General features: G+C 60.9%; 46 protein-coding genes and 1 pseudogene (3 of these 47 running past the window's edge). 17 read left to right on the top strand and 30 right to left on the bottom strand.

Annotated elements, in window-relative coordinates; all coding sequences use genetic code 11:
- Both acs and V3390_RS03865 read left to right on the top strand, forming a co-directional pair.
- Window positions 1–287, top strand: partial view of an acetate--CoA ligase gene (acs, locus tag V3390_RS03870; RefSeq protein WP_331703426.1) — the final stretch only. 1,663 nt of this gene lie to the left of the window's left edge; 287 of the gene's 1,950 nt are visible here — the last part of the coding sequence; the start codon falls outside the window, past its left edge; the stop codon is at window positions 285–287.
- Between the two features lie 50 nt (window positions 288–337).
- Entirely contained in the window at window positions 338–469 is a 132-nt protein-coding gene (locus V3390_RS03865) for a hypothetical protein (protein WP_331703425.1), read from the top strand.
- A 232-nt stretch (window positions 470–701) separates the two neighbouring features.
- Here the strand turns inward: V3390_RS03865 and V3390_RS03860 are convergent, their stop codons facing one another.
- Complete coding sequence (locus V3390_RS03860) at window positions 702–2,705, bottom strand: DUF2075 domain-containing protein (protein WP_331703424.1); 2,004 nt, start codon at window positions 2,703–2,705, stop codon at window positions 702–704.
- Between the two features lie 123 nt (window positions 2,706–2,828).
- Between V3390_RS03860 and V3390_RS03855 the strand changes: the two genes are divergently transcribed.
- A complete protein-coding gene (locus V3390_RS03855; protein ID WP_331703423.1) occupies window positions 2,829–3,176 on the top strand; it encodes a hypothetical protein in 348 nt (115 codons plus the stop codon).
- A 79-nt stretch (window positions 3,177–3,255) separates the two neighbouring features.
- On the opposite strand, the gene V3390_RS03850 is transcribed toward V3390_RS03855, so the two are convergent.
- From V3390_RS03850 to V3390_RS03830, 5 genes are all read right to left on the bottom strand, one after another.
- Entirely contained in the window at window positions 3,256–3,759 is a 504-nt protein-coding gene (locus tag V3390_RS03850) for a hypothetical protein (protein WP_331703422.1), read from the bottom strand.
- Window positions 3,760–3,805: 46 nt separating this feature from the next.
- Window positions 3,806–4,201, bottom strand: coding sequence for a hypothetical protein (locus tag V3390_RS03845; RefSeq protein ID WP_331703421.1), 396 nt, complete (start codon window positions 4,199–4,201; stop codon window positions 3,806–3,808).
- Window positions 4,202–4,307: 106 nt separating this feature from the next.
- Window positions 4,308–4,622: a hypothetical protein gene (locus tag V3390_RS03840; RefSeq protein WP_331703420.1), complete on the bottom strand. Its 315-nt coding sequence runs from the start codon at window positions 4,620–4,622 to the stop codon at window positions 4,308–4,310.
- Between the two features lie 130 nt (window positions 4,623–4,752).
- Window positions 4,753–5,514 carry a sulfite exporter TauE/SafE family protein gene (locus V3390_RS03835; RefSeq protein ID WP_331703419.1) on the bottom strand — a complete coding sequence of 254 codons (762 nt, stop codon included), beginning with the start codon at window positions 5,512–5,514 and terminating at the stop codon, window positions 4,753–4,755.
- A 9-nt stretch (window positions 5,515–5,523) separates the two neighbouring features.
- Entirely contained in the window at window positions 5,524–8,313 is a 2,790-nt protein-coding gene (locus V3390_RS03830) for a M16 family metallopeptidase (protein WP_331703418.1), read from the bottom strand.
- Window positions 8,314–8,510: 197 nt separating this feature from the next.
- Between V3390_RS03830 and V3390_RS03825 the strand changes: the two genes are divergently transcribed.
- Window positions 8,511–8,873 (top strand): DUF1304 domain-containing protein, encoded by a 363-nt coding sequence (locus V3390_RS03825; protein WP_331703417.1) that lies wholly within the window; start codon window positions 8,511–8,513, stop codon window positions 8,871–8,873.
- Window positions 8,874–8,908: 35 nt separating this feature from the next.
- On the opposite strand, the gene V3390_RS03820 is transcribed toward V3390_RS03825, so the two are convergent.
- The 11 genes from V3390_RS03820 to V3390_RS03770 form a co-directional block, all read right to left on the bottom strand.
- Window positions 8,909–16,762: a prealbumin-like fold domain-containing protein gene (locus V3390_RS03820; protein WP_331703416.1), complete on the bottom strand. Its 7,854-nt coding sequence runs from the start codon at window positions 16,760–16,762 to the stop codon at window positions 8,909–8,911.
- A complete protein-coding gene (locus V3390_RS03815; protein ID WP_331703415.1) occupies window positions 16,762–20,484 on the bottom strand; it encodes a hypothetical protein in 3,723 nt (1,240 codons plus the stop codon). Before V3390_RS03815 ends, V3390_RS03820 begins: the two co-directional genes overlap by 1 nt.
- Window positions 20,485–20,495: 11 nt before the next feature.
- Window positions 20,496–26,381 carry a DUF7507 domain-containing protein gene (locus V3390_RS03810; protein ID WP_331703414.1) on the bottom strand — a complete coding sequence of 1,962 codons (5,886 nt, stop codon included), beginning with the start codon at window positions 26,379–26,381 and terminating at the stop codon, window positions 20,496–20,498.
- Window positions 26,382–26,730: 349 nt separating this feature from the next.
- Window positions 26,731–26,895, bottom strand: coding sequence for a 50S ribosomal protein L33 (rpmG, locus tag V3390_RS03805; RefSeq protein WP_143925763.1), 165 nt, complete (start codon window positions 26,893–26,895; stop codon window positions 26,731–26,733).
- Window positions 26,896–26,914: 19 nt separating this feature from the next.
- The gene (rpmB, locus tag V3390_RS03800; RefSeq protein ID WP_331689041.1) at window positions 26,915–27,151 is read right to left on the bottom strand and encodes a 50S ribosomal protein L28; all 237 of its coding nucleotides are present in this window, start codon (window positions 27,149–27,151) and stop codon (window positions 26,915–26,917) included.
- A 134-nt stretch (window positions 27,152–27,285) separates the two neighbouring features.
- Entirely contained in the window at window positions 27,286–27,621 is a 336-nt protein-coding gene (locus V3390_RS03795) for a lipid-A-disaccharide synthase N-terminal domain-containing protein (protein ID WP_331689040.1), read from the bottom strand.
- Between the two features lie 131 nt (window positions 27,622–27,752).
- Window positions 27,753–28,541, bottom strand: coding sequence for a glycosyltransferase family 2 protein (locus V3390_RS03790; protein ID WP_331689039.1), 789 nt, complete (start codon window positions 28,539–28,541; stop codon window positions 27,753–27,755).
- Window positions 28,538–29,467 carry a ParB/RepB/Spo0J family partition protein gene (locus V3390_RS03785; RefSeq protein ID WP_331703413.1) on the bottom strand — a complete coding sequence of 310 codons (930 nt, stop codon included), beginning with the start codon at window positions 29,465–29,467 and terminating at the stop codon, window positions 28,538–28,540. Before V3390_RS03785 ends, V3390_RS03790 begins: the two co-directional genes overlap by 4 nt.
- Window positions 29,464–30,258 (bottom strand): ParA family protein, encoded by a 795-nt coding sequence (locus V3390_RS03780; protein ID WP_331703412.1) that lies wholly within the window; start codon window positions 30,256–30,258, stop codon window positions 29,464–29,466. The genes V3390_RS03785 and V3390_RS03780 overlap by 4 nt, the downstream gene beginning before the upstream one ends.
- A 72-nt stretch (window positions 30,259–30,330) precedes the next feature.
- Entirely contained in the window at window positions 30,331–30,999 is a 669-nt protein-coding gene (gene rsmG, locus V3390_RS03775; protein WP_331703411.1) for a 16S rRNA (guanine(527)-N(7))-methyltransferase RsmG, read from the bottom strand.
- Window positions 30,989–31,549, bottom strand: a complete 561-nt coding sequence (locus tag V3390_RS03770; RefSeq protein ID WP_331703410.1) for a 4'-phosphopantetheinyl transferase family protein — start codon at window positions 31,547–31,549, stop codon at window positions 30,989–30,991. The genes rsmG and V3390_RS03770 overlap by 11 nt, the downstream gene beginning before the upstream one ends.
- 171 nt (window positions 31,550–31,720) lie before the next feature.
- Here V3390_RS03770 and V3390_RS03765 point away from each other — a divergent pair, with 171 nt between their 5' ends.
- Window positions 31,721–31,993: a GlsB/YeaQ/YmgE family stress response membrane protein gene (locus tag V3390_RS03765; RefSeq protein WP_331689034.1), complete on the top strand. Its 273-nt coding sequence runs from the start codon at window positions 31,721–31,723 to the stop codon at window positions 31,991–31,993.
- A gap of 79 nt (window positions 31,994–32,072) precedes the next feature.
- On the opposite strand, the gene glnA is transcribed toward V3390_RS03765, so the two are convergent.
- The gene (gene glnA / locus V3390_RS03760; RefSeq protein ID WP_331689033.1) at window positions 32,073–33,473 is read right to left on the bottom strand and encodes a type I glutamate--ammonia ligase; all 1,401 of its coding nucleotides are present in this window, start codon (window positions 33,471–33,473) and stop codon (window positions 32,073–32,075) included.
- A gap of 179 nt (window positions 33,474–33,652) precedes the next feature.
- On the opposite strand from glnA, the gene V3390_RS03755 reads away from it, so the two are divergent.
- Window positions 33,653–34,459 (top strand): undecaprenyl-diphosphate phosphatase, encoded by an 807-nt coding sequence (locus V3390_RS03755; protein ID WP_331703409.1) that lies wholly within the window; start codon window positions 33,653–33,655, stop codon window positions 34,457–34,459.
- On the opposite strand, the gene V3390_RS03750 is transcribed toward V3390_RS03755, so the two are convergent.
- The 8 genes from V3390_RS03750 to merR all read right to left on the bottom strand — a co-directional run bounded on the left by V3390_RS03750 (window position 34,392) and on the right by merR (window position 42,406).
- Complete coding sequence (locus V3390_RS03750; RefSeq protein ID WP_331703408.1) at window positions 34,392–34,838, bottom strand: hypothetical protein; 447 nt, start codon at window positions 34,836–34,838, stop codon at window positions 34,392–34,394. The two genes, V3390_RS03755 and V3390_RS03750, sit on opposite strands and share 68 nt — an antisense overlap.
- Window positions 34,839–34,841: 3 nt before the next feature.
- Window positions 34,842–35,477, bottom strand: a complete 636-nt coding sequence (locus V3390_RS03745) for a YbhB/YbcL family Raf kinase inhibitor-like protein (protein WP_331703407.1) — start codon at window positions 35,475–35,477, stop codon at window positions 34,842–34,844.
- Window positions 35,478–35,482: 5 nt separating this feature from the next.
- A complete protein-coding gene (locus tag V3390_RS03740) occupies window positions 35,483–37,615 on the bottom strand; it encodes a tetratricopeptide repeat protein (protein ID WP_331703406.1) in 2,133 nt (710 codons plus the stop codon).
- Window positions 37,616–37,660: 45 nt separating this feature from the next.
- Window positions 37,661–38,431, bottom strand: coding sequence for a lysophospholipid acyltransferase family protein (locus V3390_RS03735; RefSeq protein ID WP_331689028.1), 771 nt, complete (start codon window positions 38,429–38,431; stop codon window positions 37,661–37,663).
- Between the two features lie 78 nt (window positions 38,432–38,509).
- Window positions 38,510–40,459: a phospholipase D family protein gene (locus tag V3390_RS03730; protein WP_331703405.1), complete on the bottom strand. Its 1,950-nt coding sequence runs from the start codon at window positions 40,457–40,459 to the stop codon at window positions 38,510–38,512.
- Complete coding sequence (locus V3390_RS03725; RefSeq protein WP_331703404.1) at window positions 40,446–41,084, bottom strand: YceI family protein; 639 nt, start codon at window positions 41,082–41,084, stop codon at window positions 40,446–40,448. Before V3390_RS03725 ends, V3390_RS03730 begins: the two co-directional genes overlap by 14 nt.
- A 35-nt stretch (window positions 41,085–41,119) precedes the next feature.
- Window positions 41,120–41,596, bottom strand: a complete 477-nt coding sequence (locus V3390_RS03720; RefSeq protein WP_331689025.1) for a SixA phosphatase family protein — start codon at window positions 41,594–41,596, stop codon at window positions 41,120–41,122.
- Window positions 41,597–41,998: 402 nt separating this feature from the next.
- Window positions 41,999–42,406 (bottom strand): mercury resistance transcriptional regulator MerR, encoded by a 408-nt coding sequence (merR, locus tag V3390_RS03715; protein ID WP_331703403.1) that lies wholly within the window; start codon window positions 42,404–42,406, stop codon window positions 41,999–42,001.
- A 74-nt stretch (window positions 42,407–42,480) separates the two neighbouring features.
- Between merR and merT the strand changes: the two genes are divergently transcribed.
- From merT to merA, 3 genes are read left to right on the top strand one after another with little or no spacing between them, the layout of a single operon-like run.
- A complete protein-coding gene (gene merT / locus V3390_RS03710) occupies window positions 42,481–42,831 on the top strand; it encodes a mercuric ion transporter MerT (protein ID WP_019183730.1) in 351 nt (116 codons plus the stop codon).
- 12 nt (window positions 42,832–42,843) lie between these two features.
- Window positions 42,844–43,122, top strand: coding sequence for a mercury resistance system periplasmic binding protein MerP (gene merP / locus V3390_RS03705; RefSeq protein ID WP_331703402.1), 279 nt, complete (start codon window positions 42,844–42,846; stop codon window positions 43,120–43,122).
- 10 nt (window positions 43,123–43,132) lie between these two features.
- Window positions 43,133–44,827, top strand: a complete 1,695-nt coding sequence (gene merA / locus V3390_RS03700; RefSeq protein ID WP_331703401.1) for a mercury(II) reductase — start codon at window positions 43,133–43,135, stop codon at window positions 44,825–44,827.
- Window positions 44,828–44,909: 82 nt separating this feature from the next.
- On the opposite strand, the pseudogene V3390_RS03695 reads toward merA, so the two are convergent.
- Window positions 44,910–45,446, bottom strand: a pseudogene (locus tag V3390_RS03695) (ISL3 family transposase); the annotation flags it as partial.
- 277 nt (window positions 45,447–45,723) lie between these two features.
- On the opposite strand from V3390_RS03695, the gene V3390_RS03690 reads away from it, so the two are divergent.
- The 3 genes from V3390_RS03690 (at window position 45,724) to V3390_RS03680 (ending at window position 51,492) form a co-directional block, all read left to right on the top strand.
- Window positions 45,724–49,416: an indolepyruvate ferredoxin oxidoreductase family protein gene (locus V3390_RS03690; protein WP_331703400.1), complete on the top strand. Its 3,693-nt coding sequence runs from the start codon at window positions 45,724–45,726 to the stop codon at window positions 49,414–49,416.
- A gap of 81 nt (window positions 49,417–49,497) precedes the next feature.
- Entirely contained in the window at window positions 49,498–50,895 is a 1,398-nt protein-coding gene (locus V3390_RS03685) for an FAD/NAD(P)-binding protein (protein ID WP_331703398.1), read from the top strand.
- 57 nt (window positions 50,896–50,952) lie between these two features.
- A complete protein-coding gene (locus V3390_RS03680) occupies window positions 50,953–51,492 on the top strand; it encodes an SRPBCC family protein (protein ID WP_331703397.1) in 540 nt (179 codons plus the stop codon).
- Window positions 51,493–51,499: 7 nt separating this feature from the next.
- On the opposite strand, the gene V3390_RS03675 is transcribed toward V3390_RS03680, so the two are convergent.
- On the bottom strand, window positions 51,500–53,428 hold the full coding sequence (locus tag V3390_RS03675; protein ID WP_331703396.1) for a M61 family metallopeptidase: 1,929 nt from the start codon (window positions 53,426–53,428) through the stop codon (window positions 51,500–51,502).
- Window positions 53,429–53,523: 95 nt separating this feature from the next.
- Window positions 53,524–55,212, bottom strand: coding sequence for an NAD(P)/FAD-dependent oxidoreductase (locus V3390_RS03670; protein ID WP_331703395.1), 1,689 nt, complete (start codon window positions 55,210–55,212; stop codon window positions 53,524–53,526).
- Between the two features lie 104 nt (window positions 55,213–55,316).
- Between V3390_RS03670 and V3390_RS03665 the strand changes: the two genes are divergently transcribed.
- The 5 genes from V3390_RS03665 to V3390_RS03645 form a co-directional block, all read left to right on the top strand.
- Window positions 55,317–55,658, top strand: a complete 342-nt coding sequence (locus tag V3390_RS03665) for an I78 family peptidase inhibitor (protein WP_331703394.1) — start codon at window positions 55,317–55,319, stop codon at window positions 55,656–55,658.
- Window positions 55,659–55,756: 98 nt separating this feature from the next.
- Entirely contained in the window at window positions 55,757–56,125 is a 369-nt protein-coding gene (locus tag V3390_RS03660; protein WP_331703393.1) for an ArsR/SmtB family transcription factor, read from the top strand.
- Window positions 56,125–56,607, top strand: a complete 483-nt coding sequence (locus V3390_RS03655) for an arsenate reductase ArsC (RefSeq protein ID WP_331703392.1) — start codon at window positions 56,125–56,127, stop codon at window positions 56,605–56,607. Before V3390_RS03660 ends, V3390_RS03655 begins: the two co-directional genes overlap by 1 nt.
- On the top strand, window positions 56,604–56,987 hold the full coding sequence (locus tag V3390_RS03650; protein WP_331703391.1) for an arsenate reductase ArsC: 384 nt from the start codon (window positions 56,604–56,606) through the stop codon (window positions 56,985–56,987). Before V3390_RS03655 ends, V3390_RS03650 begins: the two co-directional genes overlap by 4 nt.
- Window positions 56,984–57,671: the 5' portion of an MIP/aquaporin family protein gene (locus tag V3390_RS03645; protein ID WP_331689015.1), read on the top strand. The gene runs 32 nt beyond the window's last position; only the first 688 of its 720 coding nucleotides appear in the window; its start codon is at window positions 56,984–56,986; its stop codon lies off the right edge, out of view. Before V3390_RS03650 ends, V3390_RS03645 begins: the two co-directional genes overlap by 4 nt.
- Window positions 57,649–57,671, bottom strand: partial view of a murein L,D-transpeptidase catalytic domain family protein gene (locus V3390_RS03640; protein WP_331703390.1) — the 3' end only. The gene runs 781 nt beyond the window's last position; the window shows 23 of its 804 coding nt (coding positions 782–804); its start codon lies off the right edge, out of view — the gene reads right to left on this strand; its stop codon occupies window positions 57,649–57,651. The genes V3390_RS03645 and V3390_RS03640 overlap by 55 nt on opposite strands.

Below are 57,671 nucleotides of genomic sequence, written 5' to 3'. Positions count from 1 at the left end.
TCAAAGGTCAGGGTCTGTACGCCTACGTCACGCTCAACGCCGAAGTCGCCGAATCCGACGACCTGCGCACCGAGCTGGTCAAACTGGTCCGCACCACCATCGGCCCCATCGCCACCTTGGATGTGATCCACTGGGCCCCGGGCCTGCCCAAGACCCGCTCCGGCAAAATCATGCGCCGCATCCTGCGCAAAATTGCCGAAGGCGAACTCGGCGCCCTGGGCGACACCTCGACCCTCGCCGACCCCTCGGTCGTTGATCATCTGGTGAGCACGCGCAGCGCGGACTGATCCGTGCCTACGCTGCGGTTCTGAGTCTCGTCATTCCCGGCGCCGGCCAAATGTATAAAGGCCAAGTAGGCGCCGGCATCGTCTGGCTAGTAGCCGTAGTGATCGGCTACTTCCTTCTAGTCGTTCCGGGCCTGATCCTGCACTTGCTGTGCATTCTCAGCGCCGCATCGGGCAAGCGCTAACCGGAACCCGATCGAAAAATCGTGTCTCGATGAAACTCGAGAAACTCGGACTGCTCCGCCGAGAACGTGCCGACATTTCGGCCCTCATTTATCGCCCAGCGATTCATGACCTCGTAGTCCAGCTCACTGGATACGATTATTTTCCCTGTCCGCTCGAATTCGATGAATCCCTTGTCAAAGAGATGATTAATGTGAAATTCCGCATTGACGATGCGACACACGCATTTAACCTCTATATCTCTGTGACCCCGATTTTTTGGAAGAGGCGATAGATCCCATCATAGTAATTTGGGTTTCTAGAAGGGTCTGCGGGGTCACCCTCTGGGATGACTAACACCATGCCTTGACGAGCCCGAGTCAAAAGAACGCGATACGCGTTCTTTTGATAGCGCTGCCGCTGGTCCAGCTTGACCCTTTGCCACTTTGTGCCTTTGAATTCGTGATAGGACCACTTGTCGTCGGATATCCGCATGTCCCCGTCCCACACCACGCAAGCCCAATCCAGTTCCAGACCTTGTACGACAAATTCTGTGGCTGCATCCTCAAGAAAATTACTGGATCGCACATCTTCTTGAGGGTGCAAGAACCAATGAATAGGCTCGATCTTTGGACGCACATCGATTGAGATTGGCCGAAGCCTTTGAGCCTTTGAGGAAACCACCATACCAAACCGCTCACTGCCCCGCGCTTGCTCCTTGACCCACGACTTGGCTTTGCTCAAGTCTCGCGTGACAACAATGGGGTATCGAATTTTCAGCGATGACAGATGAGCCCTGGCTTCCTCAACCTCCAGCTCAAGAACGCAACGCACAAAATTACTTAGATTCTCCGCTCTAAAGGACCGCATTGAGGTACTCAAATGCAAAGACTCCACAACATGTGTACGGTCCGCAAGCGCATGGATGTCAACCTTTAGTCGTTCGTCATCGACATCCTCTATGACCACAGGACTCAAATAGACCTGCCAGTTTGGAAAGTACTCACGGACAGCAGTGGTCCATTCAGACACACCACCCTCTCCATCGTTAATCTCTTGTCCTTCGCCAATTAAGCAAACTACTACAGCCCAATCTTTGTGTCGGTCCATGCAGGAAATCAGAAACTGTGGCTCCGACTGATCGAACTGCGGCTGATTCTTCTTACTCCGCATGAACTCAGATGTCTTCTTCCGATTCCAGGCCCGCTGAGCCTCATCAAACAACGCAACGTGATCCACAGGCGGAGCTTTGTCGACGAGACAGGCATCCCGGAAATGGTGCACGAGCTGGATAAACGCCTTGATCGCAGACCGAGCCTCCCCCTTCATCACTTTCTCGCCGCGCGACTTGGCACGATCGACGCGATCTCGCGCAAGCGCCTCGGTAAGTACACTTACCAATGGCCCATTCCCAGACAAAAACACGCTGTGCTCTCGAGAGGAACCATTGGAGTGCTTAGTAGCAACATCCAAGCCAACAAGAGTCTTGCCGGCCCCAGGCACTCCCGTCACAAAAACGATGGCCTTCTGCTTTTCGCGTTGGGATCGATGAATAATCTCGCTAACCGCCGATGCCGTTAGCCTAAGATTCACTGCACCAGAATCGCTTCTCGAAATCTCCTCCACGCCGTGCCCGGCATAAAGAGCCTTTGCTGCTTCAACAATTGTAGGCGTAGGACTATATCGTCCTGATTCCCAATTTTCTAAAGACGCACGACTACCCGAAAAATGTTGCTCAGCGGCGGCAATTACGTCGAGAATCTGCGACTTTGATCCCCGCACAGGACGAGCAACCGCATCTCCATGCTGCGTTCCATAAACTCGAATGTCTTGTGGTGACCCGCCGGTCGCGATCAAAACTGGGAGTATCGAGGCATGCTCACTTGTAGAGTGAAAATTCACTAGATCCAGTGCATAGTCCCAGACCTGATCCATTGCATGCTTGCTGAACTCGCTTTCACCTGTCTTAAACTCGATGACATACAGAATGTCATTGCGTATCAAGACATTGTCGATTCGGCGACCGAGACGAGGTATTTTAAACTCGAAATATATTTGATCTGCAGCATTTGCGTCCGCAACAATACTCGATTTCAACACCTCAATCTGCTCGGTCCAGGCGGCTATTTCCGGCTGGGACACAGTAGGCATCTGCGATGCGAGCTTACCGATAATGAGATTTGAATCGGTCGAGGCGAAGTTCAGTACCGAGTCTCCGTACAGATAACCGGAACTCGGTAGTGGTGAGTAGCTGGACATGCTGGATTCGGGTGCCACGTATGTTTATAGATTGTCCACGTCAATGCCCAGGATACAACGCAACGCACCTCGGTAATCCAATGCCATCCGGACAACGTCGCCCAGCCCCGGTATGTTCTAGGCATGAGAACCAGTGAATCTCCGAGCAGCCTCGAGCATTGTATTGAGTGGCTAGAGTCAAATGCCCGCCCCTTCGACCACATCTACGATGCCATCGTCGTAAAGGGCTCGATCTCAGAGCTTGTGACATGGCTGCAAACCCGATCCCGCGGCCAGTATGGCCACGATGAACTAATGGCAGCGATCCAGTGGATTTCCTATTGGGAAGTGATCGATTGGATTCGACAGGACGCGCAAGGGCGCGATACCCATGCCATCGCCTGCACCAACGACTTCATTGCACGTATTGACCAAGTCTGGCCGGATCTCGCCGAGGAGCTTAGAGAGCGCCAAACGGATGCCCTGCGCTGACCCCGTTAGCAACACCGGCCTGAGATCCTGATGATCTGGGGCAATCAGAACGCGATGACCCGCACGAGGGATTGGCGGGTTATTTTTTGGCTATGGAACAGACGCGCTTGCCAAGCTGCTCATCGTCGCCGGATACCTGCCTGAACGACGGCGAATCATCCATTTCGAAATCCATGCCCTTGTCGATTACTTCGTTGCCCTTGCTGTCAAAGGCCCAAAACCGCCACTGCGCAACTTTCATCGGACTTTCGCAGATCCATAGGAGTTTGACGCGAACGGAACGAATACTGACGCCGTCCTGTACACGATCCGTGGGCCAGGTGTAACGAACGATAGATGACCAATGCGTGGGCATCTGACTGGCCACGTAGTCACTTAGGCCCAGATGTCGTTGCGGCCTGACGTTCGACGTCTCGAGTTCGACGATGCCTCCGTCGTTCAGCGTTGCCAGCCGCGCCCAGGTCTCAGCCGCGGATACCGTCCCGACTACACAGGCCAGCGCACAAATCAGAGCCAACGCACCCCGTTTGCAACCGCTGCGAATGTCCGGACGGTGGTCGCTTCCGATGATGGCTAATTGCATTTGAATCCTCCGGGATCTTTACGCTGGCTGACGACAGCTTCAATCGTTATTTCAGGCGCCAGCCGTCACCGTTCTTTTGGTAGAACTCGGCAGGGTCATCGTATGTAGGCGGCATGCCCGGTGTCGTCTGAAAGTCCGCATTGCCATCGATGGTCTTGCAGCCGTCAACAGCCCAGGCGCCACCGTTGCTGCGAGTAAACAGCCCTGCCTCAAGCGTGCCGTCGTCGTAGGAATCGATAGTGAAACGATATCGGTTGCCGGCCTTCTCGAAGAAGTAAATGCTCACCAGTCCCTCGTCATCCTCGAAATCAACGGTGCCGAGCTTGCTCAGGATATCCACGTTGGTCTTAGCGGCCCCACCGGCAACCTTGAGTTGAAAGGCCTGCGCGGAATGAGCGTAATTAATCTCAAGCTGACGACCCGACTCCGTTGTACAGGTCAATATGGTGTTGGCCGGCAACGGACCGGCTGCGGCAACTCGAGGCAGGACGCCGGCACTGCAGACGGCGGCAAGGGATAGTGCAGTGATTAATGTGTATTTCGTTGAATTACGGTCTCCACTCTTCGCCATATTGCTGATAGAAATCGGATAGAAGCTCAATGCCCGGCACCTTGGATGGAGATGCCACAAACATCGTGTTGACGTTGGAACAGTATGTTTTTTCCCACTCGCCCGAGGCGCCTGTGCGCGTGTACAGCTCGGCCTTGTCCTCGTCTATATCGCGATCGAGCTTGAGGCGATAGTAGTCGCTTCCGCTCTTAAAGAAATAGGTCTCTTTGACCGTGTCACCGGACACGTAACTCTGGGCCGGGTATCGCGAAGGGATCGCTGCCGCATCGCCAACGCGCTTGCATCCGTGCATTCGATGATTCCCCTGTGCAACAACTTGATGTCGACCGTCTTGGGGACCGGCGCCTATTGCAGCTCCTTTGTAACCGATAACCGGGCGTGACGCAATTCACACATTATTGTGCCAAATAGTTCTCTATTTCCTAAGCGAAGGCATCCCACGCCGTCTTGGCAATCAGCGCCGAAACCACCACCACAAAGGCGACCCGCACAAACCCGCTGCCGTGCTTGAGCGCCAAGTGCGCGCCGACCACGGATCCGGCCACGTTAAAGGCGGCCATCGTGAGCCCGAGCTGCCACCACACATGGCCTTTCAGGCTCAGCAGCAGGATCGCTGCCAGGTTGGTGGCCACGTTGAGGACCTTGGCAGAGGCGGAGGCATGCAAAAAGTCGTAGCCGAGCACTCGCACCAGCAGAAAGATCAGAAAGCTCCCCGTCCCCGGCCCGAACAGGCCGTCATACACACCCAGCACGATGCCAATGGCACACGCGAACAGCAACTCGTGACGCCCCGTAAAGCGCGGCGCGTGATCGTAGCCCATGTTCTTGTTGGCCAGTACATAGATCAGCACCACTAACAAAATGAACGGCAGTGCCTTGCGCAAGACGTCCGGATTGATCAGCGTCAGCGCATACGCACCCAGCAACGACCCTACGAAGGCCACCCCCGCCGCGATCAGCAACACGCGCCAGTTGAGATTGACGCGACGGGCATAGCGCCACGTCGCCACCGAGGTCCCCCACACCGAAGCGGTCTTGTTGGTGCCGATCAAGGTGGCCGGTGCGGCGCCCGGGAACGTGGCGAACAGGGCCGGTAACAGAACCAGCCCGCCACCGCCAACCACCGCATCAATTAGTCCTGCAAGAAACGAGGCGGCGAGTACCAGGATCTCCTCAATACCCAAGCCCGTCTCTTACTTCTTGAACTTGGACAAGTCGCCGGCCATAAAGACGCTCAGTGCTTCCGGTTTGATCTTTGCGCGAATGGCCGCATTCACTTGCGCGGCGGTCAGCTTGCTGTATGCCTCGGTGCGACGGGCATAGTCTGCCATCGTCTCACCGCGGTAGGCCTGATCAGCCAGCACGGACACCAGCGATTGTTCCTTCGTCAACGCCGTCGTACGCGACGACAGAATATCCGCCACCGCGGTCTTGACCTCTTCTTCGGTCACGCCGGTGGCGACAAACTTGGCCAACTCATCGCGCACGCCTGCCGTAAATTTCTCGGCGTTCTCCGGCGCCGTGATGCCGTAGATCATCAGGTAGCCGTCGTCATCATGCCCTTCAAGGCTGAAATCGGCGCGGATCTGGGAGCTGACGCCGTAGGTCAGGCCTTCTTTTTGGCGCAGACGATCGCCCAGACGCGACTTGAGCGTGCTGCCACCCAGGATGTCGTTGGCCACGCGCAGTGCGGGGTAATCGGGATCGGTATCGTTCAAGGGCATGTTCACGCGTGCGAGCACAAACGCATTGGCCTTGTCGGGTGCATTCAGTCGCTCGGTCACCGGGGCGATGGCGTTGTAACGCGTAGAGATCGGGGCGTATTTCACATTGCTGGTCCAACCCGGGAAGGCCTTGCTCAGCTCTGCCTTGACCGCAGCCGGATCAAAGTCACCGACGATCGTCACTTCGCCCTGTGCGGTGCCGTAGAACTGCTGCTTGAATGCACGCAGATCCTCGACCTTCAGCGCCTTGATCTCGGCGATGCGCTCAGCCAGCGGACGGTAAGCACTGGGGTGCCCCTTCGGCCACACATTGAAATGCGCTGCCATTGCTTCACTGGCCAAGGTCTGCGGTTCCTGGCGTTGCATCTCGAGCGAGGTGATCGCTTGCGTGCGCGCTTGCTCGAACTCAGCATCCGGCACCGTAGCGGTGCGGGCCACTTGCGTCAGCAGTTGAATGACCGGCACGACCGAGTCGCGTTGTGCATCGGCACGCAAGCTCAGGGACTGGCTGCCACCGCTGACACTACCGCCGGCCTTGAGCGCCGTCAGTTGCTTGGAGATCTGGTCACGGGTCAGGTCCTTGGCGCCCATCATCAGCAATCCACCGACGAAGGCATTCGGATACACCCCGTACAGTTCTTTTTCGTTACCGAAGCGGAACTGTCCCGCCACCTGTACCGAGGCGCCGCGCGTCTTGTACGGCAGCAGCACGGCCTTGAGGGTCGGCGTCAGCTGCAGTCGCTCGACGCGCTTCTCAATGTGGGTCGGGGTGCCATCGAACTGCTCACCGGCCTGCTTGGCCTCACCCCCCTTGTAGTTCTTGAGCACATCGGCGGCCAGCGGCGCGGCGGCAATCACCGCCCGTTGCGGATTGGCGTCCGGAATAAAAGTCGACACCGTGCGATTGCTCGGCAGGTAGTAGGCCTTGGCGACGCGGTTCACATCGGCCAGCGTGACCTTGCTGATGGCATCACGCTGATAGAAGTACAGACGCCAGTCGCCTTGTGCAAAGGCGCCGGTCAATCCCAGCGCCGTGGCATTGGCATCGTCGTCGGCACGCGCAATGCTCGCGGCAACGCGTTGCTGCGCCTGATCCAACTCTTCCTGCGTGATGGGGTTCTGTGCAAGATTCTCTACAATCTGCTCGAAGGCTTGCTCGGCCTTGGCGACATCACCGTCCTTACTGACCACCACCATGCCGGTGGCGAGTCCCGGATCGCGCGAGGCCTGCGCACCCAGACCTGCCTGCACGGCCAGCTTGGTCTCAACCAGCGCTTTGTACAGTCGTCCCGTCGGCTGATACGAGAGGATGTTGTTCAGCACCTGCAAAGGTGCCGTATCGGGGCTAGTCGCCGCAGGTACGTGATAGCCGATAAATGCCAGCTTGATGTCACCCGGACGGCGCACCTCTACTCGACGCTCGCCGTCTTGAGTCGGCTCGACGGTGTAGTACTTGGGCAGCGGCTGCGCCGGATTTTTGATGTTGCCGAACGCCTTCTGCACTTGCTTTAATGCCAGATCGGGATTAAACCGACCGCCGATCACCAGCGTTGCATTGGCAGGGCGATACCAGTTGCGATAAAACGCCTGCAGATTAGGAATCTGAACCTGCTCGACGTCGCTGCGGGCACCGATCGTATTCTTGCCGTAGTTGTGCCACAGGTAGGCCGTGGACATCAGGCGCTCATGCGCTGCATTTACCGGGTTGTTTTCGCCGTTCTCCATCTCATTGCGGACCACGGTCATTTCGCTGTCCAGGTCCTTGCGCGCAATGAACGAGTTCACCATCCGGTCGGCTTCGAGATCGAGCAGCCACTCGAGCGTCTTGTCACTGGCCGGGAACTGACCGAAATAATTGGTGCGATCGAGCGAGGTGGTGGCGTTGTACTTGACGCCATGCGCTTTCATTTCCTCGGGGATATTAGTGTGCTTGGGCGTGCCCTTGAACTGCAAGTGTTCCAGCAAGTGGGCCATGCCGGTTTCGCCATTGCCTTCCTGCACACTACCGACGCCATACATGATGTTCACGGTGGTCTGGCCGTTGCTGGCATCGGGCACCAGCAAGACGTGCATGCCATTGGCCAGGGTGTATTCGCACACGCCCTGGACGCAGGGTCCCTTGGTCAAACCGGCAGTCGCAGCAGACGCTTTGGCCGTCGTCGTGGCCTTGGCCGGTGTCGCTGCTATCGCCGTCGCCGTGGTCGCGGTTGCCAGCCCAATCGCCAGCGCCAAGCTCAATGCCAATGAATTTCTGCGCATGCCCTACCCCTCGTGTCAAAAATAATCTCCCATTGGAGCATCAAACCGGTGGGGCGGTGCACTGGCAGAAGTCATGTTGACATTGAATAGTTCAATCGCTTACCCGTGTTTGGAGCGATCGGACGGCTCCCGGTCCCGATCCTTTCTATGGCCGGCCCGATGAGCCTCGCTGCATTCTGAGGCCTTATGACGGGCTCATGAATACTCTCGCCCAACTATTCGTCGGCCTCGTAGCCGCCATCCACATCTACATCCTGATCCTTGAAATGTTTCTGTGGACCGGCCCCAAGGGACAGAAGGCATTCGGCATGACCGCCGAGTTTGCCAAGCAGACCAAGGTATTGGCGGCCAATCAGGGCCTGTACAACGGTTTCCTGGCGGCCGGTCTGATCTGGGGCCTGCTAACGACCTCTGAGCCGATGGCGTTCTACATCAAGGTGTTCTTTCTGACCTGCGTTCTGGTGGCAGGCCTCTACGGCGCAGCCACCGCCAGCCGCAAGATCCTATGGATCCAGGCACTGCCGGCAGCCATCGCGTTGGTACTGCTCCACCTGCGATAAGTCAGGCGACGCGAAGTGCATCGCCTGACTCGGCGTCATTGCACCTTGCAGCTGACGGTCAGGTTCAGTTGCGTATTCGCCGGGAATGCCGAGATCGCCGCACCCGCAGGCTCCAGAATCCGGGTGAGATCCGCCGGACATTGCGCAGCGCCCGTTGCACTGCATTGAGTCACCGCACAGTCGGACAGGTTTGGTGACGGCGTATCGCGTAGAATGACACCATTGCCCCACGACGGGCCGTTATTGGTCACCACTAGATTGTACGTGGTGTTCTGTCCCGAAATCAGATTGCCGCCGCCGTTGGCGTTCGTCTTGACGATGGCAATGTCGGCCTGACTCGTATCGTCATTGAGGATGGAACAGGTGGCATCGGCACCGCTCTCGAGCTCGACATAGCCGCCGGCCGACAGACCCACAAAGCTGACCACACCCGTACCCGTACACACCCATTCGCCGTTGACGTAATTGGTGACCATACCTTCGGCCAGGGTGTACGTACCGGCCGGCACGTGCAGATCCTGCGAGGTGTAAGTGGTCTCGAAGTTGACCGGACCCGTCGCCGTAAACGTCAGGGCGCCTGCCGAGCTGTTGACGTTAAAGCCGGCAACGTCCGCGGTTCCACCGTTGTTATTGCGCACCACCTTGACGATCTTCAACGTGGCGTGGGCGCTGTTGATGAACGTACAGGTGAGGTCCTTGCCCTTCATCAGCACACTCGAAGGCACGGTCAGCTGCCCACCACTCAGGCTTGCAGTGACCGTAGCGCCATCGGAGTCGAGGCATTGCGCGCTTGTCAGTGACCAGTTGGCCGGAACCGTCTCGCTAATCACGGTGTCGGTACCGACGTTTGTCACCGGTGCCGTAAACACCGGGGCGGGCACGTTGGATGTTGCGGTTGTGGTCGTCTGTGCGGACGGCAAGCCATTGGTTCCGTTAAAGATGAACGGACCGACCCCACCGTTGGACTGCACCATCACGCTGATTGTGGGTATGCGCACGTTGGTAAAGTCGCAGCGAACGCCGGCGCCCGGCTCCACGTGACCGGAGACGTAACGGCCCGGCACATTGACCACGACGTTGCTCAGCAGACCCGTACCGCCGTCCTGCACGCAATTAGCATCGGTGAGCTCCCAGCCCGCCTTGACGCGCTCCTGCACCACAAAGTTGCCCGTCGACAACACCGGGAATGATTGCGCTGCAATAGTCCCTGTGCCGCCCGCGGTTATTACGGGATAGGTCCCTGCAGGCGGTCCCGCCGGCGACGTCACGTTGATGTACATGTCGTAATCAAAACTGGCGTCACCGCCAATTGCCGTCTTGACGATGCGACCGGTTGCGTTCTGGTAGTTGGTAAACGTACAGGTGACATCCGCACCGGCGACCAGTTGACCGCTAATCGAGCCGCCGCGGAACGTCGGAACGTGACTCGGAGTCGCTCCGACCAGCGTGCTGCCCACGGTGCCGCCGGGATTGTTGACGCATTGAATACCGCCCGGGGGCAAGCTCCAACCGGTCGGGAACCCGCTGCTATCTTCGCTGACCGTAATCGCCACGTTCGGAGTGATGTTGTCGATCACCTGTTGCGCGGTGGAGTTCGACGTCGACGTCGTCAACGGGAACGAGCTCGGCGTACCGGCAACGGTCACCGTAAACGGGAAGCTCGCTGCATCGCCCCGTGCATCTTTGACGACGGTCAGACGGGTCTGCTTGGTGTTGGTGAACGTACAGGTGAGATCGTTGCCTTCCTGCAATACACTCGAAGGAATGGTCAGCGTCGAGCCGCTACTGCTAACCGAAACCGCACTGCCTCCGTCATTGCGTACGCACTGCATGCCGTTTAGCGTCCAACCCGCCGGCACCACCTCAGTGATGGTCGCATCGGCCATCACATCGGCCACCTGATACGCCGTGGAGCTGGCGGTATAGGGCGAACCCGAACCGCCAGTCGTCAGAATCAGCGAGCTCGGCAAGCCATTGGTACCGGCTGCAAACTCGAATGAGCCATCGTCGCCGAACGATTCCTTGCTAATGGTGATGTGCGGAACACGCACGTTAGTCGCCTTACACAGAACGTCGGAACCTGCCGCGACCGTTGCATTGAGCGTACCGGTGGCCAGATCGGTGCTGTTGACCGTGAGCGCGCCCGTGGAGCCCTGCAGGCTGCAATTTAGCGCCGTCAGCTGCCAACCGGCTTGCAACTGTTCCTGCAGACGGAACGTGCCGGTACCCGACGACAGAAACTCCTGCACAAACGACTGCTGCCCATTGGCGGTTGCAGTGGCATTGTTGACCGTCAGCGGAATCGTCAAATTCGGCGGGCCCGCCGGCGATCCGGGATTGACCCATAGATCGTATGTAAAGGTACCGTTGCCACCGCGCGTGGTCTTTTCGACACGACCGGTGACGGTATGCGCATTGACGAAGGTACAGGTCACATCGGCACCCGGCACCAGCGAGCCCGAAATCGAACCGCCGTTGCGCAGAGTGTTCAGCATTGGCGTTGCACCCACCAGCGAACTACCGGTTTGGCCACCCGGGTTGTCCGCGCAGCTGAGCGACAGCACTTGCCAGTCCGGAATGGCCGGAGACGATCCCGCCGGCAGGGCATCAATTGCTTTGGCGAGTTCGGCAATGGTCAGATTGACATTGGGACTCAGTCCGGTCACCGAAGCCGTGGACGAGATGTTTTCAGCTGAGGGCGTCAGGGTATGCGTTTGGGCTGTAACCAGGCCGCCACCGGTGACCTGAAAGTCAAATGGTACATTGACTCCACCGCGGACTTGCTTGGCGATGGTCAGGGTCGGCGACTTGGTGTTGGTAAAGGTACAGGTAAAGTCCACGCCATTCGCCCTGACGACACTGCTCGGCACGGTCAGTGTTGTGCCCGTGCCGCTGGCCAGTACCTGCTGACCCGTGGCTGTATCGGCGCACTGCCAGGTGGTGCTCCAGCTGGCCGCGGCGTCTGTGACCTCGGTGATTGAGGTATCTTGCGTAACGTCCAGTAGCGTGACGCTCGTCGGATGGGTGACCGTCGTGCCGCTCGCTGTCGTTGTAATGGCAGCAGAATTGAAGATCTCCAAGCCATTGCTGCCGCCGGTAAATGTGAATTCTCCGGTGCCGCCAATGGAACGTTTCGCAATGCGGACGACCGGCTTGCGGACGTTGGTGAAGTTACAGCTGTTCAGTTCGCCCGACACCATCGTGATGGTCGCGGTTTTGTTCGGAATATCGTAGGTGAATGTCGAAGGCCCCGTACACTCGATATCCACCAGCTGAGATGGGATGGAGCTGCTGATTTCCTGAATCCGGTAGGTCAAGGCACCGATAGGTCCGGCGAAGAAGCTTTTGACACCGGCGCCCGTCTGCGTGACGATCGTTTCACCGATCGAGGAGAGCCCGCCGGTGGTCGGAGCACTAACTTGAGTGATTCCGAAAACAAACGAGCCATCACCGCCGATTGCCGTCTTCTGGATGGTCTGGGTGTCCGCAAGGGTATTGGTAAAGCGACAGGTCACGTCGGCACCGGCCACCAGAGTGATTGTGCGACTACCGCGATTCAGCGGATCGTTGTTATTAATGGTATGCGTTCCGAAACTGCTGCCCGTTGCGCCGCCGGCATTGTTAACACAGGTAATGTCACTCAGGAAATACGAGCCGTGGGGATCCTGTGCTTCCGACACCGTGATTGGAACGCCAATGGGCAACATCAGCAGCGCTGCGCCCGCCACCGGGACATCGGCAACGGAAGTCGTTAGGTTCTGCACAATATCCGGGTTGCCGGAGTAGCTCACCTTGAGCTCGACCGGCAACCCGGTGAGACTGGCCAAGTCAAACCCCGCTGTCACCTTCTCCAAGGTGAGGCGCGGCTGCTTGGTGTTGACAAACGTACAGACGATATTCGAGCCAGGCGCAGTCGCCGCCGCATCCAGTGTCACATTGGACGCACCGGTGTCGACAGTCGCGACGCCACCCGTGCTCAAGCCTGTGCAGCTCGCGCCGGTCATTTGAAAACCTGAAACAGGCTGTTCCGTAATCACCGTTTGCGTTGAAGCGGCAGCCAGCGCCTGGACCGGACCCTCAGCGATCACGCCGGCCGCAGTCGTGGTAATACTCGTGCCGGCAAATCCGTTGTCGCCGGTGAAGGAAAAGGTACCGACACCGCCGTCACTCCGCTTGCGAATCTGCAAGGTCGGCGCTTTGGAGTTTTTGTACGTGCAGATGACCGACTCACCTGCCGCCAGATTGATATTAGCCGTGCTAGTCGAGGGGTACGACGTCGTGCCCGAGACGGAACCGACACAATCGAGAGACTGCAGACTCCATCCTGCCGGCAGCACGGCCTGTGTTACGGAGTATGCACCGGGTTGCAGATCCGAAAATGCTTTCGCTGCCGGATAGGCGTTGAGGTTATTGCCATCGTCGTCGAGTGCAAAATTGCTCAGACCCGTACCGGTCGTGGTGTAGCCCATGGCCTGTCCGCCATCTGGCATATTGTCCAGACGCACGGTGATCGACCCATTCTTGACGTTGACAAGTGTGCACTCCAGCGAGGCGCCCGGCAGTACGTGGCCAGAGTCAATTGTCACTAAGCCGGTCGCCGGATCGACCGTCGCCGTAAAGGGCGCGGTCCCGTTGCCACTGGCAGCGCCATTGAGGTCGGTACAGGTGGCGGAACCCAAACGATAACTCGCCGCCGGAATCTCAATGACTTTGACGTCGGCGCCCAAGGTCAGAATGTCGACCGCTGCACCCGGAGTGCCCGCCACACCGTCCGTCGTGCTTGAAGTGATCGTGCCGGGCACACTCGACAGATTGCCGCCGGTCGCAGTATTAAAGCTCGCACTGACCGCCACGCTGTCGTTGGCAAGTTTGGCCTTCGCAAATCGGACCGTTGCCCGCCCGGCGTTGGTAAACGTACAGGCGATGTCGTTGCCTGCCGCGGTGTCCGCCGCGGAAATATCGGCGTAACCACCGGCATTGCCGTTGATGACCTTGGTCACAGTGATCGGACTGCCGCCGTTGACAGAACACCCAATGTCGCGCAGTTCGAAGCCCACCGGCAACGCCGATTCGTGGATACGGGTGAGTTGTCCCGGCGCCGTCAGGGTCTGCGTGGTACCTACTGTGGCCACACCGACAGCCGACACCACAATACTGTGATCGGCGATGCCGTTACTACCCGTAAAGTTGAATGTCCCGGTCGCACCTTGAGAAATCTTGGAGACGGTCAGCGTGGTGTTCTTGGTATTGGTAAAGGCGCAGTTCCAGGCCGCGCCCGCCCCCATGTTCGCCGCACTGAAACTGATAGTCCGACCGCTACCGGTCAACGGCGAGTTGCCGGTGACAGCCGCATTGGTGTCTGTACAGACATACGAGGTGGAATATCCCTGGGCGCTGGTTGCCGACTCCACAATCGAGGCGGCCACACCCGCGGTACCCCGCAATGGCATATTCGTCGAGTTCACGGCGACGCCGCTGCTCGAGGTGGTGATGCTGTCGGCAGTCCTGTCGAATCCGGTCAACGCGAAATCGAACGTGCCGACATCACCGACCGAGGTCTTGCTCAACGCCACCACCGAGGGCCGTCGGGTATTGGTGTACGTACACTGAGTCGGCGTCGAATTGCTCGCTATTGTGATCTGTGCCGGCGGCACTGTTGCTGCCAGCGTCGTGCCGCCAGTACATGCAACCGACTGCGTATAGAACTCCATATTGGTGCCCGTCTCAGCGGGCAAGGTCACCACATTGCCGGGCACCACGTTGACATAGGCACCGGTCGCACTGGCAGGCGCCGATGCATTGAACGTAGCGTTTTGTGCGCCACCGGTCGTCGTGGCGGTCGCCGTGTCGCCTGCCATGCCACCGACCCAAGTCTTGGCCAACCGCAGTTGGGTACCGAGGGAGTTGGTAATGACGCAGGAAATGTCATCGCCTGCGGCCGGGCGGATCGCATCCCAAAACGCGACGTTATCGGTAATCGTGCCGCTGCCGGACGGCAACACCGTCGACGACCCGGCACCGGCTGCATTGGTACAGACAATGTCGCGCGAATAGGCTGCGGGCGATGTATCCGCGCCGGTGCCACCGACCCTTACCGTTTCGCCGAACTGGATGGTCTTGCCGGGCTCCACGGTCTGCGTCGCGGTGACTGCAGTTGCAGGCACCGTAGAACCCGAAGTGGTCGCCGTCGTTGCAGTCGTGAACAGGCCGCCGACGTAAATACGCGCCGCAATCTGATCGGTACCGTTGCGTTGCTGCAGGGTCTTGCGCAAGGTGACCCAGACCGGCGTGGGCGTCGTGTCGCAGGCGGTCTCCGTCAGCGTGGTGCTCGGACTCTGCAGCGTCGCCGTCGCGATATTGTGCAGACCGTGACCCGCAGTACTTGGACTGGTGCAGGCGTCGTTAGCCGTGGTGCCGGGCCGAGTTACATCCAGAAGGATGCGAAGCGTATAGGTATCGGTTGCCCCTGCCGCCAAGGCACGCCACTGCGACCGCAAGGTCCACACCGCACCGGACGTGTTGACCGAAGTAGCTGCGGCCCCGTTCAAACTCACCGTGGCGGAACTGATCACCGCATCGGGATCAAATCCCGGCTGATCGGTCAGGCCGTAATTGGCGGTGACACCCGAGGGGTTGGTGACGTCGATGGTATAGACGGCTTGGTAACGGCCGGGTGTGCCGGCTACCGGCGTGATACTCGTGAGGTTCTTCCTCAGGCTGAGCTGCGCATCGTCATCGATGATCGTATAGGTACCATTGCGGACACCGGTGCCACCGCAACTGGTAGTGGAGCTGAGCAGGAACGAACCGTTCGACGGCGGTGGCACCATGCTGTATGCGATCGGCTCACTGCCTTCGACATTCGAATCCTGAAGAATCGTAATCGGCAGAGTAAACAGTCCGTTGCTGACACCGTCGTAGGTACCGGCCGGCACCGTGATGGTCATGGTGGTCGTGCCGCTGGACGTGGTGTAGTCCGTACCCAATGTCGCCGCACCCGGCTGGCCATTGTTGGTGATGTTGACGGTGACCGTGAAGGCACTCGCCGCCGTACCGACAACCCGCAGCCGCGGAATGGATCCCGAGCTGCTCTCGAGTCCCGATGCACTACCCGGCGAAATTTCTACGAACGGCAACAGGTTGATTTGAATCGCATCGAGCAAGTTACCTTCGGCCAGGTTGGTGCCGCCGGTACTGAGCGCCTCAAATCCCAAGCTGGTCTCACCGCTGGGGCCCGAATAGGTAAACGAGCCGCGATACACACCCCAACCGTTGCTGGTCTGCGGATAGCCACTCTGACCGCTGGCGCCGGCGCCGTAGGTTGCACTGGCCGCGCCCGCATTGGTAGTGCTGGCGCGGACCAAGGTCTGATTCGAGCCCAGCACAAAACGTGCAACGTCGGGGCTGGTCGCGCTGACGCGACCGCGATGACGGAATTCCCAGTTAAAGGATTCGCCGTTGACCATACAGACGTTCTGATACAGACGCGACGTCGTAGCAGCATTCAATTCGGCAACTTGCGAGCCGTCGGGTGCAATGATCGTCGGGCTGTTATTGGTCCGCGGGGTCCGCCACAGTTCGATGATCGGCGCGTTTTGTGCAAAGCCTGCAGGCACCACGCAACCGCCACTGTTTTCCGTATTGGCATTGGGGTGATTGGTCGACCAGCCCCGGACCTGACTTTCTGCAATGTAAACACGGCAACCCGCGGTGGCCAGATTCGGCGCTTCGAAACTGGGGTTGATGATGCTGCGTTGAACCTGCGCCTGTGCAACGGTCGGCTGCATCCAGACCATTGCGGCCATGATGAGGCCGGCGGCAGCTGGCCATGTCGCGCGCGTGCTGCGTGCGATCCGCTGTGCCAATGAAGTTGCAACGCCGCTGTACATCAGTATCGTCCCGTCATGTTCAGGAACCAACCTCGATGATCGTAATCGAAGTTGGTCAGGTCATCGCTAAAGTCGGTGAAGTTGTAGCCAAGGCCAATGCGGAAATTGCGACCGATATCGCGATCCACTGCGAGCAGCGCACCGCTGCGGCGTCCACCGTCCGGACGCACGGATAGCCAGCGGTATTCGCCCAGCACGTTCCAGTCGGTCTGACCGATGCCGTAACGAACTTGAGCTGCCGCAAAAGTGGTATCCGCATCGGCCCACTCACCCTGCAGGCGACCGTAACGGACCTCGCCTGCGCGGCGTGCAATCTTGCCGGCCCACTCCCAGTTCGGACTCGGGTGGTAGATGCCTTCGAGCGAGAGCACCTGCGAGCGTTGGTCATAGTACGCCACGCGTTCGCCGGTCTGCTGCAACGCAGAGACGTCGTACAAATAGGTATAGCGTCCGAACAGTGCATATCGCGTGTTGTCCCACGGGCGATAGGCAAAGCCGAAATTGCCTTCGACGAACTTGGCGCCTGCGGTCGGGTCCAGGGCATCGGTCGTTTCAGACCAGTTGAATCGCGCGGCCAGCCGCAGACTGTCGTTGACCTTGCGCTGCAAATGATTGGTCGTGACCCATTGCTCGCGCAGTTCCACGCCGCGATCCCGTCGCCATTCCACTTTGCTCTGCCATTGCGTCGATTCCGAGGTCCGACCACCCGTCACGCTAACTGCCTTGCGCTCAACCTCACCGTTGCTCTTGTCGATGCGGCCATTGGACAGTTTGAAGCCTGCGTTCCAACCGGCGGACGGATAGAAATCCATACCGAACACATGATTCAGCGCGGTATCGTTCGGGCTCTTCAGGTACTGGCTTTCGTTAAAGACGTTGATGCGATTGCCAAGCCGCCAGCGTTGGCCAAGGGTCCAGCCATCCTGCAGTTGCGGATTAAACAGCGGATCGCGCTGGGTGCTGTCAGTAACCGTTGTGTAATTCGCATAGAAGCTGTGATCGGCGCTGAGGCGGTATTCGGCGTTGACTTGGGCCGCATCGCCACGGTCGCCGGTTGTCACTTCGGCACCAATGCTGGAGAGATTGCCAAACAGATATTTGGCGCCGGCCGCCAGCGCATCGTTATCGGCATAGCGTCCGTCGTCATTGCTAAGGGTCTTTTGTCCCGTCAGCCAGTATTCCCATTGACTGCCTGCGCGGTGCTTGAACTGCAGTGCGGCCAGATCACCCGTGGCACTCAAACCTTGGCGTGTTTCTGTCACCCGACGCCACTCGGCAGCCCAACTCGTGTTCTCGTTGAGACGCCACTCGGCCGTGAGCTGGCCTTGTTCCAGTGCATCGTCGCCACGTTCTGCCTTGCTGTAACGACCATAGAGTGACATGGCCCGCGTGACTTGGCCCATCAGCTCGGCACCGGTCTCATGCACCTCAACGCCGGGTTGATAGCGCGCCACGGAATAACCGGAACTGACATTGCGATTCCAGGCTGCGGCGGACCAGTCGTTTTGCGTCCAACCCAGCTCGCGCAAATTCATGCGTGCTTCGATGGCGCGTGCGGTGCCCTTCTGATCCGGTCGACCCGAGGTGATCGGATCAAAGCTCAGACCGCCGTTATCGGAGCGGTACACATCCATGCTGCTGGCATGACTGCGTGACTGTTCAATTTGCAAATACGTGCCCTTGCCGGCCTGCAGCGTCAAATCCACGCCGGCCAGGTTGTAATCGTCGCCGGAGCGATTTTCGTCAACATAAGTGACACCGACACCGATGTGATCGCCAAACCACTGCTTTCCGCGCAGGCCGACGCCGATGTTCTTAGGTGCACCGGTGGCGGGCACGGCCTCGTAATCCACCATCAGCACCTGCAGATAGCCTGCGAGCGGCGCGTCGGTAGTCAGGCTCGGCACGCCATCGCGCGTGATGCGCTCCAGCGGGCGGCTCAGCAGAATGCGACCTTGCAGCTCATCGATGTCATAGTCGGCACCGCGCGCCAGTTCCACTGTGCTCATCACGCGGCCGGTGGTCGGATCGCGACGTTCAATCACGACGCGCTCGGACCCGCGCAGCACATCGGTATCGTGCAGATAGTACAGGCTGCCACCGGTGCCTTCGAACTCGTTATGGCCCGGAACGGTTTGCGAATCGGAACCGAACACACGCAGCTGCCGTTGCGGATCGCCCCAGGCATTGGTCTTGCGCTGACGCCAGTCGAGCGCTGCACCGTAGAGTGAGCGGTTGTACTGTGCATACTCCGTGCCCGTCAGTCCGGTGTTGTAGTTGCCCCACAGAGCCTGATTGCCATCCCAGTCAACGCGGGCATATAGACGACCCATGGTGTCCACATCGCGATACGTAGTGGAATCATCGCCATACACCGGGTAGTAGGAATCCGGATCCAGGCGGCGGAATACATCCTGCGGGTCGGCCTTCCAGAAACCGGTAAACAGATCGCGAACTTCGCGCTCGCGCGTGTCGGCCTGCGCGGTAATCAGGTAGCGGCCCCGGGTCTTGGCTTTCAGGTAGAAGGCCAGGCGGCCCTCGGTCAGCAAGTCCTCGTCGGCACGTGGATCATTGCGGAACGGTTCAATCGAACCGCTGACATCATTGCCGGAGAATGTGAGGTCGGCCAGTGCAACGGCAAACCAGTATTTGCCGGTGACATTGACATTGAGGGCGTGATCGATGACATCGCTGCCCTGCTTGAGTTGCACCGCGTAGGCGTGCGCACCGATCGGCTCCAGGTACTCGGCGACAAACTTGCGCTCCAAGTCCACCGGTACCGTATCGCCGTTGATGGTGAGCGAATATCCATCGGGCACGTTGCGCCCCTGGATACGAATCCTCGAGCCCGCAACGCGAATATTCTGCTGGCGCAAGGTGGAGCGGCCGTAGGTTGCATCAATGCGTTGCTGCTGCAGCGCCTGATCAATGTTCAGTGCAATGCCCGTTAGCCGCTCTGTTTGGCGGCGACCGATTTCATTGCCTCGCTGCACTTCTTCGGGTGACAGCAGTTGCAGCCGTTGCGGAAACGTTTCGTCGACGGCGTTGCCATCGCCATAGGCACGCAGGACATAGATCAGCTCATCGCCGACACGTGCATGCGCGGAGTCTGCCCATACGCCATCCCACTCGGCCTGCATGACGGGTGCCGGATCGACTTCAATCGTGGCGAGTGGCGACACCAGGTCAGTATCGTTGGCGCGATAAACCAGAATCTCCGCCTTGCGAATGAAGGAGGCATAGTTGCTGTACGCGGTAAACGCCACCGGCTTGGTGATGTGTCCGTTCTCGAAAGCTGCGTACGAGGAACCCGACACGCTCATTTGCGTCGAGCCCAGCGTCGGATCCTCGGTTGCCCAAATCATGCCGCCGTCGGGCAGACTGACACTCCAAGTCTGGCCGTTGACATTGTCCGGACTCGGCAATGCGGGCGGCGCCACGCGCGGCGCTGCACTGATGGTCACACGTCGGTCGGGTTGCAATGCGCGATCACCCGAACGCTCGCTGGTCCCGGTAGTCACCGGATCCAACTCGCTGCGGCTGCCGATCTTAAACAGCACGCTCGAATCCTGCGGGCAGTCCGCCCCACTACAGGTCGCCGTTGGAGTCGTATTGGTGGTTTGCGTTTGCGCGGCGGCGGGCAACATCACACCGGCCGTCAGTACGGCCGCAATGGCGGCGCCCAGACGATTCACGCGCTTGGAGGTGTTGGGTAAAGTCATCTGGGTCGGCCTCATGGTTTGTCTCCCGGTGCAGCGTCGGAGTCCACGGTGTCGACTTGTACTTGACTCTTTACGTTATCGGGCAGACGTGCCCGCAGCGCTTCGGTTACTGCTTGAGCGCGACGCATGCCAAGCCGCTGATTGTAATCAGCACTTGCACGCACGTCGGTATGCCCTGTCACTTCAACGGTGCCACCGGTGGCGGCGAGCTGCGCCGCGATGCGATCGAGCAGTGCGTTGAACTCCGGTCGAATCTGCGCCTTGTCGGTATCGAACAGAACCGTACCCAGAATTTCGGTGCCGCTGACAACGGCAACTTCGTTCGGTTTGGTTTCGATGCGCGTGCCCGCCTTGCGGACACTGCCTTCGGGCAACTGCACACCGAAGTCGAACCGTACCGGCAGACCGGGAGTGATACGGCGCAGCAGCGGATTGTCCGTGGTGAGCTTGGAACCCGGCGGCAAGGTTGCCGGATCGAGTTTGAGAATAAAGTTGGTACCGCGTTCGAACTTGCCGGCATCGACGCCTTCAAGGTGATAGCGACCGAACTGATCGGTTTCCATCAGCAGGCCTTCGACCGATGCAATGCGCACACCGGGAATCCCGCGCTCGCCTTCGTCCTGGAAGCCGTTGGCGTTGATGTCATTCCACACGGTGCCCACAATCAGACTGGTATCAAACAGCGGATCCGACACGAGCCGCACATCGGCAGTGGCCACGTTGGAGGCACTCTTGCCGTCGTCGAACATCTCAGCGCGATTGCGATGGATACCCGCCCGCACACCGGCACCTACGCGCAGCAGGTACGTTACGGTGGCGCGGCCGCCCAGTCGCACATCGATCTGATCAACACGAATTGGCGAGGTACCGGCAATTCGGCCCGCGCTGTTGTCGTCACTCACGCGAATGGAATCGGCCACCAGGTTGAAGCCTGCAGGCGGTGTGTCGACCAGCATCGCATCGTGAATATCAATGGCACCGATATTCTCAATCGCCACGGTGTAACGAATCAGATCGCCGATCTTGACATCGCGCGGCACTGCCGATTTGGTGATGCGCATTGCCGCCGTGCCACGAATCACGACACGCAGAGTCGCCGCGTTAGAAGTCGTGCCGTAGATATTGGCAACGGTGTATTGAATCGGTGTCGCTTCGCCGCTGAATCCGGGGATCGGTGTAAAGGTCACGGTACCGTCGTCATTGGCAACCCAAGTGCCCTCACCCGGGACAGTGATCGTCTTGCCATCGGCACTGAGGGTGGCGCCGGCCGGCGGGTTGACCAGCTGAATGCTGGTCGGATCCAACGGGTAGCCATTGCCGTTGTCGTCAGACATGACCGGCAGCGTGACCGGTGTATTCGGCTCGGCCTCAGCGGCGTTATCGGTGGCCAGCGGTGGCTGTGCGATGATCGTGACTGTAGCGGTCGCGCTGTCGCAATTGGACGGATTGATGCGGTCGCAGATCGTATACGGGTACACGTAGGTGCCCGGCGCGGTTCCGGGTGCGATGGTGATCGTGCCGTCTGTATTCATGGTGACACCGCTCGCGGGCGACGTGCCCGGCGTCACGGTCACTGTTTCCAACGTCGGCCTGGTGCCATTGAGCTCGTCATTGCCGAGCACGCTGGGCATCGTTCCACCGATCGCACCGTCCAGCGGTTGCGGCGATACATCATCAATGGCCTTGATCTGCGGCGCGGTCACCGGAACCGTAATGACAGCATCGGCGCAATTGGTCGGATTGGTCCGCTCGCAGATGCGGTATTCAATGCGGTACTCGCCCGCAGGTGTTCCTGCCGGCACCGAGACGATACCGGTCCTGACATCGAGCTGCGGCACCACGTCGCCCGTTGGCGAGGTGGCAGGGGTGAGCACCTGCATTTCGACGGTGTCGAGCGTCGCAGGTCCGGAGCCTTGTGTGTCGTTATTTAGTGCATTGCCAGGTTGAGGCACGCCGACCTGGCCATCGACCGCATCGTAATTATCATCGCGCGCGGCAATCGGATTATTTTTCTTGGTCACCGTGGCGGTGGCAGTTGCGGGCTGCAGTGTACCTTGCGAAGGCGTGCCCGACGCCGTAGCGACGTTGGTAATCGTGCCCTTTTCAAGGTCTTGCAGAATCACGGTGTGGGTAGCGCTGCACTGGGCGGCTTCAGTCGGTTTGAGCTGAGTCGGCGAGCAATTGGTAATGCTGCCGAGGATGTCATCCGCTAGCGTCAGGTTGCTAATGGTCACGTTGCCGGTGTTGGTGATCACGTAGCGGTAGGTGATCACTTCACTGAGCGCCGAATAGGTGGAGCGGTCGGCGGTCTTGGTCACCGTGATTCCCGGTGCCGAAGCAATCGGCGTCGAGGTGCTGGACGGTGCCGACACCGTCGGGCTGCTCGCGCCGGGCGCGGTACCCGATGCGGTTGCCGTGTTGTCGACCTTACCGGCATCGACTTCGGTTTGCGTGATGGTGTGCGTACCGGTGCAAGTGGTCGACACGCCCGGTGCCAAGGTCGAAGCAGCGCAGGTGGCCGCCGCATCGAGTTGCGTATCCGAGATTGCTACACCGGTCAACGTCACGTTGCCGCTATTGGTCACGGTGAACGTATACGGGATCGTCGAACCGGCGGTGGCACCGGTTGGCGTTCCAGCACTCTTGTCCACGGTGACTGCAGGCGCAGCGGTCAGCGGTGTCGAGGTGCTGGACGGTGCCGACACCGTCGGGCTGCTCGCGCCGGGCGCGGTACCCGATGCGGTTGCCGTGTTATCGACCTTGCCGGCATCGACTTCGGTCTGCGTGATGGTGTGCGTACCAGTACACGTCGTCGATGCACCCGGAGCCAACGTCGAAGCAGCACAGGTAGCCGCCGCATCCAGTTGCGTATCCGAGATCGCCACACCGCTCAACGTCACGTTGCCGCTATTGGTGACGGTGAATGTGTACAGGATCGTCGAGCCGGCGGTCGCACCGGTCGGCGTACCCGCTGCCTTGTCCACGGTGACGGCCGGCGCGGCGGCCAACGGTGTCGAGGTGCTGTCCGGTGCCGACACAGTTGCGCTGCTCGCACCCGGGGCCGTGCCGGATGCCGTGGCGGTGTTATCCACCTTGCCCGCATCGACTTCAATTTGCGTGATGGTGTGAGTACCTTTGCAAGTCGTCGAAGCGCCTGGCGCCAAAGTGGTTGCAGCGCAAACGGCGGCTGCATCGAGTTGCGTGTCGGTAATGGCAATGCCCGAGAGCGTCACATTGCCGCTATTGGTGACGGTGAACGTGTACAGGATCGTCGCGCCGGCAGTCGCACCGGTCGGCGTACCGGCACTCTTGTCCACGGTGACTGCAGGCGCAGCGGTCAGCGGTGTCGAGGTGCTGGCCGGTGCCGACACCGTCGGGCTGCTGGCACCCGGTGCAGTACCCGATACGGTGGCGGAGTTATCCACCTTGCCGTTGTCGACTTCGGTTTGCGTAATCGTGTGCGTGCCGGTGCAAGTCGTCGAAGTGCCTGGCGCCAAAGTGGTTGCGGCGCAAACCGCAGCCGCATTGAGTTGCGTGTCGGTAATGGCAATGCCCGAGAGCGTCACATTGCCGGTGTTGGTGACGGTGAACGTGTACAGGATCGTCGAGCCGGCGGTCGCACCGGTCGGCGTACCCGCTGCCTTGTCCACGGTGACGGCCGGCGCGGCGGCCAACGGTGTCGAGGTGCTGTCCGGTGCCGACACCGTCGGGCTGCTGGCACCCGGGGCCGTGCCGGATGCGGTTGCCGTGTTATCGACCTTGCCGGCATCGACTTCGGTCTGCGTGATGGTGTGCGTACCAGTACACGTCGTCGATGCACCCGGAGCCAACGTCGAAGCAGCACAGGTAGCCGCCGCATCCAGTTGCGTATCCGAGATCGCCACACCGCTCAACGTCACGTTGCCGCTATTGGTGACGGTGAATGTGTACAGGATCGTCGAGCCGGCGGTCGCACCGGTCGGCGTACCCGCTGCCTTGTCCACGGTGACGGCCGGCGCGGCGGCCAACGGTGTCGAGGTGCTGTCCGGTGCCGACACAGTTGCGCTGCTCGCACCCGGGGCCGTGCCGGATGCCGTGGCGGTGTTATCCACCTTGCCGGCATCGACTTCGGTTTGCGTGATGGTGTGCGTACCGGTGCAAGTGGTCGACACACCCGGGGCCAAGGTGGTTGCAGCGCAGGTGGCGGCGGCATCCAGTTGCGTGTCCGAGATCGCCACACCAGACAACGTCACGTTGCCGCTATTGGTGACGGTGAATGTGTACAGGATCGTCGAGCCGGCGGTGGCACCAGTTGGAGCGCCGGCGGACTTGGTCAGCGTGATTGCAGGCGCAGCCGCCAACGGCGTCGAGGTGCCGTCGGGGTCAGAAACCGTTGCCGTGGTGGCACCCGGTGCAGTACCCGATGCGGTTGCCGTGTTATCGACCTTGCCGTTGTCGACTTCGGTTTGCGTAATCGTGTGCGTGCCGGTGCAAGTCGTCGAAGTGCCTGGCGCCAAAGTGGTTGCGGCGCAAACCGCAGCCGCATTGAGTTGCGTGTCGGTAATGGCAATGCCCGAGAGCGTCACATTGCCGGTGTTGGTGACGGTGAACGTGTACAGGATCGTCGAGCCGGCGGTCGCACCGGTCGGCGTACCCGCTGCCTTGTCCACGGTGACGGCCGGCGCGGCGGCCAACGGTGTCGAGGTGCTGTCCGGTGCCGACACCGTCGGGCTGCTTTCACGCGGGGCAGTACCCGATGCGGTTGCCGTGTTGTCGACCTTGCCCGCATCGACTTCAGTTTGCGTGATGGTGTGAGTACCTTTGCAAGTCGTCGAAGCGCCTGGCGCCAAAGTGGTTGCAGCGCAAACGGCGGCTGCATCGAGTTGCGTATCCGAGATCGCCACACCGCTCAACGTCACGTTGCCGCTATTGGTCACGGTGAACGTATACGAGATCGTCGAACCGGCAGTAGCACCTGTCGGGGCATCGGCACTCTTGGCGACGGTGATCGCAGGCACGGCCGGCAACGGCGTCGAGGTGCTGGACGGTGCCGACACCGTCGGGCTGCTTTCACGCGGGGCAGTACCCGATGCGGTTGCCGTGTTGTCGACCTTGCCCGCATCGACTTCAGTTTGCGTGATGGTGTGAGTACCTTTGCAAGTCGTCGAAGCGCCTGGCGCCAAAGTGGTTGCAGCGCAAACGGCGGCTGCATCGAGTTGCGTATCCGAGATCGCCACACCGCTCAACGTCACGTTGCCGCTATTGGTCACGGTGAACGTATACGAGATCGTCGAACCGGCAGTAGCACCTGTCGGGGGATCGGCACTCTTATCTACGGTGACTGCCGGCGACGACTGAACAGTATCCACGTCGGTCGCTACATTGTTGCCCGAGCTGGAATCGGTCGTACCGGGCGCGACTGCAACTGTGACGGTGTTGGTGACCTGCGCAATGCCCTCGCCGAGCCGGGCCGAGACCGTAAAGGTCACCGAGCCGCCATTCGCGATGTTGACCGCGCTGCTGAGCTCGCCCACGCCACTGGCAGCCGGACAGGCAGTGCTGATCGAACCGCTTGGCGTGCCTGCCGTAGTAACGGCGCAGGTCCAGCCGGTAATCGTGAGCCCTGTCGAAGACAGGTCCGTCACCGAAACGGTCCCGGCATCTGACGGACCGCTGTTGCTGACGACAACTGTATAAGTAGTGGTGCCGTTGGCCGCAACGGTCGTGACGCCATCGGTCTTGGTAACGCCTACATCGGCGACGCGACTGACGAGATTCGTGACGGTGGAGGTACACGTGCCTGCGGCCGAATCAAATACGGCGGGGGCAACGCACGAAGCCCCGGTGATTTCTACGGACCCGTCGGCAGGCGGCGCCACGCTGGCGGAATTGGAAACCGATTGGGAGTACCCAAGCATTGGCACCAGCATCAACGTGCCTACCAACCACCTGCTCGCCATTTGGAAGGGCTTACGGGCCCACCCTGCCAACTCCATTTACCATCCTAATTAATATCGTAATTGGCTTCCAATGCTCGAGAAGTGCGCCAATCCCCACAAATCGCGCTCGGTTGCCTTATGGGGCGAAGTGTAACAGAACCTAAATCCTATAATACAAGGGTGAAAAATCTTAATGCCATTTGTTCAGAAAAGGACCCTCGGGGTGTTGAGGCTAAAATCCACGCCTCCGACAATCCTCTTTCGTAGCACCCAAAAGAAAACCCCGCCGTTTGACCGGCGGGGTTTTGCGAACAGCGGAGGCGATCAATTACTTGATCTTGCCTTCCTTGTAGATCACGTGCTTACGGACGACGGGATCGTACTTCTTGATCTCCATCTTGCCCGGGGTGTTCTTCTTGTTCTTGTCGGTCGTGTAGAAATGACCGGTGCCTTCGGAAGAGATCAGGCGGATCTTGTCACGCTTAGAAGCCATGGCGATATCTCCTTAAAAATCAGATCTTTTCGCCGCGAGCGCGGAGATCGGCCAGCACGGAATCGATACCGTTCTTGTCGATGGTGCGCATGGCAGCAGTGGAAACACGCAGCTTGATCCAGCGGTTTTCGCTGGCGACCCAGAACTTGCGTTCGTGCAGGTTCGGCATAAAGCGGCGACGGGTTTTGTTCATGGCGTGGGACACGTTGTTACCCGTGACCGTACGCTTGCCGGTGACTTGGCATACTTTTGACATAACGCACCTCGGTAATGTCTGATGATGCCCCCCATAGCCTGGAGAGCGGCGGCCCCAGCGCAGCCCGATCGACCCATGTCGAAGGCACTTTTTGCGCAGTAAGCCCGCTATGATGCCCTAGTTTTCCTTATCGGTCAACCACTTACAGGGTCTGACTTGTCACGGCGCCAGCCGCGGTGCCGGATATCGGCATATAGCGAGTAGGCGGCGGTGAAACCCGGGAACAGATTCTGCAACACCCCGACCGAATCCTGCTTGGGCGAAAACACGAAGTACGCCAGAGTCATGGCCGATCCGACCAGCGACATGTACCAGAACGCCCGCGGAATGGTGGGCTTGCCGGCCCGCTTGGTCGCGACGAACTGGACCAGCCAGCGCGAGCCGAACATCAGCGCGCCAACCCAGCCGATCAGCTTCCAGCCGGTCATGTGGATGCCGGTCCATTCGAGCCAGGGAATAATGTCGTTCATGCGGTAAATGGTAAATGGTAAATGGGAGTTGGAAAGTGGTGGAAAATCAACAGCAACAGCTACCGCGACGGAGTTAGTTCAGCTGACTGGGCCTGTACTGGGTCCGAGCCAAACCATTTACCAAATCCCATTTACCATTTACCACGCGACAGCTCTTCCGTCGCGGTGACCTTTCCGCGCTTGATCAGCCACGCGACGCCGCGCAAATCGGCGATACCGACCAGCGCACGGTTGAGATTGTTGTACTTGGACACACCGGCCGTACGATGCCGATGATTCACCGGCACCGACACGCTGCGATACCCTGCCCGCTGCATCAGCGCCGGCAGATAGCGGTGCATGTGACTGAAATGCGGCAGTTCCAGAAACGCCTCGCGCTCAAACAGCTTGATGCCGCAACCGGTGTCCGGGGTCTCATCGCGCAGCATGCGAGAACGGATGGCATTGGCCCACTTGGAGGCCCAGCGCTTGGAGCCGCTATCCTGCCGCGAGACCCGCCATCCTGCAAACATCTTGAGCGAAGGATCGGCCGACGCGTCCCGTTGCACCAGCAATTTGGGGATATCGGCGGGATCGTTCTGGCCATCGCCATCTAGCGTGGCGATCCAAGGCGAACGCGCGGCCTTGACGCCATTGCGCACCGCCGTACTCTGCCCTGCATTGGTCAGATGGCGGATAACGCGCAGCTCCGGCACCTCTTTTTGCAGCGCCTGCAGCACTGCAACGGTGTCATCGGTGCTGGTGTCATCGACATAGACAATCTCAAACGGCAACAGACCGCGCAGCGCCGCCACAATCTCCTGCACCAGCGGCTGCACGTTGTCGCGTTCGTTGTGGACCGGCACGACGACCGACAATTGCGGGTTACCGACTCGCGCAATTGGCGTCAAATCGGCGGCAACGTCAGCGGCGGTACTCATTCCGAAGCGCCATCCGGACGCAGACGGGCCAGCAAGCCGTCGAGTGTGTCGAGGTTGCCGTAATGAAGAATCAGTCGCCCCTTGCCACCACGGCCATGCAGAATATTGACCTTGGTCCCGAGCGTTTCGGCCAACGAGCGTTCCAGCGCCTCGATATCGGCCGAGGCTTTTTTGCCCGCGCCATTGGCACCGGCACGCGGACGCGAGCCACCGACCTGCCCGGCCAACAGCTGTTGCACGCGATGTTCGACCTCGCGCACCGACCAGCCATTGTCCGCAGCCTGCTTGGCCAAGGCGATAGCGGCCGGCGGCGCCAGCGACAGCAGCGCGCGGGCGTGACCCATCTCCAGGCCGCGGGTCTCGACATAGCTGCGAATTTCAGCGGGCAGATCCAGCAGACGCAGCAGGTTACTGACGGCAGCACGCGAGCGCCCCACCGTCTCGGCAGCTTGCGCATGCGTCAGCGAGAATTCTTCGATCAGACGATGCAGCGCCTGTGCTTCTTCGATCGGGTTGAGATCTTCGCGCTGGATGTTTTCAATCAGCGCCATGGCCACGACAGTGCGGTCATCGACCACACGAATCACGGCCGGAATGTCTGCCAGGCCGGCCAACTTGCTGGCGCGCCAACGGCGTTCACCGGCAATGATTTCAAAGACTTTGTTGCCGATATCACGCACGACGATGGGCTGAATCACGCCCTGCGTACGGATCGAGTCGGCTAATTCCTCTAACTTGCCCTGATCCCAGACTTTACGCGGCTGATAGCGGCCCGCGATCATGGCATCAATGGGCAAGGAACGCAGTTCGTCGCCCTTTTGGACCTCGGTCAGTTTGGCGGCGTTGGCCGCGGCTGCCGGACTCATTAGGGAACTCAGACCCCGACCGAGACCTGTGCGTTTTTTAGCCTTACCCTCTGCGCTCATGCGGCGCCCTCCAGTTTGTCGCGTTCGCGCTGCAGACGCAGCACCTCACCGGCCAGCGCAATATACGCGACGCCGCCCTTGGATGATTTGTCGTAACCCACAATACTTTGGCCGTAGCTCGGCGCCTCGGCCAGGCGCACGTTTCGCGGCACGATGGTGCGGAACACCTTATCGCCGAAGAACTGCGTGAGCTCATCGGACACGGCATTGGCCAGTTTGCTGCGCACATCGAACATGGTGCGCAACACGCCCTCGATTTCGAGCTGCGGATTGCCGTTGGCCTGCAGCATCTGCACGGTATCCATCAGCGAACTGATGCCCTCGAGTGCGTAGTATTCGCACTGCATCGGGATGATGACCGAGTCGGCCGCCGTCAGCGCATTGATCGTCAGCAGCGACAGCGATGGCGGGCAGTCAATCAGAATGAAATCGTAGCGGGCGCGCAACGGCTCCAGCAGTTTACGCAATTGCGAACCGCGATGCTCCGGCGGCAAGCCGATCAGCTCCATTTCGGCAGCGGTCAGATCCATGTTGCCGGGGATCAGATCGAACTGTTCCTCGGTCCGTACGATGGCATCGTCAGCGCTGCATTCTTTGAGCAGGACCTCGCAGATCGTGTACTCGGCCTCGCGCTTGTCAACGCCCGAGCCCATGGTCGCATTGCCTTGCGGATCCAGATCAATCAGCAGGACGCGTTTGGACATGCGTGCCAGGCCGGCAGTCAGGTTCACAGCGGTAGTCGTTTTGCCGACACCACCTTTTTGGTTGGCGACGGCGATAATGCGGGCCATAGTGCGTAATACGTCCGAAATTCAGTGAGCCGCACACCCCTCAGGACGCACGGCGGAATCTCTTATTATGCATTAGCCGTGTGACGCTGCCACACGCATTAGCCGACGCTGGGCCTGCAAAAACGGAACCACGAGTTCCTGATCGGCCACCACCTGCCACGGCGCCGGGAGGTTGGCGATCTCTTCGGCAGGGAATACGGCTTTCATGGCCAGCAGTTCGCCACCGGGCTTGAGCAGATGGGCGCCCAGGCGAATCAGCTCCGGCAACGTGGCCAGTGCCCGTGCCGTAATCGCATCAAACAGGACCTCGGGACGGTACGCCTCGATCCGCACGTGCTCGGCTCGCGCATGCGGCAGCCCCAACTGGCGGATGGCCTCGCGCATAAACCGCACCTTCTTGCCGGCGCTCTCCAGCATGGTCACGTGCAGCTCGGGATAAATCACGCTCAGAACGATGCCCGGCAATCCGGCCCCGGCTCCCAAATCGGCGATCGAGCCGCCCTGCGCTGCCAAATCGCGCACCGAAGCGTGCATCGCCGCCGAATCGAGCACGTGCTTGACCACCATTTCGTACGGCTCGGTGATTGCCGTCAGGTTGTACGTGGCGTTCCACTTGAGCATCAGCGCCAGATACTGCAGCAGCGGCTCAGACAGGCGGTCGCCGTCCAGACCCAAGGTATTCAGGCCGGAAATCAGGGGTTCGCGCTGCGCCGACAGCGCCGAAGGGATCTCAATCGTCATGCGCCACAGTGTACCGATCGCGCCATGCCAATGCACCGATATAGCCTTCGTCAATGTCCAGACCGCACACGTTCCAGTCCGAAGGCACGTCCAACGCCGGACTCACCGCCTGCAGCTGCCACTCGCCATGCGCTTTAGCAAATTCAACGAACCGCAGGCCGTGGGCGAGTCCTTGACCGATGGCTTTGAGCAGCGCCTCCTTACGCACCCACAGTTGCAGAAAATCATTGGCATCTGTCAGTTGCGCACATTCGGCCGGCAATAAAAACCGCTTGGCCACACGTTGCCATTGCGGACGCGGACGCACCTGCTCGATATCAATACCGACCCGATGTTGCGATGACCATGCCATCGCCAGCAGCTCACCGCTATGCGACCAATTGCAGTCGAACGATTCCAGCTGCACCTGCGGCCGCCCTTTATTGCTGCGCACAAAAACAGGGGCTTCACTCAGCGATAACTCCTGCTGCAAATACGCCGCAACTTGCTCACGAGTCATCACGCCATGCTGACGTTGGTGAATCGAAACTGTGGGCAATGCAACGCTCATGCAGGAATTTTGCATCAATTGCTGTTTTTTACCTAAAAGTGGCGTATAAAAATTAGGAAGGGTTGCCGGTCACGCTTTAGGTGCCTGCAATGACCGACACAATCCTGTTGCAAAGTAAAAGTAATTGTTTGCGCTGTTAAAACACATTGAATTTACAGAGGAGTTGTATCTATGGGTTGGTTGATTCTGCTAATTGTCGGTGGCGTCCTGGGTTGGCTGGCAAGTCTGGTCATGCGTACGGACGGCCAGCAAGGCCTGCTGTTGAATATTGTGGTTGGCATTGTTGGTGCACTCCTGGGCGGCTTTATTGCTCCCATGCTTGGCATCACCGGCGCCAACATCACCGACGGTAACCTGTCGTTTGCGAGCATCGCCGTGTCGTTTGTCGGCGCGCTGATCTTGCTGGCACTGGTGAACCTGGTGCGCCGCGGTCGCATCCGCTAAGTAAGCACAGCACCTCAAGTGAAACGGCCGCCCTGTTGGGCGGCCGTTTCGTTTGCGAGGCAGTAATGCCGGGGCGCAATCAGTTGGCGAAATACATCTGATATTCCAACGGGTGCGTTGCAGCGCGGAACTGCGTCACTTCCTTCATCTTGACGCCGATGTACGCATCAATGAAGTCGTCGGTGAACACGCCGCCGGCCTTCAGGAAGTCGCGATCCTTGTCCAGCGCTTCGAGCGCCTGATCCAGCGAATGGCAGACGGTCGGGATGCCCTTTTCCTCTTCGGGCGGCAGATCGTACAGATCCTTGTCGCTCGGTGCACCCGGGTCGATCTGGTTCTTGATGCCGTCGAGGCCGGCCATCATCAGAGCAGCAAAGGTCAGGTAACCCGAGTTCATCGGATCCGGGAAGCGGAATTCGATGCGGCGGCCCTTGGGGTTGGCCACGTACGGGATACGGCACGAAGCCGAACGGTTGGATGCCGAGTACGCCAGCATGACCGGGGCTTCGAAGCCCGGCACCAGGCGCTTGTACGAGTTGGTGGTGGCGTTGGCGAAGGCATTGATGGCGCGCGCATGCTTGAACACACCGCCGATGTACCACAGCGCCAGTTGCGACAGACCGCCGTAACCGTCACCGTTGAACAGGTTGGTGCCGTCCTTACCCAGCGACTGATGCACGTGCATACCCGAACCGTTGTCACCGACGATCGGCTTGGGCATAAAGGTGGCGACCTTGCCGTGATGATGCGCGACGTTCTTGACGATGTACTTAAGCATTTGCAGCTCGTCGGCCTTGCGCGTCAGCGTGTTGAACTTAGTGCCGATTTCGCACTGACCGGCGTTCGCCACTTCGTGGTGATGCACTTCGACCGTTTGACCGGCCAGTTCCAGCAGCTTGCACATTTCGGCGCGAATGTCGTGCAGCGTATCGACCGGCGGCACGGGGAAATAACCGCCTTTGACCGTAGGACGGTAGGCATTGCTGCCGTGCACGTCCCAGCTCGCTTCCTCGGAATCGATTTCAAAGAAAGTGTGGCCCATGTCGTTGCCGAAGCGCACGTTGTCGAACACGAAGAACTCCGGTTCCGGACCGAAGAAGGCGGTGTCCGCCACACCCGATGCCTGCAGATACGCCTCGGCGCGCTTGGCGATACCGCGCGGGTCGCGCTCATAGCCTTGCATCGTGGTCGGATCGAGCACGTCGCAGGTCATGATCAGCGTCGGATATTCCATGAAGGGGTCGAGCACTGCCGTGTCGGGATCGGGCAGCAGGACCATGTCGCTCTGCTGGATGCCGCGCCAGCCGACGATGGAGCTGCCATCGAACATCTTGCCGTCTTCGAACAACGAAGGTTCAACCACGCTGACCGGGAAGGTCACGTGATGCCACACGCCTCGCATATCGGTAAAACGCAGGTCCAGGAATTCGATCTCGTGTTCTTCGATCAGTTTTTCGATGTGCTTAATAGCGGACGACATGGCGGCGGGTCTCGGCAATAAAAATAGGAGGAGGCGGTGGCAGAAGCGGCCCGCCGCGATGCGCGACGGATGCGGTTTTTATTGTGCCTGATTTTTTGCGGCTGCAGCATTTGCAATCGAATGTTTTTCACATCCGATCCGCTATGCTATACGGTTTTAAGCAACCTCCGGAACCGATCATGCTCGAATCGCTCAAGGCCCTGTTACTGGGCATCATCGAAGGCATCACCGAGTTCCTGCCGATCTCGAGCACGGGTCACCTGATCATCGCGGAGCGCTGGCTGGGCCATCGTAGCGATCTGTTCAATATCGCCATTCAGGCCGGTGCCATCCTGGCCGTGGTGGTGATTTACCGCCGACGCCTGTGGGATTTGGCCACCCGGTTCTTCACGGATGCCGCCTCCCGCACGTACACGCTCAAGCTTGGCGTGGCCTTCGTCGTCACTGCGGTATTGGGGATTGCGGTCAAGAAAATGGGCTTTGAACTGCCCGAAGAGGTCCGGCCCATCGCCTGGGCCCTGCTGATCGGCGCAATCTGGATGGTAGTGGCCGAGGCCATCGCTTCGCGTCGTGCTGCCAAGCTGGGCGAGCAGACCGAGATTTCGTGGCTAACGGCCGTGCTGGTGGGTGTCGCGCAAGTGGTGGCGGGTGTGTTCCCGGGCACCTCGCGCAGTGCCTCGACCATTTTTGTGGCCCTGCTGGCCGGCACCACCTCGCGTCCGGCCGCTACCGAGTTTGCCTTTCTGGTGGGCATTCCGACCATGTTCGCCGCCACCGGTTATGAATTGCTCGATGTGGTCGCCTCGGGCCAGGCCGCACACGAGAACTGGAGCTCGCTGGCCATTGCCTTCGTCGCCTCGATGATCACCGCATTCGTCGCCGTGAAGTGGCTGCTGCGCTACATCGAGACCCATAACTTCAATGGGTTTGCGGCGTATCGTGTGGTGCTGGCGGTGGCGCTGCTGGCGCTGATCCCGGCGGTGTAAACACCGGCTGGCCGTCACGGTCGGTCACTTGCGCGCCCAGTACGGTGGCCAGGTGCACCGCGGCCACGGTCAGCGCTTGCTTGGATTTGGGGTTAAAGCGTTTGCGCTTGAGTTTGAAGCGCGCCTCGCCCGTGCCCTGATCGAAATCAAACGCATCGACCCAAATCCGCGGCTTGCCACGCAGGCGGCGCCACAGGCTATTGGGCTGCAGCAGATCGAGATCGCCGCGGATCTGGCGGACGATGATCGCTTCGCCCTGATAGCCGTTGGCGACCGACGACTCGGCATGCAGCCGTAGGTTACGCGCCTGACCGGCAGCCGCCACCCACTCGCCCAGCGTCAGGGGCGCGCCGGACCGCACGATTCGGAACAAGGTCACGGATTACAGCGCCTTGTGCAGTTTCGGATGCAGAGAATAGGTCGCGTAGATGGCATCTTCGGCCACGATATGGCCGCGCATGGCCCGTAGTGCCTGATCGGCGGTGTACCGCTCGGGCAGGTTCAAACTCGGCACATCGAGCGCAAAGAGCCGGAAAAAGTAACGGTGTTCGCGCTGATCATTCGGCGGCGGGAAGGCGCCGTCGTAGCCGTGCCAGTCGCCGGCCATGTCCGGATCGGTCGCAAACCAACCCGTGTAATCGTTCAGACCTTGCTTGCCATTGCCCGGACCGACGGCTGAGGGCGCTTTGCCCTTGGCCGTGACGCCGTTACAGTGCGCCGCCTCGACGATCTCACGGGTGGCGGCATCGATATCCACCACGATCCAATGGGTGAACTCGGTACGTGCCTGTCGCAGCGGGATTTCGATGTCGGGCACACCGGCCATTTCCGGGCGGGTCGGCACATCGGTATCAACCACCCACAGCACGAACGATTGAGTGCCTGCAGGCACATCGGTCCAGCTCAGATGCGGGTTGCGGTTGTCGGCAAAGCCATATCCGTCGGCATCGGGTTTGCCGGCCGCGTAACGGACCGGCAGCACGCCGCGATGTTCAAAGCTGTCACTGTGCAATTTCATGGCGCTTAGGCCTCCGCGTAGCCCAGTCGGACGGCAACGTCCTTGAGACGGTCAAAGCCGGCCTGCAGGGCCGGTGCGTAGTGACGCCAGTGCCCCTTGGGCAGCGACTTGTGCTGCAGGGCGCCGTCGTCCAGTGCCTGCACCGGTGCACCCAGGGCCGTGGTGACCGCGGTTTGCAGCGACAGTTCATCGGCGATGGCATCATCGAGACGGATCAGCGTCAGCGGGTACAGCTTTTGCTGTTCGATGTCGGCGACTTGATTGCAGACGGCAGCCAACCAGTCGGCGGCCTTTTCAACGCTCTCAAACCGGAACGGAGTCTGACCCGGGAAGGCCAACCAATGCAGCAGCATATCGCGCGGGTCGCGGATTGCGACCAGCAGTTCGGCATGATTCGGATGGGCGCGCAGCACCTGCAGGAAGTTGTAATCCCACAGCAGCAGGGCGTCGACCACCGGTACGTTGGCGGGCGCGCCGCGGGCGGCCAGGCCTTCGACCCAGCTGCCGGCCATTTGGGCCACAGTCTCTTCGGAGGCGGCTTGCTCGCCGGCGTTCTTGTCGAGCGCAGCCAAGGTGGCAAAACTTTGCAGGTAGTCGTTCGGCGGCTGGTTGGTAAAGCGATCGGTCAGCAGCGGCACCTGCGAGGCGGCCAGCGAGTAACCCACGAACTCCGACAGGCTGCCCGGCGGGCCCCACAGCAGGCGATGACGCGCTCCCAGCGGCGACGGTTGGGCATTCGGCAGATCGGTGAGTGCTGTCAGCGGGGCCCACTCGTCGGCCTGACGCGGTGTACCCGGCTCGGTCAGTTGCAGGCGTTGGTCATTGCCTTCGGCCTGGACTTGCAGCCAGATGTCGGCGGCCTCCTGGTAGCGACCGGCGCGATCCAGAGTGCTGCTGTAGACACCGCGCATCTGGTCGTCGAGCTGCGGGTTCTGACCCTTGAACAGTTCGCGCAGTTCGGCGGCACGGGTGACGGCGGCTTGCGGATCGGCTTCGAGCAGGCTGCCCAGCAGGCGCAGTTGCGCATCGGCATGCAGGGGCTGCAGTTCAATGATTTGCTGAGCCAGCGCATCGCCTTGTGCGCGTTCGCCATGGACATCGTGCACCACGGCGCGAGCTTGCAGCGGCTCCAGCGCGGTCGGCATGACTTGGCGCCAGCGCTCGATCACCTGAACCGCGGCGTCGCCGGCGAACTCTTCGGTAGCCAGGCGAGCTTGCCACAGCAGCGGGTTCTGCGCGTTGGGGCCGCTCAGCAGCTCGTCGAGCAGAGCGCGACCTTGGTCGATCTTGCCGGTGGCTTGCCAGGCTTGCACCACGCTGGCCAGCGCCTGCTGGTTGCCTGGTTCCAGGCGCACGGCGCGCTCGAGCAGTTCGATACCGCGGTCGGCTTGGCCGGCCTCGAGGGCGATCACGCCGACGTTGCCCAGAATGCGGGCGGGCGCATCGGCGGTGAGCAGCGGCTCGGCCAGCTTCAGGGCATCGGCAGCGCGGCCTTGCAGGCGCACGGCGTCAATCAGCAGGGCGCGCACATCGTAGGCTTGCGGTTCGCGCTCAAGCAGGTTGGTAAAGGTCTGTTCGGCGAACGCGTAATGCTGCTTGCCCATATAGGCCATGCCCAGCGAACGCAGGACGCGCGGATCGCCCGGCATCTGGCGCGCAGCGGCCGACAGGAATTGCAGGGCGCGGTCCATGTCGCCACGGGCCAGTGCCACTTGGCCTTCGATCACGTGCAGCTGCGGATGATCGGGCGAGACGCGATTGGCCACGCGGGCAATGCGTTCGGCTTCTTCGACTTGGCCATGCGCCATCGCCAGTTGCGCCTGCAGCACATACGCCGGGAAGAAGTTCGGATCGAGTTGCGTTACCTTGGCCAGCGCCGGTGCCGCTTGGGCAACGTCATTGGCTTCGAGATACAGGCCGGCTTGGGCAAAATGCAGTGCGGCATCGTCGGGCAGTTGTTCCAGGCCCTGTTCGATGGTGGCGCGGGCACCGTCACTATTGCCGGTCATGTTCTGGGCGGCGGCCAAGGTGCGATACACCTCGCCATCCTTGGGGCGCTGGGCCAGTAATTCGCGGGCCTTTTGTTCGGCCGCTGCCGCATTGCCATTCAGGAGGTCTTGGTGGATCGCGTCTAGCATGTCGTACTCGGAATTTATTGGCACGGCCCAATCGGCCGGGGAACCTTAAATTCTAGCTGACATCGCCGCGGCGATGCGCTCGCGGGCCAGATTGGCAATCTCACGACGGGGCTGCCCCGCCTGGATAGAAATGGGTTCCAGGAAATGGACCTCGGCCACGCCGCCCGGCTCGCCGAGCAAGCGCAGGAAATTGGCCACAAAACTTTCCTTGGGGGCAAAGGCCACCGTGGCCTGGGCCGAGCCGTTCAGGCCGTATCGCAGGGCGACAGGCTGAACCGGCCGCCCCGACTCGACTGCCGCCAGAAAGATGCGGGCGTGGAACGGTCCCAGTTGGCGTCCGTCGCGGGTCCCGCCTTCGGGGAATACACCCACATCGCGGCCACTGGCCAGCCGTTTATGCATTTCGACCGCGACGCCACCCAGCGATTCGGTACTGCCGCGCTGGTGAAAGATGGTCTGCGCCCTTTTGGCCATGTACCCGACCAGCGGCCAGCCGGCAATTTCGCGTTTGGCGACCATGCCCATCATGCGTTGCGAGTGCAGCGTCACAATGTCAATCCAGCTGACGTGGTTGGCCACAAACAAGGTGCCACCGCTGAGGGGTTCACCGTAACGCTGCGTCTCCAGCCCAAAGACTTTGAGAAGGCCCGCCGACCACCAGCGCGCTACTTTTAACTCCAGGCGCTCACCGCCGAACGTGAGTGCGCCGAGTCCGGGGCCCATGAGCACTAGCGTGATCGGCAGCATCACGACCAGATGCACCAGCAACATCGGCACGCGGATCAGGTAGCGTAAGGCGCGAAGAAGGCTTGTCATTGCGCCCATTATGAAGCACGCAGAGGTTCAGTGAACGCACGAACGGGTAGCAGTCAGGGAGGCGACAGCTACGCCCGATCACATGATCGGGGCGAGTCCGGAACCGAAGGCCGCAAAGAATCGCACCAGCAGCGTCTTAATGCCGACGCGTGCTTCCGGGAAGTCACCCACCGAGCGGTAACAGTCGCGGAACTTGGGATCGCGGATGCGCAGCGGGGTCGGACACTGCTCCGACGGCTCGAACTCAAAACTGGTGGCGTAGCTCACCGGCCAGAAATCGAACAGCGGCAACTCATTGGAAAGCTTACCCAGTGTGTAGTTCACGCCACCGAGCACCGCCACTTTACGCGGGGCGATGACCCACGAGTTGGCAGGGGCCATGTCGCGCTCAATGCTGGTGGCCAAGGCTTCGGCGAAGGCATTGTCGCGAATGATCAGCACCGCCTCGGTGTTATACGTCTGGCCGCGCGGATCAAAGTTGTGCGTGCCGATGACCGCAGTCTTGCGATCCACCACCATGGACTTGGCATGCATGCCGTAACGCGCGCCGGGATGCAACAGTCGCACCGGCCGGTTCGAACCCGGGATCCAGAATCGGCGGGCGGCCGAGTCCTTCATGATAGGGCTCAGGCCGCGATTGCGCGGCGTGGTAGCGACCAGCAGGCCAACGTCCTGCGCCTGTTCCTCGGTGGATTCGGGGGCGCGCGCCACACCCGGCACCTGTTCCGGGAACGGTTTGTACTCATAGATCTCAAAGCCAAGGCGGCGCATGTAGCGGCGCTTGTACTTGTACGACAGGCCATAGGCGATAAAGGCATCAGTCGCCGCGAGCGAATTCGTGCTGACACGGATCGCCGGCGGCTGTTCGCGTCCCTGCAGTGCCAGGAACTCGGCCTGGGCGGCCTTCGACATCACTAAATAAGGGGTTTGCAGCAGGACATCGGTCTGCGCTGAACGCAGCACGTCGCGCAGGGCATAGCTGGCACTGGTCACCGAAGGATCATCGGCGGGCTTGGTGCTTTCGACATCGGCCTTGTACGGCGAGTCGGCGACGTACTGCACACCAGCCACCGCCAGTGCGCGACCGGCCAGCGTATCCTGCACGTATTGCGTATTCTCGGCGGCTCGCACCACCTGCTGAACCCGTTCGCTGCTCTCATACGGGTGCGGCTCCAGTGGCGGAACGCCCTGTTTCAGGATGTGGCGGCCGACATCCTTGAGCATCTGGGGCTGCACACTTAGCGGGTTGAACCAGTAGCGTTCAAAATCCGCACGCATGGAGCGGGTGACGGGCCCGGTAATCAGCACATCGCGATCGCGGAAGTTGTAGCTGCTGTCCCAGTCGTAGTAGTCGTCCTGATAGTTGCGGCCGCCCGTGATACCGACGGCGCCATCCACCAGCAGCAACTTGTTGTGCATGCGATGGTTGAGCTTGCGCCAGCAGCACGCCGCCGCCGCCGCGTACAGGGGGTAACTCATGCGTGCGCGGTTGAGCACCGGGTTGAAGATGCGCACTTGCAGGTTGCTGTGCAGTCCGGCTACAGCCGCCAGCGTATCCACCTTTTTCAGTGCAGACAGCTGGTCCATCAGGATCCGCACTTTGACGCCGCGCTGGGCTGCCTTGATCAGCTCGTCCAGAATCAGGCGGCCGGCATCGTCTTCGTCATAGATATAGGTCTGCAGATCAATCGAAGTGGTGGCACTGCGGATCAGGTTGAGTCGCGAGACCAGTGCGTCGTTGCCGCTGTCGAGAATCAGTGCGTAGTGGCGGGCGCTGTCACTGGCGGGGTTGTTCTTGCTGTCCGCTCCCGACTGGGCGAAGGCCTCACCGGCGAGTTCGTGCAGCGGCGACGGGATGGCACATCGCCTCGGGTCGTTCGCATCGCAGGTCAGCGCGGTGTCGCGGGCCTGGGTGGTCAGGACCTCGACTTGCTGCTTTTCGCGGATGCTGAGCCCGGCACAGCCGGTTAACAGAACGGCTGCCGCCAGCAACGTCGCACTTCGTTTTATGAGGTTAGTTGCCGGCACGGTTCTTTTTGCTCGTGGCATTGGATGCGGTGGCGGACGCCGTGCCGCTAGGCACAAACCGTACTTTGAACTGCAATTCTACGTCAGGGCGCATGATCGCCCCGAGGCCCTTCATGCCGTAGCGTTCACGATTGATGCGACCTTGGGCCTCGATCGCGCAGCGTTCGCCGGGCTGTGAGCAAGTCGAGGGCGAGACCGTGAACTGTTCGCGTAGCGTGACCCCGCGCAACGTCACCGTGCCGCCGAAAACGCCACCGGCGCGCAGCATCTGCTGGGTGTGCCAGTCGGAGCGGAACTCGATCTGCGGGTAGCGTTGGGTCGCAAACAGCAGATCACTCCTGGCGACGCGGGTTTGCATGGCACTGCCTTCGACACTTACGGAATCGGCCTGCAGCACGATCACCACTTGGCGTTGGCCATCGGCACGGGTGTCCAGGTGACCGGTGGCGACGCGGAACTCGCCCTGGATCGGCGGGCCCAGGCGTTTGAGCGCTAGAAAATTGAAACTGGAACGGGTCAGGTCGAGTACGGCGGTCTCATCGGCCTTGGCGCTCGGGATCAGGACGCTGTTAGCGATGGTCGCCCCGCACAAGATCCAGATTGAAGCCGTAGGCCGCAAGTTCATATCGCTGTAAGACTCATCCTATTCAAGTTGCCTTGTTACGGCCACCAGAAGTTGTGCAAGGTCGCGATGCCGGGCTCGAGCTCGGCGTCGGCCGGCAGGTGGAGCACGGCAATGCCTGACGGCGGCATGCCGCGGTAGTCACCGGATTGGCCGCTGCTGATCAGCGCCACAGTCTGCTCCAGGCCGGGGTTGTGGCCGACCAGCATCACGCGGCCAATATCGCGGTGTTTATCGAGCAGGGACATCAGAGTGCCCGGGGACGCTTCGTAAATTTCGTTTTCGATGCGCTGTTCGCAGTAGCCGGTCTTGTCCAGCACTTGCGCCAGGGTCTCGCGGGTGCGGCGCGACGGCGAACACAGCACCAGGTCGGGCATCAGTTGGTGTTCGACCAGCCACTTGCCGGCGGCCTGGGCCTCGGCAATGCCATCTTGCGAGAGTGCGCGGTCAATATCGGCCTGACCGTTGTCGGCTGGTAGGGCGTGGGCGTGACGCAACAGGATCAACTCGCGCATGGGCATCTCAATTTTGAAGGGGTCGAAGGGGGTGCGGCGTTCTCAGTTAGCGGATTTTCGTTCGAGCTACCGCGCTCATCGCCAGCGTAACCCGTTCCGCCAGCCAGTGTCCATGACGGGCCGATGCGTGGGGCTGTGCGGTGCTGCGGGCCGGGTCTGCCTTTACAAAAAATTAAGGGTATCCGGATTTTAGTGTGGGAAGACCGCACTAGCCCTTCTTGTCTGACAGCTCTCGTTCGGTAGGTTTCTGGTATCGCAAGGCTTACGCGCTTTTAGCCTTCAGTGTGGGCTTTGTCTGGCGCATGTCGGTGCAAGGAAACAATCAGTGGCAGGTCACCTTGCCCCCGGCTCGAACTGGGGTTTGAGGCGCAGTGGAACGGAAAACCGGGTTAAGCCACGCGCCTAGCTCCCGTGCAGAGAATCGATCAGCGGGCACGACACAGTGCCTCGCTGCGCATGGCACTCGTTGACCAACCGTGACAGCACCGCTTCGATTCGCGTCAGGTCCGCCATCTTGGTGCGCACGTCGGTGAGCTTGAGCGCAGCCAGCTCGGCGGCTTCGCTGCAGTGAGTGCCGTCCCCTAGCTGTAGGAGTTGGCCGACTTCGTCCAGCTTGAACCCCAGCCGCTGGGCGGATTTCACGAAACGCACCCGCGCCACGTCCGCCGATCCGTAGCGGCGAATACTGCCGACGGGCCGACCTGGTTCTGGCAATAACCCCTTGCGCTGATAGAACCGGATGGTCTCCACGTTGACCCCAGCGGCCTTGGCGAAAGCCCCGATGGTCAGTGTTTGCGGATCGTTCACCATCGCGCTTGACTCCGTACTTGACTACGGAAGTAACCTTAGCGCATCACGCAACGTCTCGGAAGGAGATCCCTCACATGGCAGACCCCAGCAACGGCCGCGGTGCACTGGCCGCCGGTGGCCTCGCCGCCATCCTCGCCTCGACCTGCTGCCTCGGTCCGCTGGTGCTGATCACGCTGGGTTTCTCCGGCGCCTGGATCGGCAACTTGACCGCGCTGGAACCGTACCGGCCGATCTTCATTGGCGTGGCGCTCGTGGCGCTGTTCTTCGCGTGGCGTCGCATCTTCCGGCCGGCTCGCGCCTGCGCGCCGGACGACGCATGCGCCGTGCCCCAGGTGCGGACGGCCTACAAGGTGATCTTCTGGATCGTCACCGCCCTGGTGCTGATCGCGCTCGTGTTCCCCTACCTCATGCCCCTGTTCTACTGAAAGGAGATTGCCATGAAGAAACTCGTCGCATTGCTCGCTCTGACCCTTGCCCTCAGCGCTCCCGCCTGGGCCGCCACCAAAACCGTCACGCTGTCGGTGCCGAGCATGACCTGCGCCACCTGTCCGATCACGGTCAAGAAGGCGCTGACCAAGGTCGAAGGCGTCATCGAGGCCAAGGTGACCTGGGAGCCCAAGGAGGCGGTGGTAACCTACGACGATGCCAAGACCACTCCGGCCGCGTTGACCAAAGCCACCGAGAACGCCGGCTACCCGTCTACCGTCAAGAAGTGAGCACACGCTCATGACCGAGGCGATCACGCTGCACATCGATGGCATGACCTGCGGGTCGTGCGCCGAGCACGTCAAGCAGACCTTGGAAAAGGTGCCCGGCGTGCGTTCGGCCTCAGTGTCCTACCCACAGCGCCGGGCCGAGATTGAGGCCAGCGTAGGTACCGCCGCGGACGTGACCTCGCTGGTCGCGGCGGTATCCGCACTCGGTTACCGAGCGCAGCTTGCCGATGCGCCGGGGCAACCCAGCGACCTGCTGAACAATGCACAAGAGCGGCTGGGCGGCGAACCAAAGCGCGAGGACGATGAGGCTGCACTGCACGTGGCCGTGATCGGCAGCGGCGGCGCGGCGATGGCGGCGGCGTTGAAGGCCGTCGAGCAAGGGGCGCGTGTGACGCTGATCGAGCGCAGCACTCTCGGCGGCACCTGCGTCAACGTCGGATGTGTGCCGTCCAAGACCATGATCCGCGCTGCCCACATTGCGCATCTGCGTCGCGAGAGTCCGTTCGATGACGGCATTGCCGCCGCCTCGCCGAAGATTCTGCGTAAGCGCTTGCTGGCTCAGCAGCAGGGGCGCGTCGATGAACTGCGCCACGCCAAGTACGAAGGCATCCTGACGAGCACCCCGACCATCACCGTGCTGCGCGGCGATGCCGGATTCAAGGATGCGCACACGCTGACCGTGGCAACCGCTGACGACGGGATGCGCGAGGTGAGTTTCGACCGCTGCCTCATCGCCACCGGGGCCAGTCCGGCGATTCCACCGATCCCGGGCTTGAAAGACACGCCCTTCTGGACGTCGACCGAAGCGCTGGCCAGCGACACGATCCCCGATCGGCTGGCCGTGATCGGCTCGTCGGTGGTGGCCGTCGAACTCGCGCAGGCCTTTGCCCGGCTGGGCAGCAAGGTGACCATGCTGGCGCGCAGCACACTGTTCTTTCGCGAAGACCCCGCCATTGGCGAGGCCATCACGGCCGTGTTCCGCGCCGAAGGCATCGAAGTGCTGGACCACACCCAGGCCAGCCAGGTCGCCTATGAGGATGGGGAATTCGTGCTCACCACCGAACGCGGCGAACTGCATGCCGACCGGCTGTTGTTCGCCACCGGCCGCACCCCAAACACCCGCACGCTCAACCTCGACGCGGCCGGTGTGGTGGTCAATGCGCAAGGCGCCATCACCATCGACCACGCGATGCGCACTACCGTGCCGCACATCTATGCCGCCGGCGACTGCACTGACCAGCCGCAGTTCGTCTACGTCGCGGCGGCGGCCGGCACCCGCGCTGCAATCAACATGACGGGTGGCAACGCGACGCTGGATCTGACGGCGATGCCGGCGGTGGTGTTCACCGACCCGCAGGTCGCCACCGTGGGCTACAGCGAAGCCGAAGCGCACCACGACGGTATCGAGACCGACAGCCGCACGCTGACGCTCGACAACGTGCCCCGGGCGCTGGTCAACTTCGACACGCGCGGTTTCATCAAGCTGGTTTCGGAGGCCGGTTCGGGACGACTGATCGGCGTGCAAGCGGTAGCCCCGGAAGCAGGCGAGCTGATCCAAACCGCAGTACTGGCGATTCGCAACCGCATGACGGTGCGAGAGTTGGCCGACCAGTTATTCCCCTACCTGACGATGGTCGAGGGGCTGAAACTCGCGGCACAAACCTTCACCAAGGACGTAAAGCAACTGTCCTGTTGCGCGGGGTAGTGGCTGGGCCTCTTACCTATGCTTCATCGGCTGAATCACAAATTCAGGCTGAAGCGCCGCCTCTTGCACAATGGGCTGAGGACTATTCGAAATACCCCTCTTCGAGTAGCCGCGCCAGCTTCGGGAGATAGGGGCCGTACTCGACCACGCGCGTGATCTTCTTCTTGCGCGTTGCCGCCGTGGTCATCCGCTGGAACACGAAGTCCGTGGTCATTGGGTCGTCGTCATCGACCAACACGGTTTCGATAACCGAGCCATCCTTGCGCGCCTTCTTGTCGTAGAGCATGCGCGCCCGAAGCACCTCGAAGCTGTAACCCCTGCCCATGCGGTTCATGTCTTTGGCCACTCGGTTGACTGACTCAGTATAGGCATTGGTAATCGGCTGCTCGAAGTAGGCGAAGATTTCGTCGTGCCAGTTGTGCACGGCGGTGGTCAGGTCCTTGAACGTGGCCGCCAATTCGGTCGGAATATTGGCCTGCCACTTCGCGCAGGCGGCTTCTGCTGCTGGGCGGGTCTTCTGATCCCAGATCGACAGAAATCCTTCCTTGAGAGCGTGGGCTTCGCTTAGGAGCGGGAACTGTTGGAACCATTCCCGCATCCGGTCCATATCTCTCCCTGACGACGTAACTGTCCTCGCTGGTCAGGATTTCAAGCGTCTTCAGGCTTCGCAGCTGGAGAAAGTCCGTCACTCAGCACCTTGGGCGAACCCACACTGAAATCCGACTTTTACTCTAGCACATCCGGTCAGCCGTCCAACACCAAAATCCATTATTTGAAAGTGATAGCTACAAAGACCCAAGGAGCCAGAACCCACACCAGATTCCGGATACCCAAAATTAATTCCCTCCGTCCCCTTTATATAATGGGGGGGATATTTAAGAGATGGTTGAACACGTATGACGAGCACCGCTGAACTGTCCTCGCCCGAGTCCGCCAACACCGCATTGACCAATTCGGTGGTGGACAAGGACTACACGCTCGAGGACAAGTACGCCCGCAAACACGGTCGCATCTACCTGAGCGGGGTCCAGGCGCTGGTCCGCTTGCCGATCATCCAAAAGCTGCGCGACGAGGCCGCTGGCCTGAACACGCAGGGTTTCATCAGCGGGTACCGTGGGTCGCCGCTGGGTGGCTTCGATCTGGAGCTGTGGCGCGCCCGCAAGTACCTCGAGGCGGCCAAGGTCAAGTTCACTCCCGGCCTCAACGAAGATCTGGGCGCCACCATGGTGTGGGGCACGCAGCAGGTCGGCCTGTTCCCGGGCAGCAAGGTCGATGGCGTGTTCGGCATGTGGTACGGCAAGGGTCCGGGCGTCGATCGTACGGGTGACGTGTTCAAGCACGCCAACGCCGCCGGCACCTCGCCGCTGGGCGGTGTGCTGGCTCTGGCCGCCGACGACCATGCCTGCCGCTCCTCGACGCTGCCGCACGGCTCCGAGGACGAATTCGTCTCGGCCATGATGCCGATCCTCAACCCAGCCGGCGTCCGCGACATCCTGGAGATGGGCCTGATCGGTTGGGAGATGTCGCGCTTTACCGGTCGCTGGATCGGCTTTAAGACGATTGCCGAGACGGTCGAGTCGTCCATGTCGCTCGATGTGGACCCGCTGGCGCTCAAGATCGTCACGCCGGATGACTTTGCCTTGCCGGCCGGCGGGCTCAATATCCGCTGGCCGGATCCGCCGATGGATCAGGAAATGCGCCTGCACAAGTATGCGGTGGCGGCGGCGCAAGCCTTCGCGCGGGCTAATCGGATTGACAAGATCGTGATTGACTCGCCGCGTCCCCGTTTGGGCATTGCTACCACCGGTAAGTCGTATCTCGATGTGCTGCAGGCACTCGAGTACCTGGGTCTCGACGAGAAGGCCTGTGCGGATCTCGGAATCCGTGTGTACAAGATCGGCATGACCTGGCCGCTGGAACCCGAGGGTGTGCGTCGTTTCGCCGATGGTCTCGAAGACATTCTGGTGGTCGAGGAAAAGCGCGCCTTCATTGAGCGCCAAATGAAGGAATACCTGTACAACTGGCCGGGTCAGCGTCCGTCGATCGTCGGCAAGTACGACGAACAGGGCGAATGGATCCTGCCTTCGACCGGTGAACTTACGCCTGCGACCATTGCGGGGGTGATCGGACGTCGCATCCAGAAGTTCCACGACAGCGAGCAGATCCGCAACGTGCTGGGCTGGATGGCCGAAAAGGAATCCGAACTCGCACTGCCCCGGGCGCAGTTCCCGCGCGTGCCGCATTACTGCTCGGGCTGCCCGCACAACACCTCGACCGTGGTCCCGCAAGGTTCGCGCGCCATGGGCGGTATCGGTTGCCACTACATGGTGACCTGGATGAACCGCGACACCGACACCTACACGCACATGGGTGGCGAAGGCGTGACCTGGTCCGGCCAGGCTCCGTTCACGGAAACCGAGCACGTGTTCCAGAACCTCGGCGACGGTACGTACTTCCACAGCGGGTCGCTGGCGATCCGTCAGTCCTTGGCCACCGGCGTCAACATCACCTACAAGATTCTGTACAACGATGCGGTCGCCATGACGGGCGGCCAGCCGGTTGACGGCACCCTCAGCGTGCCGGCCATCGCGCACCAGATGCGTGCCGAAGGCGTGGACACCATCGTGCTGGTCTCGGACGATATCCGCAAATGGAGCAAGCACGAACTGTTCCCGAGCGGCGTCGAGTTCCATGACCGCGCCGATCTCGACGAGGTCCAAAAGCGCCTTCGTGAGGTGAAGGGCGTTTCGATCCTGATTTACGACCAGACCTGCGCCACCGAAAAGCGTCGTCGCCGCAAGCGCGGCAAGATGGAAGATCCCAACAAGCGCGTCATCATCAACTCGCTGGTGTGCGAAGGCTGCGGTGACTGCGGCAAGAAATCGTTCTGCGTCTCGGTCCTGCCCAAGGAAACCGAATTCGGCCGCAAGCGCACCATTGACCAGTCGAACTGCAACAAGGACTTCTCCTGCGTGAAGGGCTTCTGTCCATCGTTCGTGACGGTCAACGGCGGCAAGCTGCGCAAGGATTCGGGTGCGTCGTCGGGTGTCGGCAATCTGCTCGACAACCTGCCCGCACCGACGATCCGCTCCGACCTGTCCAAGCCGTGGAACATTCTGCTGACGGGCGTCGGCGGCACCGGCGTGGTGACCATCGGTGCCCTGCTCGGCATGGCCGGCCATCTCGAAGGCCTGGGCGCGACCGTGCTCGATCAGACCGGTCTGGCGCAGAAGGGTGGCGCGGTGACTTCACACATTCGTCTGGCACGCACGCCGGCCGATCTGCACGCCGTGCGCATTGCCGCCGGCGAGGCCGATCTGGTGCTCGGTTGCGACATGGTCGTCGCCAACGACTACTGGGTGCTGTCCAAGATCCGCGATGGCCGTTCGTCCGTCGTGCTCAACACCTACGAAGCGATGCCCGGCACCTTCACCACCCGTCCTGACATGGAATTCCCGGCCGAAGACATCGTGGTCGGCATCTCCAAGGCACTGGGCGGCAACAAGCCGTACATGATCGATGCCACCAAGCTCGCGACCAAGCTGATGGGCGATGCGATCGCTTCGAACAGTTTCATCATGGGCTACGCCTGGCAACAAGGACTGATCCCGCTATCATTCGAATCGCTGATGCACGCCATAGAGCTCAACGGCGCCGCCATCGAAATGAACAAAAAGGCCTTTGCCTGGGGTCGTCTGGCGGTGGTCAACCCGACCGCAGTGGCGGCTGCAGCCGGTGTCGATCGTGCAACGGCCGAGCTCGGCAACACCAATGTCGAACTGCCGATGCTGGCTCCGGGCGAGTGGGAAGAGCACGAGTTTGCGTCGCCGTCGGCACCCGTGCCGACCGAACGTGCCGTGCAGCATCTGCCGGCTTCGGGCGAAGGCACCGGTACCGTGGCCGATCTGCCGCTCGACGATTCGCGCCTGTCGCGTTCGCTCGATGAGCTGATCGAGCGCCGTGTCGAATTCCTGACCCGATATCAGAATGCCGATTACGCGCGCGACTACTCCTCGTTTGTGTCGCACGTGCGCGATGCCGAGCAGGCTCGTCTGCGCGGCATGCATGGTCTGACCGAGGCCGTGGCCCGCAATCTGTTCAAGCTGATGTCCTACAAGGACGAATACGAAGTCGCGCGTCTGTACAGCGATGGCACCTTCCGTCGTCAGCTCGAGCAGCAGTTCGAAGGCGACTACACGCTGACCTTCCACCTGGCCCCGCCGCTGTTCACCAAACGCGATGCCAACGGGCATCTGATCAAGAAGGAATACGGTCCCTCGATGCTCAAGTGGTTCGGCCTGCTGGCCAAGCTCAAGGGTCTGCGCGGCACTGCCTTCGACGTGTTCGGCTATACCGAGGAACGCCGCATGGAACGTGCGCTGATCAAGGACTACGTGCAGACGATCGAAGGCATCCTGGGCGAGATCAACGGCAACAACGTCGATCTGGCCGTCAAGATTGCCGAGATCCCGCAACGCATGCGCGGCTTCGGTCACATCAAGGAAGCGAATGTGCACACCGCCAAGATTGAGCTGGGCGAACTGCTGCGCGAGTTCCGCAACCCGCTGCGCCTAGTCCGCGTCGCTTAATTAAGCCGGGTTCAACGAGACCCCGCACATGCCGTGCGGGGTTTTTCGTTTTACGATGGGCCTGCATCGGAGCGTGAACCTATGAGCAGTTTGAAAATGAGCAGCGAGTACGAACGGATCGTGATCGGCGGCGGTGCTGCCGGGGCGCTAGTCGCACTGCATTATCTGTCGTCGTGTTCGGCCGCGGGTCACGAGCCGCGCATCGCCGTGGTCGAGCCGCGGGCTTCGCTGGCGCAGGGCGCGGCGTATTCCACCGATCGCGAAGAACACCGTCTCAATGTTCCGGCCGGGCGCATGAGCGCCTTCGCCGATCGTCCGCATGATTTTGTCGATTACCTGATCGCCAATCCCGATTCGGCGCTGGCCGACCTACATGGCCACGACCTGGATCATGCCTACGCGCCGCGTCGCGCTTACGGTGCGTACCTTCTGGCACGTCTGCGTGAGCAGCCGTTGTTTTCATCGCTGCAGCACGTGCGCGATGAGGCCGTTGCGTTGGCCCGTTCCGACGACGGGTTCGTTGTGACCTTGTTGGACGGTACGAGCTTGCGGGCTGCACAGGTCGTGCTCGCCATCGGCAATGCGCCGCGTGCCTTGCCGATCGATGCGGGTGAATTGCCGGTTGTCGAGAGTTGGGACTATCCGCAACTCGATCGCATGTCGCCCGATGCACGCATCACCGTGATCGGCTCGGGACTCAGCATGGTGGATAGCCTGATGACGCGCCTGCGCGCCGGCCATCGCGGCCCGATCACGGTGCTGTCGCGGCACGGCCTGTTGCCATTGCCGCATGCCGCCGAGCATCTGCCTGCGCCCTTGCCGTCTGCCGCCGAGAACTTGCCGAGCACCGTACTGGGCCTGTGGCGCACCCTGCGCCGTCGTGCACTGCAGGGCATCGCACAGGGCGAACCGTGGCAGTGGACGGTCGAGCGCCTGCGCCCCTACGGCCAGCAGCTGTGGCAATCGCTGTCGGCACCCGAGCAGGCCCGCTTTCTACGGCATGCGGTCCGCTACTGGGATATTCATCGCCATCGCATCGCGCCGGAGATTGCCGCCGAACTGCAGGCCATGATGCAAGCAGGCCAGCTGCACGTTCTGGCCGGGCGCCTCCTGCCGAGCACCGGCACTGATGCTGCGACACTGCGCTTTCGTGCACGCGATGGCGCTGAGCAAAACTTACCGACCGATGTCGTCATCAATGCCACCGGTGTCGAGACGCGCTTCGAACGGCCTTCGAGTCCGTTATTGGCCTCGTTGCTCGCCAACGGGCTGGCAGTGCCCGGTCCGCATGGCCTAGGGATTCTGACGGATGGGCTCGGTCGCGCACTCGATGCGCAGGGTGCACCGCTTGCCGGCTTGCAGGTGCTCGGGTCGTCACGGATCGGCACCTTGTGGGAGACCATCGCCATGCCCGAACTGCGAGTGCAGGCCCGCGACTGCGGTCAGATTGAAGCCGCTGCACGCACCGGGTGCGGGTAATCGGTACTACACTCGGAATCGCATCAGCACATTTGTGCACCACCACGGAGAGGTCCCATGTTCAAACGCATTCTGGTTCTCGTTGCTGTTTTAGTCGCTGTCGTGTTGGCGTATACTGCCTTCCAACCGAACACCTATTCGGTCACGCGCACCTCGCAGCCGATCAAGGCCACGCCGGCCGAGGTCTTTGCGCAGATTCAGGATTTCCACAACTGGGGTCAGTGGTCGCCATGGCATCAGCTGGATCCGAACATGAAGCAGACCTATGACGGCCCACTCAATGGCACGGGTGCGGTCTACTCGTGGGAGTCCCCGCAGGAAGGCGTTGGCTCCGGCCGGATGGAGATTCTCGCTGTCACTGCGCCGTCGGACGTCAAAATTAAACTCGACTTTCTGCAGCCGATGACCTCGTCCGCCATCACCGATTTCAAGATTGCGCAGACCGAATCCGGTGGTGCTCAAGTCACCTGGACCCTATCCGGCGATGCCGACTTCATGACCAAGATGATGAGCGGTCTGGGACTGCTCGACGACATGATCGGCAAGGACTTTGAAAAAGGCCTGGCCCAACTCAAGACCGTCGCCGAGGGCAAGTAAGCGCGGCTTAGCGCGGTGCCAGCAGGGCGCTCAGACGATCGGGTGTGCCCGGAATGCGCTCCAGTACCGGATAGCGCAAGCCACCACGGTAGTCGATGGTGACGTCGCGCACGACCTCGCCATTGCGTACGACCAGACGGATCGGTTGTTTGGCACGCACTGCGGTTTCCAGACGATCCTTGGTATAGGCCATTCCGTTCACCGCTAACAGCGTCTGGCCAATGCCTAAGCCGGCGTTGAATGCGGGGCCATCCCACAGGACGCTGTTGATACGACCGTCAGCCGATGCGATGTTCATCCCGAGCGAGAGCGCAAAATTGGCGGTCTTGCTCTCGCCCAGCGCGGCCTTCTGGTAATCATTCGGTTTATCGCGATACGCCAGGCGCCAGCCGTTGGCGATGATGCCGTCGGCCGGTGAGCGGGTGCCGTCAATGCGTTCGCGCAGGAACGTAGCCCAGTCGAACGGTGCCACGCTGTTCAAAGTCGCGACGACATCCTCAAACGTGTAAGGGCGCACATCCCACGAGCCGCTATCAACGCCAAAAAACGCGCGCGCAAACTCATCAATGCCCTTTCTCTCGCCGGTCAGCTCGGCGATCTTGGCATGCACCGCCAGCCACACCATCTGGCCGCCGCGGTAGTAATCCTCGGACAGCTGATAGCCCGTATTGGCCTGCGGGGAGCGCTTATTGATAATCGGGTCGAAGGTGGTGTCGGCAATCGAACGCCAACCAAAGCCCGGACGCTCATCGGCATAGGTGGACACGACAATGGCAGCCGCGTCTTTGGCCTGATCCTGCGAGACCAGACCGGAACGTGCCGCGAGCACGTTGCCCCAGAATTGCGTCTGGCCCTCGTAGACCCACAGCAACGTGTTGCCCATCGGCGTGTTGTAGTCGGGCGTGGTGAGATCGGCGCCGCGGCGGAACTTGCCATCCCAACTGTGCGCGAATTCGTGCGCCAGCAGATCGCGGCCGACAAAGCTTCCTTTCCAGTTGGTGAAGTGATCCGGATCGTGGCCGTTTTCGCTCGAGCGATGATGCTCCAGCCCGTTGCCACCCATCTGATCAGACAGCGACAGCAGGAATTCGTAGTGATCGTAGTGATGCGAGCCGAAGGCTTTGTAGGCCTGCGTCACCAATGCGCGATGTGCACGCAGGGCTTCGTCGGGCATTTCCAGCTGCTCGGGCGCATCGGCCACCACATTCAGACGCACCGGCGTCTTGCTGCCCGGATCCAGATCCCACGATTTGAAATAACGTCCTGCATAGACCGGTGAGTCGATCAGCGTATCCAATGGGACCGTCTCATAGCGCACGGTGTTGTCGGCGTCTTTACTGCTCGATGAGAGTGCCGTGGCCGCCGTAAAACCCTGCGGATATTTCACCGAGGCCTGCACCGGAATCTGCCGGACGTAATAGCCCGCGGGATACAGCGCAACGGCGTTCCACTGCAAATTGAGCATGTCCTGCGTCGCCGTGATACGACCTTGCTCGCGCGCACTCGGGCTCAAGTACTCGAATTCGGCGGTGATGTTGGTGACACCCTGCGGCACCTCCAGATGGAAGGCATACACATCGTACGGATCCCGCTTCCATTGGAGCGTCTGATTGCCGGCGCGGAAGCGAATGCCCGCCACCTTGTTGATGGGACCGTTGGGCGCATGATTGCCCGGCAACCACTTGGGATACAGCAAAGTCAGTGGACCGGCGCGTACCGGAATTTCCTGGCGCACTTTAAAAATCCTGCGCGTGGTGTCGGTGGTATCGACCTGCAGACGCATGGTGCCGTAGGGATACGGCTGATTGACCGGGGCCGGAACCTTGGACTGCCACTGCGTCAGATCGGCGTCCTTGATGGCCATGCCCTGCGCATTACCGAACACTGCCATTCCAACCGCCAGCGCCAGCGCTGTTACCGAAGTCCGCAAGATCATGAATTACCGCACCTTTGTTATGGACACAAACTTCCATACTGGCGGCTATGGACCTGACACCCCTGTGCCAGAAGTCACGACCCTTCCGATTACTGCTAGGCGAGGCGCAAGGCCGAACGGGCGATGGCTTCGGCCACTTTGATGCCATCAATGCCGGCACTCAAAATGCCACCGGCATAACCGGCGCCCTCACCGGCAGGAAACAGACCGCGGACATTTAAGGACTGGAAGTCGCGACCACGCGTGATACGCAATGGCGACGACGTGCGGGTCTCAACACCGGTCAGAACGCCATCGGCCCGATCAAAACCGCGGATCTTGCGGCCGAATTCGGGCAGAGATTCACGAATCGCCTCGATGGCATAGGCCGGCAAGGTCGAATCGAGCGAACCCAAGGTCACACCCGGACGATACGAGGGCTCCACGTCGCCCAGCACCGACGACGGCTGCCGACGCAGAAAATCACCGATCAGCTGCGCCGGCGCATTGTAGTTGCCGCCACCTACCGTAAAGGCCTGCGATTCGAGTGCGCGCTGCAGCGAGATGCCGGCCAAGGGATGCACGCGCTGCTCACCGGCCACGCTATCGAACACATGCGAAGGCAACTCCGGCCGATCGGCCTTGAACGCCTGCAAATAGTCCGCAGGATCAATGCCGCAGACGATGCCCGCATTGGCATTGCGCTCGTTGCGCGAGTACTGGCTCATGCCGTTGGTCACCACGCGGTTCGGTTCCGATGTGGCAGCCACCACCGTACCGCCCGGGCACATGCAGAAGCTGTAGACACTTCGACCGTTGCTGGCGTGATGCACCAGTTTGTAATCGGCGGCACCCAGCAGCGGATGGCCGGCCTGCGCGCCGAAGCGCGCCCGATCAATCATGGACTGCGGATGCTCGATGCGGAACCCGACCGAGAACGGCTTGGCCTCCATGTACACGCCGCGCTTATACAGCATGTCAAAGGTGTCGCGGGCACTGTGACCCAAGGCCACCACCACGTGATCCGTGCGAATCTCCGAGCCATCCTGCAGCACGACGCCGCGTACTTGCTGCTGACCGTCGTCAAGTGATTCGAGCAGCAGGTCATCAACTCGCGTGTCGAAGCGCACCTCGCCACCGAGAGCAATGATTTTGGCCCGCATGTTCTGCACCATCGTGACCAGTCGGAATGTGCCGATGTGCGGCTTGCTGACGTAAAGAATTTCATCGGGCGCGCCGGCCTCGACAAACTCCGTCAGTACCTTGCGGCCATGATGAAACTTGTCGCTGACCTGACTGTAGAGCTTGCCGTCACTAAAGGTGCCCGCACCGCCTTCGCCAAACTGAACATTGGACTCGGGGGTCAGCACGCGTTGTCGCCACAGACCCCAGGTCGAAGCCGTGCGCTCCTTGACCGCCTGGCCGCGCTCAATAATGATCGGCTTGAACCCCATCTGTGCCAGCACCAGGCCAGCAAACAGACCGCAGGGACCCATGCCGATCACGACCGGGCGATGCATTCCGACAGGGGCCTCGCGGGTCACGTACTGATAGTCGGTGTTCGGCACCTCGCCCAGACGCAACGAGGGCTGCCCTTTGTTCCTGAGTGTCGGTGGCACGCCGGTATCCACATCGAGCGCGTAAATCAGGCGAACGTCGCCATGTCGGCGCGCGTCATAACCGCGCCGCACGACTTGGAGCGAGAGCAGTTGATCGTCTCGGATGCCTAGGGCGGCCACGGTCGCGGCACGCAGCTCGGCGTCGGTGTGATTCAGGGGCAGAATGAGATCGGTCAGTCGCAGCATTAGTCCATTATCTCGCATCCCATTACGACACAGTTCATTTTGCGAAGAAGCCTTCACATGACCCTGAATTACAATAGAGTCATCTGACCTGCGGGAACAACTCCATGAACAAATCTGCCCTGATGGCACTGGCCGCCGCCGGCACACTGGCACTGGCCGCCTGTACCCCACAACCGATCATCCGGGCCGATGGCACTGTCGGCCCCGCCGAAAGCACAGGCCCCTCGGCTCCTGCCGGCAGCTGCAATGTGACCAATCTCGGCTGGGCTGTTGGCCAAATCGCCACCACCGAGACGCTGGTCCGCATTAAGCGCGATAGCGGCGCCTCGGTCGGCCGCGTCATTGCACCCGGCACCATGGTCACCAAGGATTTCCGCGCTGACCGCGTCAACGTGCACATCAACAGCAACACCGAACGCAAGATTCAGCGCACCACCTGCGGCTAAGCCGCCGGTCGCCCGTCGCTTCTCCGGAAGCAGCAAAAGGACGCCCCGGCGTCCTTTTTGTTCTTTACATAGTTCCATATTTCTGGAATTATGGAACCATGAGAACCGCCAAAGCCGTTGAACTGCTGAATGCACTGAGCCATGAGTCCCGCCTGCGGATCTTCCGCATGCTGGTCGTTGCCGGGCCGCAGGGCCTGAGTGTCGGCAGCATTCGTGCGCGCGCCAAGATTCCGGCCGCCACCCTGACCGCGCAACTCAACCTGCTGCGCGCGGCCGATCTGGTACTGGACGAGCGCGACGGTCGCACGATCCGCGTGCGCGCCAACTTCGAGCGCATGACGGCGCTGGTCGACTTTCTGACCGAGAACTGCTGCCGTGATCCCGCCATGTGCGCTCCGACTGTGTGCGCACCCGCTACCCCTTCGAAACCGCAATCCAAGCCCACATCCAAACGGAGCTCACGCTAGTGGAACGCTATAACGTCCTGTTTATCTGCACCGGCAACTCGGCGCGTAGCCAGATTGCCGAGGCCATCATGAATACGATCGCCGTCGACAAGTTCGTCGCCTACAGTGCCGGCAGCCGGCCGCGCGGCATGGTCGAGCCCCTGGCTGAGCAACTGATTCGGCAGTTCGGCTACAGCAAGGAACTGCGCAGCAAATCGTGGGATGAATTCCACACCGCCAATGCACCCACCATGGACTTCGTCATCACCGTCTGCGACGATGCCGCCGGCGAAGCCTGCCCGGTGTGGCCGGGTGAGCCTGCACTGGCACACTGGGGCGTTGCCGATCCCGCCAGGACGCCCGATGATGCTTCGGCATTCTTTAAGGCCTCGCAGCTGCTGCGCCGACGGATCGAACTGCTGGCCGCGCTGCCGCTGGCACAGCTCGATCGACTGGCGCGCCAACAGGCCGCCCGCAACATCGCTCAGGAGACTTCGGTATGAAACGTGTGCTGTTCGTGTGTGTAGAGAACTCCAATCGCAGCCAGATGGCCGAGGCCTTCGCCAAGATCCACGGTAGTGATCAGGTGGAGAGCTTCAGTGCCGGTTCGCGCCCTTCGGGCGTGATCAACCCGCGCGCCATTCGCGCCATGAACGAGCTGGGTTACGACTTGACCCAGCACGGATCCAAGTCACTGGACGAGGTCGAAGGCGCCTTCGACGCGGTTGTCACCATGGGTTGCGGCGATGCCTGTCCGTGGGTGCCGACGTCACGCCGTGAGGATTGGGCGTTGCCGGATCCGCGCCATATGGACGAGGACGCCTATCGCGAAGTGCGCGATGACATTGAACGTCGCGTCAAAGCCTTGCTGGCCAGCCTATGAGAACCCGTGCGTCTGCCGAACTGATCGGGACCGCCGGTCTTCTCATCACCGTGGTGGGCTCGGGCATCATGGCGCAGCGCCTGTCCGCCGGTAACGACGGTGTCGCCCTGCTCGCCAATGCCATCGCCACGGGGGTGATGCTATACGTGATGATCACCACGCTCGGTCCGTTGTCGGGCGCGCACTTCAATCCGCTAGTGACGCTGGTGGAGCGGATCCAGGGGCGCATGAGCAATGCGCAGACGGCGCAATATCTGGCAGCTCAGTTCATTGGCGCGGTGCTGGGCGTAATCATTGCGCATGCCATGTTTGAGTTGCCGACGCTGCAAATTGGCACGCATGTGCGCCAAGGTCCGGCGCAAATCCTGTCCGAAGCGATTGCCACGTCGGGCTTGCTGCTGACAATCGGACTGGGTGTGCGCCACCGCCCGGACAAGGTGCCGCTGCTGGTCGCGTGCTATATCACCGGGGCGTACTGGTTTACGTCCAGCACCTCGTTCGCCAATCCCGCCGTGACCGTGGCGCGGGCACTGACCGATACCTTTGCCGGCATCCGTCCGCAGGATATTGGCGGCTTTGTGTTCGGTCAGCTGATCGGAGTCGGCGTGGCGCTGGGCCTACTGGCCCTTCTGTTGCCGCCCGTTGTGGCCGAATGCAGCGATCAGGGTGCCGAGGAGACGTTCG

The sequence above is a fragment of the Aquilutibacter rugosus genome (assembly GCF_036541335.1).
GTDB classification, from domain to species: domain Bacteria; phylum Pseudomonadota; class Gammaproteobacteria; order Xanthomonadales; family Xanthomonadaceae; genus Aquilutibacter; species Aquilutibacter rugosus.
This window is presented reverse-complemented; position numbering and strand designations above follow the sequence as displayed.

Coding starts and splice junctions, on each gene's coding strand:
- V3390_RS03810 (WP_331703414.1), bottom strand. CDS start 26,381: ATGCTTGGGTACTCCCAATCGGTTTCCAATTCCGCCAGCGTGGCGCCG.
- V3390_RS03675 (WP_331703396.1), bottom strand. CDS start 53,428: ATGATCTTGCGGACTTCGGTAACAGCGCTGGCGCTGGCGGTTGGAATG.
- V3390_RS03660 (WP_331703393.1), top strand. CDS start 55,757: ATGAGAACCGCCAAAGCCGTTGAACTGCTGAATGCACTGAGCCATGAG.
- V3390_RS03755 (WP_331703409.1), top strand. CDS start 33,653: ATGCTCGAATCGCTCAAGGCCCTGTTACTGGGCATCATCGAAGGCATC.
- glnA (WP_331689033.1), bottom strand. CDS start 33,473: ATGTCGTCCGCTATTAAGCACATCGAAAAACTGATCGAAGAACACGAG.
- V3390_RS03735 (WP_331689028.1), bottom strand. CDS start 38,431: ATGACAAGCCTTCTTCGCGCCTTACGCTACCTGATCCGCGTGCCGATG.
- merA (WP_331703401.1), top strand. CDS start 43,133: ATGACCGAGGCGATCACGCTGCACATCGATGGCATGACCTGCGGGTCG.
- V3390_RS03650 (WP_331703391.1), top strand. CDS start 56,604: ATGAAACGTGTGCTGTTCGTGTGTGTAGAGAACTCCAATCGCAGCCAG.
- V3390_RS03725 (WP_331703404.1), bottom strand. CDS start 41,084: ATGAACTTGCGGCCTACGGCTTCAATCTGGATCTTGTGCGGGGCGACC.
- merR (WP_331703403.1), bottom strand. CDS start 42,406: ATGGTGAACGATCCGCAAACACTGACCATCGGGGCTTTCGCCAAGGCC.
- V3390_RS03855 (WP_331703423.1), top strand. CDS start 2,829: ATGAGAACCAGTGAATCTCCGAGCAGCCTCGAGCATTGTATTGAGTGG.
- V3390_RS03685 (WP_331703398.1), top strand. CDS start 49,498: ATGAGCAGTTTGAAAATGAGCAGCGAGTACGAACGGATCGTGATCGGC.
- V3390_RS03830 (WP_331703418.1), bottom strand. CDS start 8,313: ATGCGCAGAAATTCATTGGCATTGAGCTTGGCGCTGGCGATTGGGCTG.
- V3390_RS03740 (WP_331703406.1), bottom strand. CDS start 37,615: ATGCTAGACGCGATCCACCAAGACCTCCTGAATGGCAATGCGGCAGCG.
- rpmG (WP_143925763.1), bottom strand. CDS start 26,895: ATGGCTTCTAAGCGTGACAAGATCCGCCTGATCTCTTCCGAAGGCACC.
- V3390_RS03665 (WP_331703394.1), top strand. CDS start 55,317: ATGAACAAATCTGCCCTGATGGCACTGGCCGCCGCCGGCACACTGGCA.
- V3390_RS03795 (WP_331689040.1), bottom strand. CDS start 27,621: ATGAACGACATTATTCCCTGGCTCGAATGGACCGGCATCCACATGACC.
- V3390_RS03780 (WP_331703412.1), bottom strand. CDS start 30,258: ATGGCCCGCATTATCGCCGTCGCCAACCAAAAAGGTGGTGTCGGCAAA.
- V3390_RS03680 (WP_331703397.1), top strand. CDS start 50,953: ATGTTCAAACGCATTCTGGTTCTCGTTGCTGTTTTAGTCGCTGTCGTG.
- V3390_RS03840 (WP_331703420.1), bottom strand. CDS start 4,622: ATGCACGGATGCAAGCGCGTTGGCGATGCGGCAGCGATCCCTTCGCGA.
- rsmG (WP_331703411.1), bottom strand. CDS start 30,999: ATGACGATTGAGATCCCTTCGGCGCTGTCGGCGCAGCGCGAACCCCTG.
- V3390_RS03720 (WP_331689025.1), bottom strand. CDS start 41,596: ATGCGCGAGTTGATCCTGTTGCGTCACGCCCACGCCCTACCAGCCGAC.
- V3390_RS03850 (WP_331703422.1), bottom strand. CDS start 3,759: ATGCAATTAGCCATCATCGGAAGCGACCACCGTCCGGACATTCGCAGC.
- V3390_RS03785 (WP_331703413.1), bottom strand. CDS start 29,467: ATGAGCGCAGAGGGTAAGGCTAAAAAACGCACAGGTCTCGGTCGGGGT.
- V3390_RS03690 (WP_331703400.1), top strand. CDS start 45,724: ATGACGAGCACCGCTGAACTGTCCTCGCCCGAGTCCGCCAACACCGCA.
- merT (WP_019183730.1), top strand. CDS start 42,481: ATGGCAGACCCCAGCAACGGCCGCGGTGCACTGGCCGCCGGTGGCCTC.
- V3390_RS03790 (WP_331689039.1), bottom strand. CDS start 28,541: ATGAGTACCGCCGCTGACGTTGCCGCCGATTTGACGCCAATTGCGCGA.
- V3390_RS03815 (WP_331703415.1), bottom strand. CDS start 20,484: ATGACTTTACCCAACACCTCCAAGCGCGTGAATCGTCTGGGCGCCGCC.
- rpmB (WP_331689041.1), bottom strand. CDS start 27,151: ATGTCAAAAGTATGCCAAGTCACCGGCAAGCGTACGGTCACGGGTAAC.
- V3390_RS03745 (WP_331703407.1), bottom strand. CDS start 35,477: ATGAAATTGCACAGTGACAGCTTTGAACATCGCGGCGTGCTGCCGGTC.
- V3390_RS03825 (WP_331703417.1), top strand. CDS start 8,511: ATGAATACTCTCGCCCAACTATTCGTCGGCCTCGTAGCCGCCATCCAC.
- V3390_RS03670 (WP_331703395.1), bottom strand. CDS start 55,212: ATGCTGCGACTGACCGATCTCATTCTGCCCCTGAATCACACCGACGCC.
- V3390_RS03770 (WP_331703410.1), bottom strand. CDS start 31,549: ATGAGCGTTGCATTGCCCACAGTTTCGATTCACCAACGTCAGCATGGC.
- V3390_RS03860 (WP_331703424.1), bottom strand. CDS start 2,705: ATGTCCAGCTACTCACCACTACCGAGTTCCGGTTATCTGTACGGAGAC.
- V3390_RS03765 (WP_331689034.1), top strand. CDS start 31,721: ATGGGTTGGTTGATTCTGCTAATTGTCGGTGGCGTCCTGGGTTGGCTG.
- merP (WP_331703402.1), top strand. CDS start 42,844: ATGAAGAAACTCGTCGCATTGCTCGCTCTGACCCTTGCCCTCAGCGCT.
- V3390_RS03865 (WP_331703425.1), top strand. CDS start 338: ATGTATAAAGGCCAAGTAGGCGCCGGCATCGTCTGGCTAGTAGCCGTA.
- V3390_RS03820 (WP_331703416.1), bottom strand. CDS start 16,762: ATGTACAGCGGCGTTGCAACTTCATTGGCACAGCGGATCGCACGCAGC.